Source organism: Blastomonas sp. 34TW, from assembly GCF_059803595.1.
In genome coordinates, this window is record NZ_JAPFGW010000008.1 from 171,073 (window position 1) to 223,349 (window position 52,277).

The following is a 52,277-nucleotide window of genomic DNA, read 5'->3' on the forward strand; positions in this document are numbered from 1 at the left end:
AAGCGAGAAACTGCTGCTGATGCCGTACAGGCTGTATTCGACGCCCTTCCACAGCCCCAGCCCCTTGGGCAGTCGGGTGCGCAGCTCCTCCTTCCAGCCGTTCATGCCGATATTGGCCCAGCCGGTATCGCGATACAGGAACAGCGTGTCGGCATTGCCCTCGCCCGTCCCGGCGGTGCGCGCGGGCATGTGCAGCATCAGCTTTTCGCCATCGTCGATCAGCAGCGGCGTGGATGTGTCGCCCTCGGTGCTGGCAAAGCCGATGAGCTGCGGCGCATCGCCGGTCACGTCCCAGGCGATCGCCATGCGCAGCGGGATGCCGCCGCCCGGCTCCAGCCCGCTCAGCTTCTGCCATGCGACCGAGCGCACCCTGCCCTCCTCGCCTGCGGTGAGGAAACCGGCGGCCTCGACCACGCACATCTCGACGGCCGCGACGGTACATTCCCTTGCCAGTTCGCGCCCGAAACCGGACGGTGCGCGGATCGACGCGGCGAGCCTGGCGAGCCCCTCGATCTCGCTCTTCACATAGCCCAGGCTCTCGATAATGGCGTCGGGATTGGCAGTCTGCGGGCTGTCATCCTCGCTATATTCGAAGCCCCGGCGCAGATCGGCCAGCGCCTCGTCGTGGCGCTCGGCAATCACCGCCTTGCGCGGATCGACCTTGGCCCAGGCCTGGAACGCGGTCTCAACATCGGCCCAGCCCCTGGCAATCTCGCGATTGGCGCACAGCGCTTTCGCGTTGATGGTGCGGTCAGGGCAAGGCGCAGCGGGGCTGGAAGCCGCAAGCAAAAGGGCGGGCAGCAGGATCACGAAACACTCCAGTCAGGCGCGACCCTGCCAGCCCTGTTTTCAGCAAATAGCCGCCGAAATCAATGCGTTTCGGCGGCTTGCACCTACTTGCCCGTCCAGTTCGGCGCGCGCTTCTGAGCGAAGGCGGCAGCGCCCTCGCGCGCGTCCTGCGAGGTCATCACCGGGCCGACGATCTCCTGCTGCTTCGCCCACATTTCCGCATCGCTCCAGCCGCGCGATTCGACGATCACCTGCTTGGAGACGCGCACCGCGAGCGGGCCGTTGGCGCTGATCTTGTGCGCCAGTTCGAGCGCGCCGTCGATCGCCGGGCCTTCGACCACGCGGTTGACGAAGCCGATCTCGTAGCCGCGCTGCGCCGAGATGAAATCGCCGGTCAGCGCCAGCTCCATCGCGATGCGCGGCGGAATCTGGCGCGGCAGGCGCATGAGGCCCCCCGCAGCTGCCGCGAGGCCCCGCTTGGTCTCGGGGATGCCGAACTGCGCTGAGCTGTTCGCGACGAGCAGGTCGCAGGTGATCGCGACCTCCATCCCGCCCGCGAGCGCATAGCCATCGACCGCGGCGATCAGCGGCTTCTTGGGCGGGGATTCGACGAAACCTGCGAAGCCCTTGCCCTTGACCATCGGCAGTTCGCCGGTCAGGAACGCCTTCAAGTCCATGCCCGAGCAAAAGGTGCCGCCGGCCCCCTTGATGATGCCGACGCGCAGCGCGTCATTGGAATCGAGCTCTTCCATCGCCGCAGCGACACCTTCGGCCACCGCGCGGTTGACCGCATTCTTGGCCTCGGGCCGGTTGATGGTGATGATGAGGACGCCATCATCGGCGAGGGTCAAAACTTCGGACATATCGAACTCTCCCTGAAAAGCCCCTCTCCTTCAGGGGAGGGGTTGGGGTGGGGTTATCAGAACAGCAGATCGGCGAGCTTCGCGCGGTGCCAGGCGGCGTCACCGAACTGGCTGGCGTGCCAGATCGCGCTGCGGCGGTAGAGCCCGGCGTCGCAATCGTGCGTGAAGCCGAAGCCGCCATGGAATTGCACCGCGCGGTCGGCGGCAAAGCTGTACGCCTTGTCGGCGCTCGCCTTGGCCATGCGCACCGCGATCTCGCCGACGCCCTGCTGGCCGAAATTGTGCGCGGCGCTCAGCATGTGCGAACGCGCCTTTTCATACGCGACATAGGCATTGGTGATCGGGTGCTTGAGCGCCTGATATTCGCCGATCAGCTTGCCGAACTGCTTGCGGGTCTTGAGATATTCGATCGTGTAATCGATCGCGCTCTGCGTGCCGCCGCACATTTCAGCCGCCTGGAGCAGCGCACTCGCCAGCTCGATCTGGTTCAGCGCGCTGGCCGAGCGGCCCGCATCGAGCAGCGCCGAGGCCGGGACGGTAATGCCGTCGAGCGTCAGTTCGTAGGTCCGCCGGGTCTCGTCGACGATGATCTCGCGGCGCAGCGCACCATCGGGGATGGCCGAGCGCTCGATCAGCGCCAGCCGCACCGCGCCATCGACATTGACCGTCGCGATCACCAGCGCCGCATCCTGGGCATAGGCAACGAACTGCTTGGTACCGCTGAGCACAAAGCCATCACCGCTGGGCTTCGCGGTCGCCTCGACATGGGAGAGCGTCCAGTCGCCATGCGGTTCGGACAGCGCCAGCGTCGCGATCTCGCCCGCAACGATGCGCGGCAGCCACTCGCCGCACTGCGCCTCGTCCGCCGCCGCGAGCAGCGCCTGCGCTGCGACGGTGCAGGTCGCAAAGGGCGTGGTCAGCAGCCGCCGCCCCATCTGCTCGGCGATCGGCGCGACCTCGGCCATCGACAGGCCGACGCCGCCATGCGCCTCGGGGATCGCGATGCCCAGCCAGCCCAGTTCGGCAATTTCCTGCCACACGGCAGGGTCATAGCCGCGCTCGTCCGCCATCAGCTTGCGCACCTTGTCGATCGGCGACTTGTCGCGGCAGAAGCTGGTGGCGACGTCCATCAGCTCGATCTGCTCTTCGCTGTATCCGAGGCCGCCGAGATGATTGGCGAGATTTTCTTCGCTGAAGGCCATGGTTTAGCGTCCCTTCGGCAGGCCAAGCACATGCTCGGCGACGATATTGCGCTGGATTTCCGAGGTGCCGCCGCCGATCGTGGCGGAGAAGCTGTTCAGATAGCTGCGGTGCCAATAGCCATTGTCGACCGCGCACGGATCGTCGACATAATAGCCGCCGCGCGTGCCCTGGAACGCCAGCGAGAACTCGGTCAGTTCGCGGATCATCTCGGTGCGCGCCAGCTTGTTCATCAGCGCCAGGCCCATCGGGCGATCCTGCACCAGCGGCCCCATCCGGCGCCGCTGGTTGTTGAGGTTCAAGGCCTGGATGTCGATCATGAAATCGACCATCCGGTCCTTCATCACCGGATCGTCGAGCAGCGCCTTGCCGCCGCGCTGCGACTGGCGCGCCAGTTCGACCACGCCCATGGCGTCGAGTTCCTTGAGGAAATAGCCGCCGGCCAGGTTCACCTTGGCACCGCGTTCGTACTCGAGCGTCTTCATCGCGATCTGCCAGCCATCGCCTTCGTTGCCCATCAGGCATTCGGCGGGGATGCGCGCATCGGTGAAGAAGCACTGGACGAAGCCATATTCGCCGGTGAGCTTCTTGATCCGCCGCGTCTCGATGCCCGGCGCGTGCATCGGCGAGAGGAAGAAGCTGAGGCCCGCGTACTTGTTCGGCCCCTCGTTCGAGGTGCGCGCGAGCAGGATCATGTATTTTGCGCGGTCGCCCAGCGAGGTCCAGATCTTCGAGCCGTTGAGGACATATTCATCGCCGTCCCGCACCGCCTTCAGCTGCGCATTGCCGAGGTCGGAGCCGTTTTCGGGCTCGGAGAAACCCTGGCACCAGATATCCTCTGCGCTCAGCATCCCCTTGATATATTTCTTCTTCTCTTCCTCGCTGCCGATGTCGAGGATCAGCGGACCGGCCCAGCCGATGCCGATCGCGTTGAGCATGATCGGGCCGTCATATTTCTTCATCACCTTGGTGGCGATGCGCTGGAAATCGGGGTGCATCCCGCCGCCGCCATATTCGGTCGGCCAGCTCGCGCCGAGATAGCCTGCCTCGTACACCTTGCGCTGCCAGGCGCAGAGGAATTCGAACTGCTGGTCGGTGCTGACCTCCATGAAGGTCAGCGGCAGCATGAAGCCGGGGTCCTTGGGCGTGTTCTCGCGGAACCAGGCATCGGCCTGGGCCTCGTAATCCGCCAGCTCGGCAGCGGTAGGACGGGTTGCCATGTCTCTCTCCTCTAGCGCGCTCGATCAGGACCGCTTCGGGGATTCGCGGCCTCGTTTAATCGTTCGGTTAAATGAAGATATGCAGGGGTCGGAAGCGCTTGTCTAGGGCGTGCAGCGATTTTCCTGACATCCGTGTCAGTGACTTGAAGCATGTCGTCACCCCCGCGCAGGCGGGGTCCCGCTTTCTTGACGCACGGAAGCGCAAAAGCGGGATCCCCGCGTTCGCGGGAATGACGGGTCAGCCTTTGACAGGCCTGCAGAACGACTTCTTCCGAAACGCATCCACCGCGCCGATCTCGCCCCGGCTCTTCAGCAGCACGCGGATCAGCGCGACGCCCCTGGCATCGGGCATCACGACCTTGCGCGCGCCTTTGGGCGCCTGCTGATCCACCGTTGCCAGTACAAGGCGGATGGGCTTGCCGCCGGTGTCGCGGTCGCTCTCGACAAAGGCGACATCGGTCACGCTGTCGAACACGGTCAATGACCAGTAATGATCGGGAACAGGTGCGATCATCACCTCCAGCGGAGCCTGGGTCAGGTCGAAGGCGCAGATCGAATAGGCAAGATCCGGGCTCGGCCGCACGATCGTCTGGCGCTCGGCGACCACCGGCGGGGTGTGCGTCATCTTGTTATACCCGGCCTGATCCGCCAGCCGATGCCAGGCGCGGTCCATGATGACGCTGGGGGCGGCAGCGAGCGTGCCGTACCAGGCGGCGACTGCGGCGATCACCGCAAGGACGACGGGTCCGATCCAGCGGCTCATGACTGGCACTCTCCGCGTTCGATGCGCGGCAACGGCACGCTCCCGCGCCTGGCCAGCAAGTCGCGCGACGGGTGATACGCGCGCAGCGTCAGCTCGAATGGCTGATCGTCGGGCATCGCGATCCAGTGCGCGCCGGTCCGCTGGCGGGCGATATCGACGGTCCAGTTCGCCGCCTCTTGCGGACCGATCGCCGCGCTACCGACCGAATAAACGCTCGCCGGATTGGGGATCAGATAGCCCTGGCTGTCGTACAGCGTCAGGCTCCACCAGCGTGCATCGATCGCACCGCCGGTGACGCGATAGGCGCATTTGCCGGTCAATTTGCGCCCCGCGCTGTCGGTCGATGCGTTGAAATAGATCGCCTCGCGCTCGGGTAGGGCCAGCAAGCCGCGCAGCGCGACGGTGGCGCGGGTGGCGACGCTGGCATTGGCGGTGCCGACCTTCTCGCCGGTGCGCCAGGGACCGTTCTCGATCCCCATCGCAGCAAAGCTCTGCCGCAACTGCGCGACCGCCGTCCCCGTGCCGATCGCCAGTCCTGCGACCAGCATCAACCCATAGCGCAACCCTGGCGACATGGCGTCCCTCTCCCCTTGTTTTGACAGAGGCTATGCCGGAATATCGGTGGTGGTGGCAAGGGGGATGCGCTTGTGGGCTGGTATCTGCAGCGGGCGCTAGCCGGTCCCCTGCGAAGGCAGGGGCCCATCACCTGCGCTCACGACTGTCCCCTCGGTCGCGCGATCCGGCAACCTTTGGGAGATGGCCCCCTGCCCTCGCAGGGGACCGGCAGTATGTGCCCACTGTCTCCCCTCCCCCTTGATGGGGGAGGCAGCGAGACTTGGCAGCTTGCTGCCAAGTCGCAGCGGTAGGGGTGATGGTGCGGCTGGGTGTAAGGGCGCGTTGCACGCAATGCTGCTAAATCCGGCAAGCACCCCCCCACCCAAACCCTCCCCCATCAAGGGGGAGGGCTTTAAGTCAAGGCGAGAGCGCCTGCTCAGCCCTTCTTGAGCGCCGCCTGCGCCGCAGCCAGTCGCGCGATCGGCACGCGATAGGGCGAGGCGCTGACATAATCGAGCCCGGCTTTCTCGCAGAACGCGATGCTCGCCGGATCGCCGCCATGCTCGCCGCAAATGCCGAGCTTGATGCCTGGCCGAGTCTTGCGGCCCTTTTCGACCGCGATCTCGATCAGCTGACCGACGCCCTCGACATCGAGGCTGACGAACGGATCGCGCGCGAAAATGCCCTTGTCGACATATTGCGTGAGGAACCGCCCCGCGTCGTCGCGGCTGACGCCCAGCGTCGTCTGCGTCAAGTCGTTGGTGCCGAAGCTGAAGAACTCGCCTACTTCGGCGATTTCATCGGCCATCAGGGCGGCGCGCGGCAGTTCGATCATCGTGCCGACCAGATATTCGATCCGGCGCCCCTTTTCGGCAAACACCAGTTCGGCAGCGGTATCGACCACCTTCTTCATCAGCTCGAGCTCGCGGCGGGTCGCAACCAGCGGGATCATCACCTCGGGGATCGGCGCTGCACCGCTCTTCTCGGCGACATCGCACGCCGCCTCGAAGATCGCGCGCGCCTGCATCTCGTAGATTTCGGGATAGGTCACGCCCAGGCGGCAGCCGCGATGGCCGAGCATCGGGTTGAACTCGTGCAGTTCGTTGGCGCGGCGCTTCAAAACCTCGACGCCGACGCCGGCGGCTTCGGCGACTTCCGCAAACTCGCTCTCGCTGTGCGGCAGGAACTCGTGCAGCGGCGGATCGAGCAGGCGGATGGTGACCGGCAGACCCGCCATTACCTCGAAGATGCTGTGGAAGTCGCCGCGCTGTTCGGGCAGCAGCTTTTCCAGCGCGGCCCGCCTTCCCGCCTCGTCCTCGGCCAGGATCATCTGGCGCACCGAGGTGATGCGGCTCGCTTCGAAGAACATGTGCTCGGTGCGGCACAGACCGATGCCTTCCGCGCCGAAATCGCGCGCGACGCGGCAATCCTCGGGCGTCTCGGCATTGGTGCGCACCTTGAGGCGGCGGACCTTGTCGGCCCAGCCCATCAGCACGCCGAAATCGCCGACCAGCTCGGGCTGCACGGTGGGCACCTCGCCCAGCATCACCTCGCCCGAGGTGCCGTCGATGGTGATCGTGTCACCCTCGCGCAGTTCGCGCTTGCCGATGCGCAGCACGCGCTCCTTGTTGTCGATCGACAGGCTGCCCGCGCCCGAGACGCAAGGGCGGCCCATGCCGCGCGCCACCACCGCCGCGTGGCTGGTCATGCCACCGCGCGCCGTCAGGATGCCCTTGGCGGCGTGCATGCCGTGAATGTCCTCGGGGCTGGTCTCGATGCGCACCAGGATGACCGCATCGCCCATCTCGTTGCGGCGCTCGGCGGTATCGGCGTCGAACACGATGATGCCGCTCGCCGCGCCCGGCGAGGCAGGAAGCCCCTTGGTCAGCACGTCGCGCGCCGCATCGGGATCGAGCGAGGGGTGGAGCAGCTGGTCGAGCGCCATCGGATCGACGCGTGCGATCGCCTCTTCCTCGGTGATCAGGCCTTCGCTCGCCATTTCCACCGCGATGCGCAAAGCCGCCTTGGCGGTGCGCTTGCCCGAGCGGGTCTGCAGCATCCACAGCTTGCCGCGCTCGACGGTGAACTCGATGTCCTGCATGTCGCGATAATGCGTTTCCAGGATGTCGAACACGCGCGCCAGCTCGGCATAGGTTTCGGGCATCGCCTCTTCCATGCTCAGCGGCTTGGCGTTCGCCTCCTCGCGCGCAGCCTTGGTCAGGTACTGCGGCGTGCGGATGCCCGCGACCACGTCCTCGCCCTGCGCGTTGATCAGGAACTCGCCGTAATAGACATTTTCGCCGGTCGCGGGGTTGCGGGTGAACGCAACGCCGGTGGCCGAGGTGTCGCCCATATTGCCGAACACCATCGCCTGCACGTTCACGGCCGTGCCCCATTCGGCGGGGATGTCGTTCAGGCGGCGATAGACCTTGGCGCGCTCCGACTGCCAGGAGCCAAACACCGCGCTGATCGCGCCCCAGAGCTGGTCGTGCACATCCTGCGGGAAGGGCTTGCCCCATTGCTCCTGAACCAGCGCCTTGTATTCGCCGACCAGCGCCTTCCAGTGCTTCGCCTCCATCTCGGTATCGCTGAAGAAGCCATTGTCTTCCTTCATGATTTCGAGCGCTTCCTCGAACGCATCATGGTCGAGACCGAGCACCACGTCCGAATACATCTGGACGAAACGGCGATAACTGTCCCACGCGAAGCGCTCGTCGCCCGACACCTGGGCGAGGCCCTGAACGGTCTCGTCGTTGAGGCCGAGATTGAGCACCGTGTCCATCATGCCGGGCATCGAAACGCGCGCGCCCGAGCGGACCGACACGAGCAACGGATCGGCGGCATCGCCGAACTTCTTGCCGGTGACGCCCTCGATATGCGCGAGGCCTTCGGCGACTTCGGCCTTCAGGCTGTCGGGAAACACCTCGCCATCCTGATAATAGCGGGTGCACATCTCGGTGCTGATGGTGAAGCCCGGCGGCACCGGCAGGCCGATCGAGGCCATGCCGTCGAGATTGGCGCCCTTGCCGCCGAGCAGATTCTTGTTGCCCGCACCGCCATCATTGGCGCCGCCCCCGAAACGGTACACATATTTGGTCATCTGCTTCAGCCTGTCCGTGTTTGAATGGGTTATCGGTCGAAGTTAACCCTCGATCTTCGAAAAATCGGCGACGCGGTGGACCGCAGCGCGGAACCGCGCGAGCAGGTTCAACCGCGCCTCGCGCTTGGCCTGGTCCGCATCGTTGACGGTGACGCTCTCGAAAAACGCATCGATCGGCGCGCGCAAGGCGGCGAGCGCGGCCATTGCGCCTTCGAAATCCTCTGCGTCGATCGCGAGCGCGGCGAGCGGCTCGGCCTTGTCGAGCGCTCCGATCAGCGCGATTTCCGCGGGTTCCGGATCATAGCCCAGCCCGGAGCCGGGCTGCGCCATTTCCGTGACAGCCGCCGCGACGCCGGGATCCTCGACCAAAGCCAGCGGATCTTCCTCACCCGTCTGCGCAATGCCGCCACCGGTTTCCGGCGTGTGGACCGGCGCGCTCGCATCGCCGCGTCCCTCTTTCTTGAGGATATTCGCCGCGCGCTTGTATCCGGCGAGCAGGTTCGTCCCCTCGCCCGTCTCGACAAAGCCCTGCAAAGCCTTCACCCGCGCGAGCAGCCGGACGAGATCGTCCTCACCCCCGAGCGCAAACACCGCGTCGATCAGATCGTGCCGAACCCCAGCCTCGCGCTGCTGAACCTTGAGGCGGTCGGCGAAGAAGTCGATTAGCAATCGATCAAAATCGAAATCTCCATTGTCGCGCTCTATCAAGCTAGCAATCACAGCTTCTACAAAAGGATCATCTTTCCAGTCTGGAAAACGCTCTAACAGAGCCTCAGCCAGAGGAAGATTATTCGCCTCGACCGCTTTTCTTGCTCTTTCCAAAAGAGCTTCGCGCGCCTCATTCTGAAGCTCCAAGGCCGAAGTTTCAGCAGTTAGCGTATGGAGAGTTTGCTGTTCAATCACTTCAATCCAGAATCTAACAACAGCCCCAAGTGAAATACGTAGGCAATTGCCGAACATGATTGAAATTGTGGCAATTGCCGCACGACGCAATGCAAACGGATCCTTTGATCCAGTTGGCATTAGCTTAATCAACAGGAATGAAAGCAAGCTATCCAGCTTGTCCGCCAGGCTCACCGCCACCGTCACCGGATCGGTCGGCACGTCATCGCCCTGGCCGACCGGCTTGTAATGGTCGCGGATGGCGGCGGCGACCTGGGGGTCGAGACCTTGTTTCGCCGCGTAATAACCGCCCATAAGCCCCTGAAGTTCGGGGAATTCGCCGACCATCTCGGTGACGAGATCGGCCTTGCACAGGCGGGCGGCCTGTTCGGCGAGATCGGCCAATTTAGCCCTCTCCCCTTCAGGGGGGAGGGTTGGGAGGGGGGCCTGCGCAGAGGTCGGCGACTGCCCCTCTCCCTCCGCCGCTTCGCGGCTCCTCCCTCTCCCCTCAAGGGGAGAGGGCTGAATGATACCCTCTTCGCACAGCCACCGCGCGAGCTTGGCGACGCGGTCGACCTTGTCGGCCACCGTCCCAAGCTTCTCGTGGAAGACGATATTCTTCAGCTTCTCGGCATGCTGCTCGAGCGTCTTCTTCTGGTCGAGCTCCCAGAAGAAGCGCGCGTCGGAAAGCCGCGCCGCCAGCACCTTCTCGTTGCCCGCGACGATCGCCCGGCCGCCGTCATGCGCGGCGATGTTGGCGGTGCAGACGAACGCCGGGGCGAGCGCGCCGCCTGCATCCTGCACGACGAAATATTTCTGGTTAACGCGGGCAGTTAGCTGGATGACCTCAGGCGGAACCTCAAGAAACGCCGGGTCGAAACGGCCTAGCAACGGCACCGGCCATTCGGTCAGCCCGGCATTCTCGACCACCAGCCCCTCGTCCTCGATCAGCGCAAAGCCCGCGTCCGCCGCCGCCTTCGCCGCGCCGTCGCGGATGATGCGCGCGCGTTCCTCATGATCGACGATCACATGCGCGGCGCGCAGCGCATCGGCATAATCCTCGACACCCGACACGGTGACCGCGCCCTGGTGGTGGAAGCGGTGACCGACGGTGGTATTGCCGGCGACCAGCCCATCGACCTCGCACGGCACGACATAACCGCCGAGCAGCGCGATGATGCCCTGGAGCGGACGCACCCAGCGCAGCGATTCCGTGGTCTGGCTCGCCGCACCCCAGCGCATCGACTTGGGCCAGGGAAAGGCGCGGACGATCGCGGGGATGGCGTCAGAGAGCACATCGGCGGTGGCGCGGCCCGGCTTGTTAATGACCGCGAACAGCGTCGCGCGGCCCTTGACCTCGCGGGTCTCGAGCGCGTCGCGAGTCAGCCCCGCCTTGCGCAAAAAGCCCTCGACCGCCGCATCGGGCGCATCGGCGGGAGGGCCCTTGAGCTCTTCGGATACCGCTTCGGTCGTTTCGGGCAACCCGCGCGCGATCAGCGCAAGGCGGCGCGGGGTCGAGAAGGTCTGGAGGCTCTGCGCCTTCAGCCCGGCGGCGGCGAGCTGATCGGCGAACAGCTTTTCGAGGTCGGCACGGGCTTTCGCCTGCATCCGCGCGGGGATTTCCTCGGAGAGGAGTTCGAGCAGGAAATCGGTCATGCCGCGCGCTCCCGGTCCGAACCGCAACCAATGCCGTCACCCTGAACTTGTTTCAGGGTCCATCGGGCACCAAGCGCCTTCGCCCTATCGGCTCCCGGACGGTCGATGGATGCTGAAACAAGTTCAGCATGACGGTTGTGCAACGTCACCATCACGCAGCCCACCCGTTCTTCTCCATCCACGCCTGGCAGCTGCCCTTCGCAAGGTCACGCACGCGGCCCATATAGGCCTGGCGCTCGGCGACCGAGATCACCCCGCGCGCCTGGAGCAGGTTGAACACATGGCTCGCTGCAATCGCCTGCTCATAAGCCGGAATCGGCAGCTTCGCATCGAGGCAATTCTCGCATTCGGCGACGGCCTTGCGGAACGCATCGAACAGGCTTTCCGTGTTCGCATGCTCGAAATTCCATGCGCTCATCTGGCGCTCGTTCTCGAGGAACACATCGCCATAGGTCACGCCCCGGCCGTTGAAATCGAGATCGTACACGCTGTCCTTGCCCTGAATGTACATGGCGAGCCGCTCGAGCCCATAGGTCAGCTCGCCAGCCACCGGCTTGCAGTCGAAGCCGCCCATCTGCTGGAAATAGGTGAACTGCGTCACCTCCATGCCGTCGCACCAGACCTCCCAGCCCAGGCCCCAGGCGCCCAGAGTCGGGCTCTCCCAGTCGTCCTCGACGAAGCGGATGTCGTGCAGCAGCGGATCGACGCCGATCGCGGTGAGGCTGTCGAGATAGAGCTGCTGGATGTCGCCCGGCGAGGGCTTCAGGATCACCTGATACTGGTAATAATGCTGCAGCCGGTTGGGGTTTTCGCCATAGCGCCCGTCGGTCGGGCGGCGGCACGGCTGGACGAACGCGGCGTTCCACGGATCGGGGCCCAGCGCGCGCAGCGTCGTCGCGGTGTGGAACGTGCCCGCACCCATAGGCATGTCATAAGGCTGCAGGATCAGGCAGCCGTGCTGGCTCCAGAAATTGTGCAGGGTCAGGATCATGTCCTGAAAGGAAAGGCTGTGCTCGCTCAAACGTCCGGCCTTCGCAGTTGCAAAAAGATGCGCCGCGCTTTGGCGGATGGCGGGGCGCGGGTCAAGGGAGAGGTGATTCAGGGTTGGTGTCAGCGGGTTTAGCTGAGCTTTGCCAGCCCACATTCGTCATTCCCGCGAAAGCGGCAATCCCGCTATTGCGCAAAGGTTGAAAGGAAGCGGGACCCCCGCTTTCGCGGGGGTGACGATAAGGGCAATAATCGGCGCCTATTCCGCCGCCACCGCCTGCTCCACCCGCTCCAGCGTCACCGGGGTGCCGTTGAGCACAGCATTGCCCGAAATCGGGTCCATCGCCGCCGGGTCGGTGAGGTCGTTGAGCGAAACGCCAGGCCTTTTCGCCGCGACCGAGAGCCGCGTCCCCGGCTTGTCCTGCCCGAAGCCGTGCGGGATCGAGATCACGCCCGGCATCACATCCTCGCTGACCTCGGCGGCAAGCTGCACCGCTCCAACCCTGCTGCTCACCCGCACCTGATCGCCGGTGGCGATGCCGCGCGCTGCCGCATCGTCGGGATGGATCATCGCGGTGCAGCGATCCGGCCCCTTGGCGAGGCGCGGGCTGTTGTGCAGCCAGCTGTTGTTGTTGCGCACATGCCGTCGCCCGATCAGCAGCAACTGATCCGGCGGCGTGGCTTCGAGCTGGGCGCGCCATTGCTCCAGCGCCTCGAGGCACAGCGGTGGGGCGCAGGCAATCCGCTTGTCCGCCGTGCGCAGCCGATCGGGCAGGCGCTGCACATGCGGTCCGAAATCCACGCCATTGGGGTTGGCCTCAAGCTCCTCCAGCGTCACCTTGTAATCCGATCTTGCCAGCATCGCGGCGAGCGCCACACGCGGCGGCACGATATTGGGTACCGCCTCGCCCTTCGCCGCCAGGATCGCACGCGCCAGTTCCGCCACGATTTCCCAATCGGCCTTGGCGCCTTCTTCCATCGGCAGCGTCGGCGCGGAATAATCGGCATAGTTGCGGATCGCGATGGGGCCGAGCAGCAGCGGATAATGGTCTTTTTCGAGCGGCCCGCACGGCGGCAGGATGTAATGCGCGTGCGCGCTGGTCGCGGTGACGTACATGTCGATCGACACCATCAACTCGAGCTGCGGCAGCGCCTCGCCCCAGGCCCCCGGCGACGACAGCGCGGGGTTGCCCGAGATCACGACCAGCGCCTTGACCTGCCCCTCGCCCGGCGTCGCGATCTCCTCGGGCAGCAGCGCGCTCGGAAACTCGCTGATCACCTCGGGCCGGTTGCCGATGCGCGAGCGGAAGCGATCGTACGTGCCCGGTCCGGCGCTCGCGACCAGATCAATGACCGGCGAGGAGAACATCACTCCACCCTCGCGATCGAGATTGCCGGTGGCGATGTTCAGGAGCTGGATCAGCCAGAGGTTGAGCGTGCCCGCCTCGGTCACCGAGACGCCCATCCGGCCATAGACAACAGCCGGTTCGCCGCTGCCCAGCCTGGCGGCGAGCGCGCGGATCACGGCTTCGTCGATGCCGCAATGCGCGGCGAGCGGCGCAACTTCGAAGCCGCGAATCGCCTGCCACGCCCCATCCCAGCCCTCGTCCAGCATCGGCGCGAGCCGGCCCGGCGAGACCAGCCCCGCCTCGTCGAGCGCCTTGAGCAGGCCGAGCAGCAGCGCGGCATCGGTGCCGGGGCGGATGAAATGGTGCGCGTCAGCGATCTTCGCGGTCTCGGTGCGGCGCGGATCGATGACGACCACCTGCCCGCCGCGCGCCTGCACCGCCTTCAGCCGCTTCTTCACATCGGGCACGGTCCACACGCTGCCATTGCTGGCGAGCGGATTGCCCCCGATGATCAGCATGAAGCGCGTGCGGTCGACATCGGGGATTGGGAACAGCGCATTGTGCCCGTACATCCACATCTGGACGAGCTGATGCGGGATCTGGTCGAGCGTCGAGGCCGAATAGAGCGTGCGCACCCCCAGAGCCTTGCGCAGCAGCCCGGTCTGCGTGCCGGTCGCGTAATTGTGCGCATTGGGGTTGCCCATATAGAGCGCGGGCCGCCCACCCCCTGCGATAATCCCCGCCATCCGCGCGCCGATCTCGGTAAAGGCGGTGTCCCAGTCGATCTCCTGCCACTGATCGCCGACGCGCTTCATCGGGCGGCGCAGGCGATCGGGATCGTCCTGCAGATCGGCGAGCGCAGTCGCCTTGGGGCAGATATGGCCTCTGGACAGCACATGATCCGGATTGCCCCTGATCGACACGACCTTGCGCCCCTGCACCTCAACCAGCACGCCGCAATTGGCCTCGCACAGATGGCAGGTGCGCGCGTGGATGCTGGTTGCCGATTCGCTCGCCATGATGGTCTCTCCCGTTGCTTTTGCCGAAAACGGTATCAGCCGCCCGGCCCCCTGACCAGCCACTGGGAAACCGGCGTTTTCGTAGCGTATGTCAGGTGAGGGTAGCAGATGGTCAGGGTCGCTTGACATGGTCAGCGAATCACGACATATAGTCAGGGTCACATGACAAAAGGTCAGCGTCCTGCGACACCTGACGGAAAGTGGTTGAGATGAAAAACCGGCTGAAAGTGCTGCGCGCCGAGCGCGACTGGAGCCAGGCAGAACTGGGTGCGCGGCTCGATGTCTCGCGCCAGGCGGTCAATGCGATCGAGACGGGCAAATACGATCCGTCGCTGCCACTGGCATTCAGGATCGCCAGGCTGTTCGGCATGACGATCGAGGAGATTTTCGATGATGGAGGCGAGCATGGTTGAAACCGACTGGCAGACCCGCGCTAAGCAGCGCCAGAAACGCATCAATGCCGTGATCGGGACGATGTTCGCGATGGGCCTTGTCTCCGGCTTTCTGGTCGGCTTTTTCGAGGATGAGAATGCCGGGCTGGTCGCGGCGAACAGCATCCCGCCCTGGCTGGCGATCATCAGCGCGATCGTGTTCGTGATCGCGGTCAGCTATGGATCGTGGAAGCTGATGCAGGTGTCCGACGAGCATGAACGCGTCATCCACACCAAGACCACCGTGGTCGCGGGCAATGTGATGCTGATTGGCTATCCTGCCTGGTTCGTCCTGTGGAAGGGCGGGCTGGTGCCCGAGCCGGATGCCCTGTGGCTGTTCCTTGCCGGCATCTTGAGCAGCGCGATCGCCTTTGCCTGGTACAAGTTCCGTTGATTCCCCACCCCCAATACCCCCCAATGAAGAGGATGACCCCATGACAAAATTGTTCAAGACCCTGCGCAGCGGCGCTGCCACGCTGGCCGTCGCTGCCGTCGCCACCATAAGCTTTGCCAGCGAGCCGCTGCTCGCCCAACAGCCGACCTCGGTCGCCGAAGCGCTCGGCCCCGCCCCTGCCCCCGCCGCAAAGGACATCAATCCCGCGATGTGGATCGTGCGTGACAAGGACACGACCATCTATCTGTTCGGCACCGTCCATGTGCTGCGCCCCGGGCTCAACTGGCTGAAGGGCGACATCAAGACCGCGTTCGACGCTTCGGACGAGCTGGTGATCGAGGTGCAGGAACCGGCGGATCCCGCAGCGATGCAGGCGACCGTGAACCAGCTGGCGAGCAACCCGCAGGGCGTGACCCTGCGCAGCCTGCTGACCCCGCCGGTGCTGACCAAATACGAAAAGACGCTGGGCACGCTCAACATTCCGCCGGTGGCGCTCGACCAGTATGAGCCCTGGTTCGCCAGCGTCACGCTGACCACGCTGCCCTTGATGATGCAGGGTTATGACCTGAACAGCGGCGCCGAAAAGGTGCTGATGAGCGCGGCCAAGGCCCAAGACAAGCCAGTCGGCCAGCTCGAGACGGTCGAGCAGCAGCTCGGCATTTTCGACAGCCTGAGCACCGAAGAGCAGGTCGCGTTCCTCGACGTGACGCTCGACGCAGTGCCCGAGGTGACGACGCAGATCGATGCGCTGGTCGACGCCTGGGGCAAGGGCGACCAGGCAACGCTCGACAAGCTGATGAACGAGGGCATGGAGAGCTATCCCGGCCTCTACGATGCGCTGCTGACGAACCGCAACGCCAACTGGGTCAAGTGGATCAAGGCACGGATGGACAAGCCCGGCACCGTCTTCATGGCCGTGGGCGCAGCGCATCTGGTCGGCAAGGACAGCGTGCAGGCGCAGCTGGCGAAGGAAGGTATTCAGAGCGTTCAGGTCACCAGCAACTGATCTCCCCAGATCGTGACCTGGCAGGCCCCGTCAGCGCAGCTGCGCTGGCGGGGTTTGCCGCTCAGAGACTGGCGTTGCGGAAACAGGCGCGAACTTCCCGCACGAAGATATCGGGCACCTCTAGCGCGGCGAAATGCCCGCCCCGGTCCACCTCGTTCCAGTAGATCAGGTTACTGAACCGCTTTTCCGCCCAGCGACGCGACGTCTGGAACAGCTCCTTGGGGAAGATCGTGCCGCCAGTGGGCAGGCTGATCGGATCGAAACCCATGGCGTTGAAGCTGTGCCAGTAGAGCCGCGCCGACGAGGCCGCCGAGTTGGTCAACCAGTAGAGCGTGATCGTATCGAGCAGCGCATCGCGGCTGAAGCCCGAAAACTGGTCGTCGCAATCGGACCAGTTGCGGAATTTCTCGAGGATCCAGGCCATCTGCCCCACGGCCGAATCGGCGAGCGCATAGCCGATGGTCTGCGGCCGTGTCTTCTGGATCGCCGAATAGCCGCTTTCCTTTTCCTGATAATATTGCATCCGCGCCGCCGCGCGCTTTTCCAGGTCGCTCATGTCGCCCAGGGTCGCCGGATCGGGCAGAGCCAGCACCATGTTCGAATGCACCGCCGCGCACGCGCCGAGGTTCTGCCGCGCGATCTCCAGCGTGACACCCGATCCCCAGTCGCCGCCCTGCGCGAAATAACGATCATAGCCGAGCGCGAGCATCAGGTCGTTCCACGCCGTGGCGATCTTGGTAATCGACCAGCCCGTCTCGGTCGGCTTGCCCGAAAAGCCGAAGCCGGGCAGCGAGGGAATGACGAGGTGGAAGGCGTCCGCCGGGTCCGCCGGATTGGTCAGCGGCTCGATCACCTCCATGAATTCGAGCACCGATCCCGGCCAGCCATGCGTCATGATCAGCGGGCGCGCGTTTTCGTGGCGAGAGCGGATGTGGAGGAAATGGATGTCCACCCCGTCGAGTTCGATCAGGAAATTAGGATACGCGTTGAGCGCCGCCTCGCACGCGCGCCAGTCGTACTGCTTGGCCCAATAGGTCGCGAAATCCTGCACCACCGCAAGCGGAATGCCCTGGTCCCAATCGTCCACCTGTTCCTTGTCGGGCCAGCGGGCGGCGCGGATCCGGGCGTGGAGGTCGTCGATCGCGGCCTGCGGCACGTCGATGGTGAAGGGGCGTATCTCGGTCATGGCCTGAGGCTAGACCGCGCTCCCGCCCCCATGCAACTCACAAAAGCTCAGACGGGCCGCGCGCCCGATCCCTTGCCACCGCGATTGGCATATTCCTGGGTGCCGAGGTGATAGACCTTGTCACCGCCCAGCACCGCCTGGTTCGAATAGGTAAAGCCCGGCGTCAGCCCGCGATACAGGTCGTCGAAATTGCGCTCGACCGTCTTGCGGTACAGCTCCTCGAAGCTGTCTATGACGAAATAGGTCGGCTGCATGTCCGAGATGACATAATCGGTGCGCATCACCCGATCGACTTCGAGGTGGATGCGGTTGGGCGACTGCGCCTCGACCGAGAATTTCGCCTCCAACGGCCCGGACAATATGCCCGCGCCATAGGCCTTGATGCCGTCGGCCTCGCGGATCAGCCCGAACTCGACCGTGTACCAGTAGAGCGCGGAAAGCGCCTTGAGGCGGTTGTATGCGAGCGCCTTCCACCCGGCACGGCCATATTCCTGCATGTAATCGGCATAGACAGGGTCGGTCAGCATCGGCACATGGCCGAACACGTCGTGGAACACGTCGGGCTCTGAGATATAATGGAATTCCTCGCGCGAGCGGATGAAATTGCCCGCCGGAAAGCGCCGGTTCGCCAGGTGATAGAAGAAGACGTGGTCGGGGATCAGCATCGGCACCGGCACCACCGACCAGCCGGTGATCGCCAGCAATTCCTCGCTCAAGCTGCCGAAATCGGGCACCCCGCCGCGCCCCAGATCGAGCCGGTCGAGCCCCGCCATGAAGCTGCTCGCCGCACGGCCCGGCAAAACCTGCATCTGCTGCGCGAACAGATCGTCCCAGATTGAATGTTCTTCCGAGGTATAGGCGCGCTGCTGCGGCTCGAGCCAGTCCTCGCCGAGATGGCCGGGGCGGACGAGCGGCGCGACAAAGGTGTCGGCGGGGACATCGGGAATGACCGAGAAATCCACGGCACCGGGCTTGATGAGCAGGCTTTCCATAGCTTTCCCCTGTTGATCGCTGAGAGAGATATAGCACCGGGATAGCGAAAAATCCTGCCTTATCGTTGCCCGATAACGCTACGCCTTAGAAGGTTCTTCCTTTCCTGGGAAAAAAACGGTAAATCCTTGCCATGATTGATCTCGACGCAGAAGATATCCGCATCCTGCGCGCGTTGCAGGACAATGGCCGCATGACCAATGCCGAACTCGCTGAAACCGTTGGCATGTCCGCCTCGCCCTGCTGGCGCCGCGTGCGGCGGCTGGAAGCGGATGGCGTGATCCGGGGCTATGCCGCGCGGCTCAGCAGGCGCGCGCTGGGCCTCGGCGTACTCGCCTATGTCAGCGTCGAAATCGCCGACCATGGCGAAGCGGTGACGCGCGATTTCGAGGCGGCGGTCGCCGATCTCGACGAGGTCATCGCCTGCCACCAGGTCACCGGCGGCGCGGACTATATCCTCACCGTGGTCAGCCGCGACCTCGACAGCTATGCCGATTTCGCAAACACAAAGCTGCGCCCGATCGCGGGGATAAAGGCGATCAGCACGAGCTTCGTGCTGAAAGAAGCGAAGGCGCAGGGCGGGTTGCCGGTTTAGGGGGGTGTCGGGTTTCGGGGATTGGATGTTGCGATCTTTGTGGCGAGTTCTGGGTGGAAAGCGCTTATTCGGCTTTGACCGACGGGCCTTTAGTCACAAGGTCGCGGACCTTGTCGAAATAACACTTCGACTGCTCAGACGTGGCGTTGACCGGTTGATAAAGTTGTTCAGGCGGAGGCCTGCCAAGACCATCCCAATATTCAACTTCGACCCCGCACAATTTTCCTATCTTTTCAGCTTCTACCTGTGTGGGTGGCCGTAGTGCGACCTCCTCATTTGGTTTTAGAGATACCTCCTCAGCCGCCGCAGTTGCAGCATCAGCCGAAGTGTCCACTGGCTGGCACGCACAGACCATAAGCAAGAGCATCAAATATCTCATGTCATATGGCTAACCGTAATTGTGATGACGGCAAAGGGGTCGCTTGCAGACGGGCAGGTTTTTTCTGCGAAGCCCAAATAGCCGCCACTCCCTCCGCTCAGCCTGAGCCTGTCGAAGGCTCCGCTATCCGGCCAGCGTGGGCGCGGGTCCTTCGATTTCGCGGGCTGAAGCCCGCCGCTCAGAGCCTGCCCTGAACGTGTTTCAGGGATGAGCGGAGGTGGTTAGTGTCGTGACCGCAACGGGGGGCGTTCGCGTTTGACGGTATTTTTCAACTAATGTCGAAAGCTTTCGTCCATCGCTGAGCATGAAGGGGAAGTGATTGGGGCCACCGTCTACGCGGGGGCTTCGACAGGCTCAGCCTGAGCGGAGGTGGGGTGCGGACGGCGTGCCTTAGCGCGCAACCTACCCCTGCCCCGCAATCACCCCGTAGAGATCATGCTCATCGGCATCCTCGACCAGAACATCGACGAACGATCCCGGCTCCAGCCCTTGCGGCACGTCGCGCAGATACACATGCCCGTCGATCTCGGGCGCATCGGCCTGCGAACGCCCCGTCGCGCCGATCGAGCCGTCTTCCTCGTCGGGCTCGCCCACTTCGTCGATGATGACGGGCAATGTGCGGCCGACCTTGGCGGCGAGCTTCGCGGCGCTGATGGCGGCGGTCTTTTGCATCAGCCGCTGGTAGCGCTCTTCCTTGACCTCTTCGGGCACCGGATCGGACAGGCTGTTCGCCGCCGCACCTTCGACCGGCTCGAAGCGGAAGCCACCGACGCGGTCGAGCTGCGCCTCATCCAGCCAGTCGAGCAGATACTGGAAGTCCGCCTCGGTCTCGCCGGGAAAGCCGACGACAAAGGACGAGCGGATGGTGATGTCGGGCGCGATCTGACGCCACGCCTTGATCCGGTCGAGCACCTTGGCCTCGTTCGCCGGGCGCTTCATGCGCTTCAATACCGACGGCGCGGCGTGCTGGAACGGGATGTCGAGATAGGGGGTGAGCAGCCCTTCGGCCATCAGCGGTATGACCTGGTCGACATGCGGATAGGGATAGACATAATGCAGCCGCACCCAGGGGGCCTTGCCTTCTGCCGTGCGCAATTGCCCAAGCTCGCGCGCCAGATCGGTCATGTGCGCGCGGACCTGACGGCCCTTCCACTCGCGCGGTTCGTGCCGGGTATCGACACCATAAGCCGAGGTGTCCTGGCTGATGACGAGCAGCTCGCGCGTGCCCGCCGCGACCAGCTTTTCCGCCTCGCGCAGCACCGCATCGATCCGGCGGCTGGCAAGATCGCCGCGCAAGGAAGGGATGATGCAGAACGAGCAGCGATGGTTGCAGCCTTCGGAAATCTTCAGATAGCTGTAGTGGCGCGGGGTCAGCTTGATGCCGCCCTCCGGCACCAGATCGATGAACGCGCCGCGCGCCGGCGGGGCGGCATCGTGCACCGCCTGCACCACGTCCTCATACTGATGCGCGCCGGTGACCGCAAGCACATCGGGGAAGCGCGCGCGGATGACATCGGCCTCGTTGCCCATGCAGCCAGTGACGATGACGCGGCCGTTCTCGGCCATCGCCTCGCCGATCGCCTCGAGGCTCTCTTCCTTGGCGCTGTCGAGGAAGCCGCAGGTGTTGACCAGCACGACATCGGCACCGGCATAATCGCCGGACATCTGATAGCCCTCGGCGCGCAGCTTGGTGAGGATGCGTTCGGAATCGACCAGGGCCTTGGGACAGCCGAGCGAGACCATGCCGACTTTCGGCGGGGCGGGGATCGTGATGGGGGTGGACATGATGGCCGGGCGCATAGGCGTTTTGCAGCGGTTTGTCATCGGTGAAGTGCGATGGCGCCGAGCGGACGGGAGGCGGGCCAGCTCAGCTCCGCCGCGCGCCCGCCTCGTACCAGCCGCGCGAGCGCTTCACCATAGCCACGATGGTTAGCATCACCGGAACTTCGACGAGCACGCCGACCACGGTCGCGAGCGCCGCACCCGAATTGAGGCCGAACAGCGCGATCGCGGCCGCCACCGCCAGCTCGAAGAAGTTCGATGCCCCGATCAGGCAGGAGGGCGCGCCGATATTCCAGGCCACACCCAGCTGGCGGTTCATCCAATAGGCCAGAAAGGCGATGAAATAGACCTGGATGAGAATCGGCAACGCGAGCAGCAGGATGACCAGCGGGCTAGCGAGAATCGTCTCGCCCTGAAACGCGAAGAGCAGCACCAGCGTGCTCAGCAGCGCGAGCAGCGACAGCGGCTGGATGCGCCCCAGAAACCGTTCGAGCGTCGCTTCGCCACCCTGGGCCAGCAGCGCGCGCCTGAGAACCTGCGCGATGATCAGCGGGATGACGATGTACAGCCCCACCGACAGCAACAGCGTATCCCACGGGATGGTGATCGAAGCGACGCCGAGCAGCAGCCCGACGATCGGGGCAAAGGCGACGAGCATCACCGTGTCGTTGAGCGCGACCTGGCTGAGCGTGAAATTCGCGTCGCCGTTGCACAGGTTGGACCAGACGAAGACCATCGCGGTGCAGGGTGCCGCTCCCAGCAGGATCAGCCCCGCGATATAGGACGGGATTTCGCCTGCCGGTAGCAGCGGCGCGAACAGCCATTCCAGGAAGATGATGCCGAGCACCGCCATGGTGAACGGCTTGACCGCCCAGTTGACGAACAACGTCACGCCGATGCCGCGCCATTGCGACCCGACCTCGCCCAGCGCGCCGAAATCGATGCGGATCAGCATGGGGATGATCATCAGCCAGATCAGCACCGCCACGGGCAGGTTGACCTTGGCCACTTCCGCAGCGGCGACCAGCGCGAAAAAGCCGGGCATCAGCGCGCCCAGACCAATTCCCGCGACGATGCACAGGGCAACCCAGAGGCTCAGATATTTCTCGAAAAAGCCGATCCCCGCTGGCGGCGCAGCGGTCTCGGCGGTCAGGCTCTGGGTCATGAAATCGGTTCTTTTCCTGGGGTGGCACCGCTCATCTGGCCGATACGGGCCAGAACCGGAGGGAAATCGGGCGAGGCGATCGCGGAAAGATCGCATGCGAGCAGCGCTGCGATCCGCGCCTGCATCTGATCGTATGCGGCTTCGAAGGCGGCGCGCTGGCCTTCGCCTTCGACCGCAGCCGGATCGGTAATGCCCCAGTGCGCCTTGATCGCGCGGCCGGGGAAGATCGGGCAGAGCTCGCCTGCGGCATTGTCGCACACAGTGATCACGATATCGATCGGCGGCGCGCCGGGCGCGGCGAACTCGTCCCAGCTCTTGGACCGGAAGTCGCCCGTGATTCCGCGCTCGGCCAGCACCTGCAATGCCATAGGGTGCGGCGCGGCCTTGGGGAAGCTGCCCGCCGAGTGCGCCTCGATCAGCCCGCCGCCCATATGGTTGGCAAGCGCTTCGGCCAGGATCGAGCGCGCCGAATTGCCGGTGCACAGGAACAGGATGCTGGTCACGGCGCGCGATCCGATCACATCGTCGGGCAGCAGGTGGTTTCGGGCGCGCTCAACGCACCCTTGGCAAGCGGGCCGGGGTCGCCATAGACCGTCGCCTCGCCATCGGTGTAAAAGGCCTCCCAAACGATACCATTGGGATCCTTGACCCAGCTCTTTTCCGATCGGGCATAGCAGCACGTGGTCTTGCCCTCTTCCAGCACCGGCTGGTCGGCCTTGGCGAGCCCGGCATAAACCTCGGCCAGCTCCTCGGTGTTTTCCGCCTGGATGCCGAGATGCTCGATGCCCTCGCTCGCGCCGCAGCCTGCGACCGAGATGGCGAAATTGACGCGCGGATCGTCGAGTTGCCACTTGGCGTAATCGGGCTTCACCACCGTCGGCTCTGCGCCGAACATCGCGGAATAGAAGGCGATCGAGCCATCAAGATCGCGGGTCTTGGCGTGGACATGCATGCGCTTCATCGGTCTTCTCCTTGGGTGAGCGGGTTCAGCAGCCAGAGCCCCGGCAGCAATTTTCGGTAAGGAAGCCGACCAGCGCGGCCATCGCAGCGAAATCGGCGGAATAGATCAGCGACCGGCTCTCGCGGCGCTGCACGATCAGCCCCGCCTGCATCATCTGGTTGAGGTGGAAGGACAGCGACGAGCGCGGAATGCCGAGCCGGTCGGCCAGATCGCCCGCGCTCACGCCATCGGGGCCAGCCTGGACGAGAAGACGAAAGGCGGCGAGCCGATGCTCCTGCGCCAGCGCGGCAAGCGCGGCGATGACCTCCGCGCTGCCCAAAACGTGACCCTCTGCAGACGAAGCAGCAACTGGCGAACATGAGACGAATGTTGATTCCATATTTCCAATATTATGGAAATGAAAGTAAGAGTCAACCCGTCGCACGGTAAACTTTTCGTCAACCATTTTGCCGCAATTTTGCCGCGATGTCTCCCCGCTTTGCCCCCTTGCCCGTTCTGGCGATGGCCGCCGCGTTGCTGTTCGCCGCGCCCCTGGCCTCGGCGCAGGAGCCGATGCTGCAATGCGTGCCCTATGCCCGGCAGGTCAGCGGCATCCAGATCTTTGGCGATGCGCACAGCTGGTGGCAGCAGGCGGAGGGCAAATACCAGCGCGGCCAGCGGCCTGCAGTCGGCGCGGTAATGGCGTTCAAGCCTTATCGCTCGATGCAGCTTGGCCATGTCGCGACGGTCGCCAAGGTGATCGACAAACGCCGCGTCCTGCTCGATCACGCCAACTGGTCGCCGATCGACGGCCGCAAGGGACAGATCGAGCGCAATGTGCTGGCCGAGGATGTCTCGGCTGCCAATGACTGGAGCGAGGTACGCGTCTGGTACACGCCGATCGGCGCGCTGGGCACGACGCGCTATCCGGTGCACGGCTTCATATACCCGCAGGGCCGCGCGCCGAGCCAGCTGCAGGTCCCGCCGGTGCAGATCGCCTCAGCCGATCGCAGCGATGGGCGCCTGAGCCGCGAGGAACGCCAGGCGCAGCGTCAGGCCGAGAAGGAGGCGAAGCGCCGCCTGAAGCAGATCGAGAAGCAGCGCCGCGAATATGCGAAATATCTGAAACGCCAAGAGAAGGTGCGCAAGGCGACGGCCCAGGCGTCGCCGGCCCCGGTGCCCCGCCTGCCGGTCGATCCAATCGGTGACCTGATCGCTTCAACCGGCAGCTGAGCCGGGCGTTCAGGCCTTGGCGACCGGCGCGTCCTCGCCCAGATCCTTGTACCATGCCTCGACCGGGCCGCTCAGCTTCAGCGTCAGCGGCTGGCCCTTGCGGTCCATCGTCTTGCCCGCCTGCACCCGGATCCAGCCCTCGAAAATGCAATATTCCTCGACATTGTTCTTCTCGACACCCTTGAACCGGATGCCGATGCCGCGGCCGAGCAGATCGGCGTCGAAATGGGGGCTGCGCGGATTGATCGCAAGCCGGTCCGGCGGCACGTCCGCAGCGCCGGTCGAAGCGGCGGGGGTCTGTTCGGGGGTTTCCGGGGTCTCGGTCATCATGGGGTCCGTTCTGGCAAAATCGTGCCGCGCCTTTAGCCAGCCCTAGCGGACATCGCAATAGACCTGCCGGATGATCCCCCGGTCGAGCAACAGCTGAAACAGCCGCGCGGCGCGATCCGGGCTGGACAGATCGGTAACCTCGCCGGACTCGTCGACCGCCGCGCTAGCCACGACCAGCCGCAACACCGCCAGCGGGTCGGTGGTCAGCACCCGGCCCCGGCGCGGGGTGGACGCGGCGTTCACGCCGACCACCCTGCCCTGCTCGTCAAAGGTCGGCCCGCCGCTGATGCCGCCGAGCGGCCCATCGAAACTGGGGACACGTTCGGCTTCGGCCCAGGCCAGGATCGGCTCGCTCTGCCCGGCAGGGCCACCGCGCGAGGCATAGGCGGCGCCCAGAAAGCGCGAGACCACCACCGCCGGATTGCCTGCGGGGAAACCCATATGATAGCCAAACGCGCCCTCCTCCGGCAGTTCTTCGGTCAGCGCGAGCGCGAATTCGGGAAGCGGCCCCTGACGGATGACCGACGCATCGGCCTCGCCGCTTTCGAGGACGTCGCTGATCGCATCGACGCCGTCCTCGGCAACCAGCCCGATCCGGTCGCAGCCATGCGTGACATGCTGCGCGGTCAGCCAGGTGCCGTCACGATCAACGGCGAAAGCCGTGCCCTGGCTGTCCTGCTGCGGCCCCGGATCGGCGATGACAAAGCTCTCCCCGATATCGGGCATCGGGCGGCGCGGGCTGCGCGGGTCGAACTGTTCGACGCTGAGCGGCGCATCGCCCCATTCCTCTTCGCTGCCGCCAAACCAGACGATCAGCAGCACCGCCCCCAGAACCCAGGGCAGGCAGCCCCGGCGGTTGGAAGTCCGCGCCTTGCTCATGCGCCCCGAGCGCTTTCGGAACCTTCCGTCATCTTGTGCATAATTGCGACGCTACCGGCACTGGCGACAGAATCAAGCGGCTAGGCGAAGTTCGGCTGCGCAAGTGTTGCTGGTCGCTCTGGAAATGCAATGCAACGCCAATTTCTGAATATCGCACTTCAACGCAATTAATGCAGCGTTCATGCAAACCATTCGACATGTTGAATGTGTGATAAAATCGCAACGCCCTGTCATCAATGTTGAGGATGTTGGAACCGAGCCGTGGGTCTGTAGGTTTGGCAACCGTCTGAATACCAAAAAGCAAGGACGCGAAACCATGAAGACCCCCATCAAATTTTCCGCCGCTTCGGCCATTGCTGTCGCCATGCTGGCGACGCCCGCATTCGCCCAGACGGTGAAGGAAGATACCGATTTCGACGGCGTCTATGTCGGCGGCCATTTCGGCTATTCGGCTCAGTCGAGCCCGCGCGGTGAAGGCGTTGTCTTCGACACCAATGTCGATGGCGATTTCAACGACAGCGTGCTGAATACCGCAGGCCTCAATGCCTTCAGCCCCGGCTTCTGCCGCGGTTCGGCCAGGGGCAACAATGCTGATGCCGGCTGCCGTCAGGACCAGAACGGCATCGAATACGGTGTCCGCATCGGCGCCGACAAGCGCTATGGCAATTTCGTCATCGGCGCGCTGGTCGAGGGCAGCAAGTCGGAAGCCAAGGATTTCGTCACGGCGTTCAGCACGACCCCGGCCAACTATACGTTCACGCGTGAACTCGATTACGCCATCTCGGCCCGAGCCCGCGCTGGCTATACTCCGGGCGGCGGCATCCTGTTCTACGGCACCGGCGGCGTCAGCTATGGTCGCATCGAGAACGGCTTCCGCACCTCGAACGCTGCCAACTCGTTCACGCCGCGCAACACCAAGGATTGGTCGTGGGGCTGGCAGGCTGGTGGCGGTGTCGAAGCCAAGATCGCTCCCAACATGAGCATCGGCCTCGAATATCTCTACAACACCTATACCAATGACGATTTCGCCGTGAATGTCGGTCCGGGCACCGCGCCTGCGACCAACCCGTTCCTGCTGCGTGCCGGCCAGACCGACATGCGCCGCAGCGATCCGAATTTCGAGTTCCACTCGATCCGCGTGACCACCGCGTTCCGCTTCTGATCGATAGCCGATCGTTGAAAATGGCGGGGCTGCGCAAGCGGCCCCGCCATTTTTCTATCCGGCGACGGCAGCCGCATTGAGCGCGGCCAATGCGACCTTGGTCATGGCCAGGAAGATCGCAGCAGCGAGTTGATCCTCCTCGATCCGCTTCGACAGGTTGCCGATCATCAGGTCGACCGCGCGGAACGCGATCAATTGCAGGATGAGCGTCACGCTGCCCCAGATCAGCACGTCCCAGACATTGACCGAAGCGGCGAGACAGAAGGCGAGCGGCAGCGCAAGGCCGAGCGCGGCTCCCCCGAGCGACACCGCTGCCGATACGTTCCCTGCACGGATCAGCGCGAATTCCTTGTGCGGGGTGATCCACATATAGAGCGCCAGAGCCAACGCCCACGCGACCGTCGCGGTGCCCAGGTGCAGCATGAAGATCGGCAGCCCGGCAAACAGGCTCTGGATTACGGGCGCGGGATCGGTCATGGCCGCAACTGTTGACCCGAAAGGGCGGAGCGATCAAGCCTGATCCGAACCCCGTCCCCATCCCAGCCAGGCCAGTTCCATGCGCATCTGCATCCTCATCCCCGACCCCGCCGACCTCACCCGCTATGACGACTGGCAGGACCAGGCGGTCGTGATCGAGCCGCTGCTCGCCATGCATGGCCTGACGGTCGAATGGCGCGCCTGGACCGACAGCGCACCGATCAAGGCCGATCTCGTGCTGCCGCTGATGGCCTGGGGCTATCACCGCGCGCTGCCGCAATGGCACGAACAGCTCGATCGCTGGCAGGGCGTGCGCTTCCTCAACCCGCTCGAGGTTCTGCGCTGGAATACCGACAAACGCTATCTGCTCGAACTCGCACAGCGCGGCGTGGCGATCGTGCCGACGCGGTTTCACGAACGGCTGGACGCGGCGGCGGTGGACGAAGCGCGCGCCACCTTCGGCACCACCGATCTGGTGGTGAAGCCCCCGGTTTCGGCAGGATCCGACCAAACCTGGCTGCTGCGCGATGGCGCCCCCTGCCCGCCTGAAGCGCTGGGGCGGGCAATGCTGGTGCAGCCGATGATGCCGATGATTGCCAGCGAGGGCGAATATTCGCTGTTCTGGCTGGCGGGCGAATTCGCGCACGCGATCCTCAAACGCCCGAAAAGCGGGGATTTCCGCGTACAGGGCCAGTTCGGGGGCCAGTCGCAGGCGATCGAGCCGCCAGCGGCCGCGCGCGATCTCGCTCTGGCGACGCTCAAGGCGATCGATGCCGACTTGCTCTATGCGCGGATCGACATGGTCGGCGATGGCCGGGGAGGCTATGCGCTGATGGAAATCGAGCTGATCGAACCCTGGCTGTCGCTCGACCGCACGGCCGATGGCGGCAAGGCCTTCGCGGCCGCGATTGCAGCGGCGGCACGCCAGCCAGCCAGCGCCGGTTAAGGTCGATCGCGTCACAGGAGCCGCCATGACGATATTCCCTGCTGTCTTGCTGCTCGCGGCCACCCAGGTCAGCCTCGCCGACGCCAATGCCTTGCCGCCCCTGCCCGCACCGGCACCCGCCGAGGCCGACGCACCGAAACCCGGCCCCCGCGCGTCCGGCTTCACGGCGCCCCTGACCGACGAGGCACGCTTCGATGCCTGCATGGACACGGCGACCGACGATCCCAAGACGGGCATCGTCGCGGCCAATGAGTGGCTCATCGCGGGCGGCGGCTATTTCGCGCGGCATTGCCTGGGCTTTGCCTATTCCAAGGAAGGACGCTGGGCCGCCGCCGCCGATGCGTTTGTCGACGCCGCGCGCGATGCCGAGCTTGCCCGCGACAAGCGCGCCGCGAACCTGTGGACCCAGGCGGGCAATGCCATGCTCGCAACCGGAGATGCCGACAAGGCGCTGACCTATTTCGACGCAGCACTGGCACAGGGCGTTGCCCAGGGGCTGTTGCTGGGCGAACTGCATCTCGACCGTGCGCGCGCGCTGGTGGTCGCAGGGCAGACCGATGCCGCAGAGATTGCGCTGGCCGAGGCGCACAAGCTTGCGCCCGAGGACCCGCTCGCCTGGCTGCTCTCCGCGACGCTGGCGCGCAGGCTGGGCAAGCTGGAGCGCGCCCAGGCCGATATCGACATCGCCGCGCGCCTTGCCCCGCGCGATCCCGAAGTCGCGCTGGAGGCGGGCAATATCGCGGCGAGCGCCGGAAAGTACGACGTGGCTCGGCGCAACTGGACTCAGGCGATCGAGATTCGCCCCGAGGGGCCGATAGCGCGCACCGCGCGCGGCCATCTGAGCGAGCTGGACTGGGCAGAGGCGGAGACGGCAGCGCCCGCAAAGCCCTGACCCTCTCTAGCAGAGCAACCCATAAAGCCCTCCCCTCGATGGAGGAGGGCTGGGTGGGGGTGATCTTTCCGGATAAAGAATGGTTTACGCCCTGTTCGGACAGCACCCCAAGGCACCCTCACCCTCACCGCTGCGACTAGGTGGCAAGCCACCGAGTCTCGCTGCCTCTCCCATCAAGGGAGAGGCGTGATGCAAGCGGATAAGACGAGCAACGCCCATCAATCCAGGTAGAAATCCACCGTCGTGACCACGCGGACCTTCTTGTACGGCGTGTCGCTGACACCCCAGCTGCCGCCGCTGTCGCCATCGCGCGATTCAACCGAGAAATAGCCCTGGGTTGCGCTCTTGATGCCGCCGACATCGGTGCCGCTGTCCTTTGCAAACTGTTCGGCGGACGCGCGCGCGTCCTTGGTCGCCTCGGCCACCATCTTGGGCTTGATGTCATTGAGCTTGGTGAAGCTGTACGCCATTCCCGATCCTTCCTCGAGCACGACGCCGCGTCGGATCAGGTCGAACTGGCGCTTCACCGCCGATTGCGCCTTCTTGATATCGTTGGTGCGCAGCGACATGCGCTGGCGGATGGTATAGGTGGTGGAGCCATAATTGTTGCTGAACTGCGACACGTTGGCACCTGTCGGCTGCAGCGCGTCGCCGTCAAAGCCGAGCTCGGTGAAGAATCCGCGCAGCGCCTTGGTATCGGCATCGATATCCGCCTGCGCGCTCGCCAGGTCATCGGCCTGGGCCGAATAGGCGATGGTCCAGGTGGCGAGATCCGCGGTCACGTCTTTCTCGGCAAGCCCGCGCACCGTCACCGATCGGTCCGCCTGCTTGGCGCGCAGCAGCCCGTCGCCGAGCAGATAGCCGCCCGCCACCATGCCGATCGCCAATATCCCGGCCCCTGCGAGAAACACATTGTCGCGCACCCAGCCGCGCTTGCTCGATCCGTCCGATCCCCCAACCTCAACCATGTCCGAAAGTCCTTCCAATGCCTTGCGCGCCGCCTATATCTGCGGGGCACATCCCCCCGACGACACGCCTGATCGATTAGTAGATCTGCGATGAACCGTGTCTTAACTGCGATGAACTGAGGCCAGTATAATGACCAAATATCTCCACACGATGATCCGCGTCACCGATCCCGATGCCACGATCAAATTTTTCGAACTGATCGGCCTCAAGGAGGTCCGCCGCTTCTCCAGCGAGCAGGGCCGGTTCACGCTGATCTTCCTGGCAGCCCCCGGCCAGGAGGGCGTCGCCGAGGTCGAACTCACGCACAACTGGGACCCGGAGGAATATAGCGGCGGGCGCAATTTCGGCCATCTCGCCTATCGCGTGGAGAATGTCTACGAGACCTGCCAGCGGCTGATGGATGCGGGCGTGACGATCAACCGCCCGCCGCGCGACGGCCATATGGCCTTCGTGCGCAGCCCCGACGGCATCTCGGTCGAGCTGCTGCAGGAAGGCCATCTGGAGCCTGCCGAGCCCTGGGTCTCGATGCCCAATACCGGCAGCTGGTAAGCCGCTGGCGACGCGCGGCGGGCTGGGGTATATTAAGGCTCTTCGGGGGCCCAGAACAAGGATGACGACCATGCGCAACATGCCCATCATGCTCAGCCTCGCCGCGCTCGCCTGTGCCACCCCGCTGGTCGCGTCGGACAGCCGCGATGCGGAAATCCGCGCGCGCACCGCCGATGCCATCGCCAATCTCGACGAACGCGGCCAGAAGCTCGCGAAAATCTATCTCAGGGACCGGGTGGCGGGCGATCCGGTCGACTGCATCCCGCGCACCCGCCTGCGCCGCTCCACCGCCGCGAGCGACGACGTGCTGCTCTATGACGACGGCTCGGTGGTGTACGTCAACACGCCGTATCTCGGCTGCCCCCGCGCCCGCGACAACACGATGATCTCGCAGACCCCGGTCGGCCGCCTGTGCTCGGGCGACATCGTGCTGGTCCAGGACCTGCGCATCGGCGTACCGCTGGGCAGCTGCGCGCTGAGCGAGTTCGTGCCCTATCGCAAGGTGAAAAAGGGGGAATAGGGGGCACCGAGCCGACGCCCCTAGCCGAACCCCGCCAGAAACGCCGCGACGTTCGCGCCGAGGGCATCGACCGCATAGCCGCCTTCCATCACGATCACCGTCGGCAGATCGAGCGCCGCGATCGAGCGCGCGATCGGCGTGTAGTCCGCGGTCTGCAGCGCGAATTGCGAGATCGGGTCCCCGGCAAAAGTATCCGCGCCGAACGAGACGCAAAGCATGTCCGCACCGAAATCGCGGATCGCGGCAAGTCCCGTTTCCAGCGCCGCCGTATAGCTGGCCAGGTCCGTACCGCGCGGCAGCGGCAGGTTGAGCGTCGCCCCCTCGCCTTCCCCCTCGCCGCGTTCGTCGGCATGACCCCAGAAGAACGGATAGTCGGTCGCAGGATCGGCATGGACCGAGATGAACATCACGTCGCCGCGATCGTAGAAAATGTCCTGCGTGCCGTTGCCGTGATGGTAATCGACATCGAGGATCGCAATGCGCGTCCGGCCCGCCGCGATCGCCGCCTCCGCCGCCACTGCGACATTGTTGATGAAGCAATAGCCGCCGAGATAGTCCGCGCCGCAATGATGGCCCGGCGGACGGCATAGGGCGAAGGCCGCGCGCTCCCCAGACAGCACGGCCTCGGTCGCCGCCAGCGCCGATTGCGCCGCCCAATAGGCGCTGTTCCAGGTGCCCGCAGCGATCGGGCTGGAGGCATCGAAACTAAACTGGCCGAGATCGGCGTCGATCCGGTTTAGGTTCAGCGGACGCCGCCCCACCACCGGCCAGGCATAGCCATGCGCATCGCCGTTGCGCCCCGCCTCGACCCAGCGCGGGTGCGCGGTCTGCAGGAACGCGAGATAATTGTCGCGATGCACCCGGCGGATCGGTTCCATGCCGTAATCGCGCGGTGCTTCGACATCGCTCAGCGCTGCGAGCACATTCTCCATCCGTCCGCGATGTTCGGCATAAGGCACATAGGCACCGTTATGCAGCTCCATCGCGGGCGCATGGTCATGCTGGCGCGCATCGAAGAAGGTCCTCATTGCGCGAACAGCTTCTTGAGGAACACCGTCTCGACCTCGCGGCGAAGGTCGTTATTCGCCTTCTTGAGGAAGCCATGGCCCTCATCGGCATAGAGCACGTACCAGGTCTCGACCCCGTTGTTGCGCAGCGCGGCGACCACCTGATCGGACTCCGACTGCGGCACGCGCGGGTCATTCGCACCCTGCATCACCAGCATCGGCTTGGTGATCTTGGCCACATTCTTGAGCGGCGCGATCCGTTCGAACACCGCGCGCATCTTGGGGTCGCGCTCGTCGCCATATTCGGCGCGGCGGTTGTCGCGACGATAGGCTTCGGTATTGGCCATGAAGCTGATGAAATCGCTGATGCCATAGCGCTCGACCCCGCCGACCAGTCTGTCCGAATAGAAGGTCATCGAAGCGAGCGACATGTAACCGCCATAGGACTGGCCATAGACCGCGATACGCTTGGCATCCATGCCCGGCTGCTTGCCCGCCCAGTCAATCAGCGCGCCGATATCCTTGACGCTGTCCTCGCGCAGCGGACCGTTGTCGAGGTTCAGGTATTTGGTGCCATAGCCGTCCGACCCGCGCACATTGGGCAGGATGACGACCGCACCGAGCACATCGGCAAAATATTGCGCGCCTGGGTTCCAGCTGGGCCGCGTCTGCGCCTCGGGCCCGCCATGAATGTCGATGATCACCGGAAGCTTCGCATCGGGCGCGGCATTCTTGGGCCGATAGACAAAGGCGGGGACGGTGAGCCCGTCAAAGCTGGTAAAGCGCACCAGCTGCGGCTCGACCAGCCTGGCGGGATCGAGCTCGCCCGGCTCGGACTGGGTCCAGCGGGTGATCGCCTGGTTGCCCAGTTCCACCGTCCAGACATCGCCCGCGGTGGTGGCATTGGTCAGCCCCACCGCAAGCTTGCCGCCATCGGGCGAGAATGACAGGGCCGTCACTACTCCGCGCGGCAGCGCAGGCGACATGCCCGCACCGCCTACGAGCGGCATCAGAACCACGCGCGAATAGCCGTCCTCGTTAAGCGTATAGGCCAGCGTCTTGCCGTCGGGCGACAGGTCATAGGCCTCGACATCCCACCCGGGCTCACGCGACAATGCAGTCATCTTGCCGGTGGCAGTATCGATCCGCACCAGCCGCCGCGTGTCTGTGCCCGCATTGGTGATCGCGACGATCGCCTTGCCGCCATCGATGAAGCGCGGATCCTCGAACCGGGCCTTCGCCTTGACCGACCAGTCGAGCGGGGTGACCTTGCCGCTGGCCAGATCGAGCAGCATCAGATGGTTCTCGCGGTTGGAAATGCCCTTGGCGAGCAGCACGGTCGCCTTGTCCGCGCTGATGTCCTGCGGGCCGACCGCGCCGATGCCCTGCCAGACCAGCCGGCGGCTCTTGGGATCGGCAGGATCGGCGGCCATGATCGCATAGTCGGCCGACCCCTTGGTAGCGCGCGACCAGACCAGCAGGCTGCCGTCCTTGGCAAAAACCGGTGACTGGTTGCGCGTCACCGGCTCGGTGAGCGGCTGGGCGATGCCATCAAGATCGCGGACGAAAAGCTGGAACCACTCGTCACCGCCGGTATCGCGAGTCAGCACAAAGCGGTTCTTGCCGGGCACGGTCTTCGCGCCGCCAACGGGTTCGCCAAAATAGGTCAGCTGCCGCCGCGCCGCGCCGGGAGCGGGCACATGGTGCACCTGAAAGGTCGACCCGAAGCGCGTGGTGATAAGCATCGATCCGTCTGGCAGCCAGTCCTGAAACCGCGCTTCGCGGTAGTTCTGGTAGCGCTGCACCGCATCGCGGATGTCCTGCGGAATCTCGGGCACATTCTCGAGCCGCGCGTTGCCGACCTGGCGGGTTTCAACCTTAGCCTGCTGCGCTGCGGCAGGGACAGCGATGAGTGCGGCAACAGCCAGCAACGACGAACGGAACAGCATGCGATACTCCCCAGGAATGGACCCAAATCTCGTTTCAGATGCAAACACTTAAGCTCAGAAAATGCCCATGGCCAGCCCCGCCCCGAACATCGCGCCCAATTCGCTGCAAGGCGCGAGCGCAGTGTCATCGAGATGCTTGTGCGCGGCAATCGCCTCGGGCGTTTGCGCATGGGTGCAGACGATCAGGCTTTCGGCGATGCGCTTCAGTCGCCAGCCGGTCGCGATCCGCTCGATCTGCCGCACCGCCCCTGCTCCGTCCGATCCCGCCGCTACCATCGCTGCATAGGGACGCCCCTCGATCCGCCCCAGCAACGGGTAATAGCAGCGGTCGAAAAACTCCTTCATCGCCCCGGTCATGCTGGCGAGATTCTCCGGACAGACGAAGATATAGCCCGACGCGGCGAGCATGTCCTCGGGCCCGGCCCGCTCCGCTGCGATCAGCCGCACCGCGCATTCGTCGCGTGCTGTTGCCGCCGCCGCCTCCGCCATCGCCTGCGACGCGCCGGTGCGGCTGTGCCAGAGGATCAGCAGGGTCGGCCGCTCGGTCATCTCGCCTTGATAGTGCCCAGCCACCGGCAATCCAGCCCTTTCAATGCAGCACACCCTCGCCAAGCGGAATCGCGCCCGCTAGAGACAGGCCATGGCCACGCTCCACACCGATCCCGTTCTCGGCATCACCCGATCGCTCACCGGTCAGCCCTGGCACTGGCGCGGTGCCGAGGGCGACCGCCGCGAGGCCGATCTGCAGCCCGACGACCTCGTGTCGCTGCTGCTGCTCAGCCGCGGCGTGCCGCGCGACGATCTGGAACGGCACCGCGCGCCCACGATCCGCGGCTTCATGCCCAATCCGTCGATCTTCCGCGACATGGACAATGCCGCCGACCGCCTCGCGCAAGCGGTGATCGCGCGCGAGAAGGTCACCATCTATGGCGATTATGACGTCGACGGCGCGACCAGCGCGGCGCTGCTGATCCGGCTGCTGCGCGATCTGGGCCTGGACGCAGGGGCCTATATCCCCGACCGGCTGATGGAAGGCTATGGCCCTTCGGGCGCGGCGCTGACGAAGCTGGCGCAGGACGGGTCGACATTGATCGTCACCGTCGATTGCGGTGCGATGGCCTACGAGGCGCTGCAGATGGCGCACGAGGCTGGCGTTGATGTCGTCGTCGTCGATCACCACAAATGCGCCGCCGAGCTGCCGCGCGCCTTTGCGCTGGTCAATCCCAACCGGCTCGACGAAGAGGACGAGGCGGCATCGCACGGCCATCTCGCCGCCGTCGGCGTCGCCTTCCTGCTCGCCGCTGCGGTGGTGCGCACCCTCCGCGCGCAAGGCTATTTCGCCAGCCGTCCTGAGCCCGCGCTGATGGAACTGCTCGATCTGGTGGCCTTGGGCACCGTCGCCGATGTCGCGCAACTCAAGGGCCTCAACCGCGCCTTCGTCGCCCAGGGCCTGAAAATCATGGGCCGCAGGCGCAATATCGGCATGGCCGCATTGATCGAGGCCAGCCGCCTCACCCGCGCGCCGGTCTGCTCGGATCTCGGCTTCGCATTGGGTCCGCGCATCAATGCCGGCGGACGCGTCGGATCGGCGGATCTGGGCGTCCGGCTGCTGACCACCGAAGACGAGAGCGAAGCGCGCGCGATCGCTGCCGAGCTATCGCGGCTCAACGATGAGCGCCGCGCGATCGAGGCAATGGTGCAGGAGGAAGCCGAAGGCCTGCTCGCCGCGCAGCACAACCGTGCGGTCGCGGTGCTCGCGGGCCACGCCTGGCATCCCGGCGTGATCGGCATCGTCGCAGGACGAATCAAGGAAAAGACGAACCGCCCCTCGCTGGTCATTGCGCTCGACGAGGCGGGGATCGGCAAGGGATCGGGTCGCTCGATCCCCGGCGTTGACCTCGGCGCCGCCATCATCGCGGCCAAGGATGCCGGGCTGCTCGTCGCGGGCGGCGGCCATGCCATGGCAGCGGGGCTGACGATCAACGCCGATCTGCTCGACCGATTCGCCGAGTTTCTGGAGGACCGGCTCGCCGCTCCTGTCGCCGCCGCTTCGGGCGCGGCGCGGCTGCTGGTCGATGCGCTGGTCGCCCCGCGCGGCCTCACCCCCGATCTGGTCGAGCGCATGGAGGCGGCGGGGCCCTATGGCATGGGCTGGCCCGCCCCGCGGCTCGCCACCGGCCCGGTGCGAATCGTCCGCTGTGATGTCGTCGGTACCACCCATGTCCGTGCAATTGCAGCGGGCGATGATGGCGCATCGTTCAAGGCGATGGCGTTCCGCAGCGTCGATACCTCGCTCGGCCAGGCGCTGCTCGGCGCCCCGCGCGACCGGCGTTTCTGGCTCACGGGCCGCGTGAAGATCGACAATTGGAACGGCAATCACGCCACCGAAATGCATGTCGACGACCTGGCTCCGGTCGAATTCTGAAAAAGCGAAAAAAACCGGAAACGGGCGCTTGACGGCACCCCATCAACTGCTTAGAGGGGCGCTTCCCGCACAGATGGCCCCTTCGTCTAGCGGTTAGGACGCGGCCCTTTCACGGCTGAAACACGGGTTCGATTCCCGTAGGGGTCACCACGGATGCTTTTTCATGGCATCCCAAATGGTGCCGAATGTGGCGCTCTTCTGCGGGTTGTCCCGACATGGTCATGTCAGCTGGACTGGCAAGATATCGCTTGCGGCAATCTTGGTTTCGGGTTCGTGCCGAGCGATCGCGTGTCGGCCTTGGAACCCGTTCCGCCTGGCCCACCTGACCCGTTACTGTCACGCTCACGTCATTTCATAACGTTGCACCAAGCGATTGCGCGACATGCTCGGTCGGTGCCGCACGGTCGTTTGCGATCAGCCCCCCCAAGCCTGTGAGTTTGCTTGATTTTCCCTGTGCGCCACCCGATGGTGGTTCCAACGGAAACAATCTGGAATCGGCTGCCGCCGGGTCGCGTATCCTATCAGACAGGAAGAGGGGGCGTAAATGAAGCTCAGACACAAATGGATCGGGCTGGCGATGTGCTGGCTGCCGGCCAGCGCCGTGCTGGCGCAGGACGCGAACGAGCTCGAAAAGGCCAAGGAGGCTGCCGATGCCCCGCTGCCCGAGGATGAGCAGGCCTATTTCACCTCGCTCACCTGGCGCAATATCGGCCCCGATCGTGGCGGGCGTTCGATCTCTGCCACTGGCAGCGCGGCGCGCCCGCACGAATATTATTTCACCGCCGTGGGCGGCGGCCTGTGGAAGACCACCGATAGCGGTCAGAGCTGGAAGCCGGTCACCGATGGCCAGCTCGATACCGCCGCGGTCGGCGGGGTCGCGGTGTGCGAGGCCAATCCCGATATCCTCTACCTGACCACCGGCGAGACGCAGCTGCGCGGCAACATCCTGCCCGGCAATGGCGTGTGGAAATCGGTCGATGCGGGCAAGACCTGGGCGAAGACCGGTCTTGCCGATGTCCAGAATTTCGCGCGCGTGCGGATCGATCCGGCCAATTGCGACACTGCCTTTGTCGCGGGCTTCGGCCATTATGGCGAGGCCAATGCCGAACGCGGCGTGTTCAAGACCACCGATGGCGGCAAGAGCTGGCGCAAGGTGCTGTTCCGCGACGCCAGGACCGGTGCGGTCGACATCTCGATCGATCCGAAGAACCCGCGCAACATCTATGCGGCGCTGTGGGAGGCCTGGCGCAAGCCCTGGGGCATGAGCTCGGGCGGCCCGGGCAGCGGGCTGTTCCACAGCACCGATGGCGGCGAGACCTGGAAGGAGCTGACCCGCGCACCCGGCCTGCCCCAGACGGGCCTGATCGGCAAGATCGGGGTGAGCGTTTCACCGGTCGACGCAAATCGCGTCTACGCCATTGTCGAGCATGCCGAGGAAGGCGGGCTGTTCGTCTCCGACGATGCCGGGGCAAGCTGGCGGCGCAGCAACGACAGCCGCGATCTGCGCCAGCGCGCCTTCTATTATTCGCGCCTGCTCGCCGATCCGGTCGAGAAGGACCGGGTCTATATCCTCAATGTCGATTTCTTCCGTTCGGACGACGCGGGCGCGACGCTCAAGAAGATCAAGGTGCCGCATGGCGACAACCATGATCTTTGGATCGATCCCGCCAACAACCAGCGGATGATCCAGGCCAATGACGGCGGCGCGAATGTCAGCGTCAATGGCGGCGAAAGCTGGACGCGGCAGAATTACCCGACCGCGCAGATGTACCGCGTCTCGGTGAGCAACCATTTCCCCTATTTCGTCTGCGGCGGGCAGCAGGACAATTCGACGATCTGCGTGCCCTCGCGCGACTGGAAGCATGTCAACGTGCTCGGCGGCGGGCAGTTCGGCTTTGCTGCGGGCGGCGGCGAGAGCGGCTATGTCACCAACGATCCGCTCAACCCCGAAATATTCTACGCGGGCAGCTATGGCGGCACGCTCGACCGCTACGATCGCGCAACCGGCCAGGCGCGCGCGATCAATGTGCTGCCCGACAATCCGATGGGCTATTCGGCGGGCGAGATTGCCGAGCGCTTCCAGTGGACCTTCCCGATCGTGTTCGATCCGCACGATCCCAGGAGCCTGTACGTTACCTCGCAGCATGTCTGGCGCAGCCGCAACGAGGGCCAGAGCTGGGAGAAGATCAGCCCCGACCTGACGCTTGCCGATCCCAAGACGCTCGGCCCCTCGGGCGGGCCGATCACGCGCGACCAGACTGGCGTCGAGACCTATGCCACGGTGTTCGCCCTCGCCCCGTCGCGGCGCGAGCGCGGGCTGATCTGGGCCGGGTCGGACGACGGCCTGGTGCACGTGACGCGCGATGGCGGCGCCAAATGGGCGAATGTCACGCCCAAGGGCCTGCCGCGCCACACCAAGATCACCACGGTCGAGGATTCGCCGCATTCGGACGGCACCGCCTATATGACCGGCCATCGTTTCCTGCTCAATGACTTCAAGCCCTATGTGCTGAAGACCACCGACTACGGCAGGACCTGGACTTCGATCGTGTCCGGCCTGCCCGCCGACGAGATGGCGCGCAGCATCCGCGAGGACACGGTTCGCCCCGGCCTTCTCTATCTGGGCACCGAGCGCGGCGTGTGGGTCTCGTTCAACGGCGGCAAGGACTGGCGCAAGCTGCAGCGCAACCTGCCTGCGGTGCAGGTGTCCGACCTCGCCGTCACCGCCAACGATCTGGTGATCGCGACGCATGGCCGCTCGTTCTGGGTGCTCGACAATATCGGTGTGCTGCGTCAGCTCGAAAGCGGCGCGCCGCGCACCGAGCGGCTGTTCGCCCCTGCCCCTGCCGTGCGCGAGGTCGATGAGGGCGTGGCGATCGACTATTTCCTGCCTACCCGCCCCAAGACGCTGGCGCTCGACATTCTTGGCCCCGACGGCCAGCTGATCCAGAGCTTCGCGGGCAATCCGGTCGAGCCCAAGAAGGACGAAAAGAAGGACGACGAGGACAACGACCCGTTCAAGCCCAAGCCCAAGCCAACCACGACGATGAAGCCCGGCCTCAACCGCTTCGTGTGGAAGATGCGCTATCCCGGCTTTACCGACTTTCCTGGCATGATCCTGTGGACCAGCCGCAATGGCGGCATCACGGCGGCACCGGGGCGCTATCAGGCGCGGCTGACCGTCGACGGCAAGAGCTTCACCCAGCCGTTCGAGATCCGCACCGACCCGCGCCTGACAAATGTCACCCAGGCGGACCTGGTCGCGCGGTTCGACTTTGCCAACCGCGTCAGCAGCCGCGTGAGCCAGGCCAACGAGGCGGTCCTGCTGATCCGCGGGATCAAGGAGCAGACCGCGGCAGCGGCGGCCAATGCCTCGGCCAATGCCGCGCTGCGCACCTCCCTGGGCGCATTCGATGCAAAGCTGAGCGCGATCGAGGGCGAGCTCTATCAGGTGCGTAACCGCTCGCGTCAGGACCCGCTCAACTATCCGATCAAGCTCAACGACAAGCTCGCCGGTCTGATCGGCGTTGCGGAGAGCGCCGAGGCGCGCCCGACAGATCAGAGCGAAGCAGTGTTCGCGACGCTTTCGGCCGAGCTCGACCGGCAGCTGGCGGCGCTCGAAGCGGCGATCGGCAGCGAGATGCCCAAGCTCAACGCGCAATTGAGCGCAGCGGGAATCGCCGAAGTCGAGCGCAGGCCGCTGGCCGTACCGGTGGCCGATCCGGCAGCCGAATGAGAGCACGCTGTCTGGCGGCGGCGCTGGCGGCTCCCGCCATGTTGACGACCGGAACGGCGGCGGCCGAAACCAGGCTGCCGCCGATCACCGTCACTGCCCCTGCGCAAGCGGGCCGCGTGCTGCCGCCGCAGACGGTGGTCACGCAGGACGAGCTTGTCGATCGCCAGCCACGCAGCCTCGCCGATGTGCTGCGCGGCGTTGCCGGGGTCACCGTGCGCGCCAATTCGCGCGGCGAGACCGTGGCGCGCATTCGCGGGGCAGAAGAACGCCAGACACAGGTGTTTCTCGACGGCGCCCCGCTTGCGGTGCCATGGGACGGGCGGGTCGATCTGGGACTGCTGCCCGCTGGGCTGATCGGCGATGTACGGATCACCAAGGGTGCCGCGCCGATCGAATTTGGCACCAATACCGTGGCCGGCGTGGTCGATTTCCAGACCCGGCAGAGCGCGCAGGGCAGCTTCGCGCATGCCGAGGCCGGCAGCCTGGGATCGGGCAGCGCATCGGTGGTGCTGGCCGAACGGATTGGTGCCATCGAAGCGACCCTGGCCGCTGGCGGCATCACCCGCGACGCCGACCCGCTGGCTGGCCCCCTGCCCTTCAGCCAGGCCTCGCGCAGCCGCCGCACGAACAGCGATCTCGACGCCGCCAGCTTTTTCGCAGGCTTGGGGACGGAACAGGGCGATCTACGCCTGCGTGCCTCACTGCTGCATCTGACCGCCAAACGGGGCATCGCGCCCGAATCGGATCGCCCAGCCGAGGCGGGGACGCGCTTCTGGCGCTATCCCGATATCGCGCTGACCCAGGCGACGCTGAACCTGGGCCTGACGCTGAGCGACCATGCCGAGTTGCGCGCGACCGGCTGGCACCAGGATTTCAGCCAGCGCATCGCGCAATATCGCAGCCTCAGCTATGCCGCGCTGCGCCGCACGCAGGACGACGACGACAGCACCACCGGCGGGCGCATCACTCTGGCGCACCGGCTGGGGCCGCTCGACCTGCGCTGGGCGGCCTCGGCACAGTCGAGCACGCACCGGCAGGTCGAGACCGATTTCCCCTCAGCCATTGCCGGACCCCGGCTCACATACCGGCAGAACCTCTACAGCGCCGGTGTGGAGGCAGACGCACAACTCGCCCAGGGCATCCGCGCGACGCTGGGCGCGGCCTATGATGCGGTCGACAATCCGCTGACCGGCGACAAGCCGCGCCAGCCCTCGCTCGGCGCGGGTGCCTTCTCGACAGCCTTGCAGTTCGATCTTGGCAGCGGCGCGGCGTTGACGTTCAGCGGCGGCAGGCGGACGCGCTTCCCCACCGCACGCGAGCTGTTCGGCGAGGCGCTCGGCCGCTTCGCGATCAATCCCGATCTCAGGCCCGAACAGGCCTGGCTCGCCGATGCCGAACTGCGCCTGACGCGCACCGGTTTTGCGCTGACGCTCAACCCGTTCCTGATCCGATCGGAAAGCACCCTGTCGCAGCGGGTGCTCGCGGATGGCCGACGCCAGCGGTTCAACCTGTCCGGTGCGACCAGCTTCGGCATCGACGCACGGCTGGCGCATGATCTGACCGAGACGCTGCGGCTCGAGCTGTCGGGCACCGCGCTCAGCGCACGCGCCGATGCGGGCAGCGCGCCCATCCGCCGGTTGCCGCAACGGCCCTCGTACGAGGCGCTGGCCGTGCTCGATTGGAACGTTTCCGGCAGGTTCGACCTTCGCGCCGAACTGCGCGCGATCGGCAAGGCGATCGATCTCGATGCAGCAGGCCAGTGGGTCGATCTGCCTGCGGCTGCGGAAATCGCGTTGCGCGCAGCCATTCCGATTGCACGCATGGGCGCACACGACCTGATGCTCACGCTAGCGGTCGACAACCTCACCGATGCGCAGATTTTCCCGCAGGCAGGCCTTCCCTCGCCCGGCAGGCTGTGGCGCATCGGGCTGCGTTTCGATTAGCGGCCATGCAGGCAATGCAACGCCCGCGACGCGCCCCCACTCGCTCTATCACTGCAGCCTCGACGGGTTGAACAGGATCGAAAAATAGATCCCGTCATCCAGCAGGTTGCGATTGCCCGCTACACGCGTCTTCTGGAAGTCATGCGCCCAGGTGATGCGGGCGCTCAAGGCGGGATGCGGCGTCCAGGCCAGCGAGACACCCGCCCCTGAGATGAAATCGCGCGGAGGATTGGGGGGCTCGCGGTTCTCGAACCAGGCGGCATCGACAAAGGCGCCGATGACGAACCGGCCCGGCCCGGAAGCGCTGCCATCTGCTCCGCCCCCAAGGTTCAAGGGCTGTGAAAGCTCGATCGAACCGATGACCGCATTGTCGACGAGGTATAGCGTCTCGCGATAGCCACGAACCGAATTGAGGCCGCCGATAGGCAGGCGCTCTCCGGCATAGGTGACGCTGCTGCTGTACTGGGCCGTCATCCGCCCGCGCAATTCGGTTCCCGCCGCGTTGAGGCTGCGGGCGTAATTCGCCTGGCCGAGCACGCCGATGAAATTGCGGTCAGGGGCCGGAACGCCGGCAATGTCGCTTCGGGTGCCATCGATGCCGACCGAAAGGGTGACGCTGAGCGCCAGCACCTGGCGAATCGAGCGCGACACGAAATCGAGTGCAAGGCGCGCAGCATAATAGCGCGACACGCCATCGACCGATCCTGGCGCGAAGCTGAAGCGCTCGCCCAGCAGAAAGGTTTTCGTGTCGCGAAAATCGAACTGCGCGCGCGCCGCCAGCGAGGTCGAGGGCGCAAACGTGCCGTCGCCCTTGGGCATGAGTGGGGTCTTGATCAACTGATGCGCCAGACCCGTGTAGAGCTGGATGCCTTCCGTGCGAATGTCCAGCGGCGCGAGGACCGAATCGACCACGGCCGCATCGTTGAAGCCCAATCCGGCGAAGAACTGCCAGCTCGGCGAGAAAATGGGCTCCTCGAACGTCGCCGCCAGATCGATCACGCCGCGCGTCCGCCCGAATTCGATCGCCAGCCGGTCACCGGGGGTCAGCAGATTTCTGATGCTGCCGCCGATCGCCAGGCGCTGCGCACCGATGGACGGCGTACGGCTGTTGGCAAGACTGGCATAGGCGTCGAGCCGCTCGGCAGGCACGACCGCGACCGCCAGCGCGGCCTCGCCCGGACGGCCATGCGGGCGCAGATCGGCATTGACCGTGGTAACCGCAGGATCCTCTGCCAGCAGCCGGAACTGGCGCTCAAAATCAGCGGCATTGAACGGATAGGCCGTGGCGGATGGCAGCCGGTCGAGGACGAACCGGCGGTCCAGCCCGCCCCCGGGCTCGGCTATGCTCAGCGCATCAGGCGCCACATGGCCAAGCACCAGCCTGAGCCGCAAGGGACCGCTTTCCCGGATCGGCGGCTGGCTGGGGACTAGCAGACCCGAATTGACATAGCCGTTCACGGCGAACTGCGCATTGATCAGCTGGATCAGCGCGACGATCCGGGCATAGGGAACAGGCTGGCCGACCAGATCGTTGGCGGCAAACTGGCGCTGCACCCAGGCGGGGTCGATGAGTTCGTCCGGCTCCAGTGAGACGACAAGCCCGCTTGCCGCATCGCGGGCCGGTGCCCATGCCTCAACCGGCTTCATGGCGCGGTCACCCTCGACGATGAGTTGGGTCAGCGTGACCGCCCCCTGGTCCGGGACGCCGGGGACATCGCCGGGCACGCGCGGAACCGATGGCGCCATCGGCGTTTCGGACCGTCCGGGTGCCGGGCGCGGCACCGGATCGGCATAAACGGGGGGCGGCAGCCGTGCTGCGCCCGCATCCGGTCTCAGCACTCCATCGGGGACCACCTGCGCCGCCGCCGGTGCCCAAAAGCCCGACATGAGCGCGATCAGGCCTGCGGTAGCAAGAGCCGGACTCAGCCGCACGGCTGCCCAGGAGCGGCGCGGTCCAGCAGTGCGAAAGGCCTGGATGGACGTTCATCGGGTGCGGCATCGGGCTCTGCGAGGCCATAGGGTCCGATCGCGGCGATGCTCAACTGGCTCGCCCCGCCGGCACGCGCCGCCCGGCACCGTCCTGCCAGCACCGCACTTGCATCGAGCAGGTCGATATCCCTCGGCTCCTCGCCCGAGGCGACATAATCGAGCTGGCCCTGGAAGACGAAATTGCCGTTAACCCGGATCTGATCGAGCCGGTCGGCGGCATCGATATAGAATTGCGAGCGGATCACCACATTTGCCCCCGCCTGCTCGCCCAGCGCGAAGATGTTGCCGCCCTGGCTGATGATCGCAAGCGGATTGCCGATGGTGATGACGCCGCCGGTGCCTGGCCCCGACGATGTCGTCACGATGCTGGGCCCGAAAGCCCCGTCGCTGAGCCGCAACAGGCCCCGGGAGGGAAGGTCCAGGCGGATGGCCCCGGCGGGACCGAAAGCCGAATTGGTGGTGATCTGCGACCCATTGGCGAGCGTGATATTGCGCGCACCCACGGTGATCGTCCCGGCGCTCGTCGCCGTGGTCGCGAGCCCATCATTGCTCGAGGCGATCCGCGAACCATTGGCCAGCACGATATCTCCGGGCGTGGCGACGGTAATGCTGCCGGCGCCGCCCCGGGCACCTGGTGCCACCGCGGTGGCAATCGCCGAATTATCGAGCCGGAGTTCGCTCGCCGAAATCGAGATCGATCCGGCATTCCCAGCGCCCGACGTGCTGCTGGTGACCGTCACGCCCCGCTCCATGGCAAGGCCTTGCGTTGCGCGGATGGTGATCGACCCCGCCTGCCCCAGGCTGGTGGTATCCGAACTGATCAGGGCACCATTGGCCAGGCTGATGGTATCGGCGGTGATCTGAAGCGTGCCAGCATCGCCGGTGCCGGCTGCGGTCAGCTCGATGCGGCCGCCATCCATTTGGAAATGGCGGGCGGCGATCCCGATGTCGCCCGGACTGCCCGATCCCAGCGAATTGGCGGTGATGCTGGCATTTCCGCTCAGACGGATGTCGGGGGCCTCAAAGCGAATCAAGCCCGAAAACGGGCTGCGCCCGATGCTGTTGTTGCTTGCGATGGCGGCATTATCCGCGAGCCGGATCGACTCGCTTGCCCTGAATTGCACCGACCCGGCGATGCCGCGCGAAAGACCGTTGGTCTCGATCGCGCTGTTGCCATCGACGAGAATGTTTCGACCGTCGACAAAGATGTTTCCGGCATCGCCAAGCCCGGTGGAGCGCGCAGCAATCTGGGAGTCCCGGATACTGACATCGCTGCCCTCCATCGCGATGAACCCCTGCAGCCCGGTTCCGCCCTGGTTGCTGGAAATCGTGGTTCGATCGAGGGAAAGCGCATTTCGCGCAATAAAGATGATCGCTCCTGCTCCCCTGTCGCCAGACGCGCTCGTGTTGATCAGGCTGTCCGTGAGCGTGATCGAATCGTTGGCGAACATCACCAGCGTTGGCTCGAACAGTGCATCGACGCTTATCGTCGTCCGGGACATCACTATCGATCCGGCATCGATTTCCACATCCTCGCGGGCGGACGTGATCGCGGCATTGCTGATCGTGAGGCGGCCCGTGGCGATAATCGGGTCGCTGCTGTTCGGGTTGATGGGCAGCACGACGGGGCTGTTGCCCGCTGCAATCAGCCGGAAGCCGGATCCCCGCGAAAACCGCTCCCCGACCACAAGCGCACGATCGGAAATGGAAAGGTCGCGCCCGGCCAGGGTGATGGCCCCTGGCGCTGCGATCGGCCGACTGGCCTGGCTGCCGAAAACCGCCAGCGCGCCCTCGGTTCCCTGAAACCCGAAACTCTCAGGGACGGTCATCGAGAATGTCGATCCGCCGGGCGTGACCGCCGAGAAGCGACCACCCCTGAAGAAATCGAGATGCGAAGCGGCGGCAAAATGCGCACCTGCAGCGACATTGAGCTGCGCATTCTCGCCGAACACGATGCCAGCCGGGTTGATGAACCAGAAATCCGCATTGGGAAGCGCGACGCTGTCGATCGTTCCGTCGATCGTCGATGCCTCGCCTCCGGTGACCCGCGTGATGACGTTCTGGATCAACGCGGGATTCGCGAAGGAAAATGTCCAGGCTGCGGTGTCGCCTGCATTCAGGCGGAAGGTAGCAAGCGAGTGGAACAGGTTTCTGCCCGCCAGTCTGCCGCCGTCAATCGTCGTGCGGGTGCCGTCGCGGTTCACGATAGTCCCCAGGTTTCGGTCTGGGGCCGTATCGGCGACAATGACCGTCTGCGCCGGGGCGGCGACCGACAGCCATGCAGGCAGCGTGGCCATCAGCGCGCTACCCAGCAGGGTGCGGCGCCGCGTCATCGCCAGGCCCCCAGCAGCGTGAACGCCGCCCAGATATTGGGATCGGAAAACGCACCATCGGCGAGCAGCGCGAGCTGCGCCTGGCGCAACGCCTCGGCCTTGCTTTGACCCGCATCATAGCGCGCGTAGAACTGCCGCATCAGCTCTGCCGTGCCTGCATCGTTGACCTGCCAGAGCGAGGCGATCGCGCTGGCTGCACCTGCTTGGATCGCGGCTCCGGCAAGCCCCATATTGGCCTCGTCGTCGCCGACGGCGGTCTCGCAGGCGCTGAGCACGATGAGGTCGAGCGCTCCGCCGCGCACCGAGTTGCCGGCAATCATCCGGCGCAGTTCTGAAAGCGGGATGGCTTCGCCATTGGCGACGATGAAGCTGCGGTTGGAGCCGCCGTTGAACGAGGCGTGGGTGGCCAGGTGCAGCACATCGATCGCACCGCCCCGCAGCGCCTCGGCCAGATCGGCGCGGCGGAAATCCTCGATGAACCGGCTGCCCGAGCGCTTGCCGACGGCAGCGGCGATTCGCGCCTCCTCGGTCGTGCCTTCGAGCGCCGGAAAGGTGCCGCCGAAAATCTCGACGCTTTGCTGCAACGAGGCCGCAACGACGCGCAGCTGATCGTCGCGCCTGCCGGAACCGGGCTGCGAATAGCCGAGCGCAGGGCTGCCACCCAGCCGGGTGCGCTCGACGAGAAAACGGCCTGATGCATCGGGCAGCGCCGCAAAGGGCAGCGCGCGCAACGGGCCATCGGGAATGATCACCAGGGTGGTCTCGGGCGACAGCAGGGCTGCCACAGGCTCGATGAGCAGTGCATCCAGCTCGCGCGCGGGCGGGCGCCATGCGTCGTCATAGCCTTCGCTCAGCCCCAGATTGACCTTCTCGACCAGCGCCGCGACGCGCTGGCGATCGGCAGCCTGGTCAGGCGGCAACCGCCTGTAGATGGCCGGTCCGCCCGATGCCGGACGCTCAGCCAGGATGATCTCGAGCCGGTCAGCGAGCAGAACCGGATAGAGCAGCACCTCGCCCGCCGCGAGGTCCGATGGCGTGAAGGGGATGCGCGGCGGGACGCATTCGCTGCCGAATAGGCTCTGAATTTCCGCCTCGCGGAAGGTCTCGATCATCGTCTGGGCGGCGAGGATCACCTCTCCCTCGCGGCTGTCGCCCGGCGGGATCGACGATAGCGTCACATCGACCGCCTTTTCGAACACCTTGTGCATTCGCAGGGCAAAGGTGGATTCTTCGGTCAGCGGATCGACCGCGGGCAAGAGCGGCCTGATTGCCTCGAGCGCGCGATAGCCGGCAAGCGCATGAGCAGTGCGGTGCTCCGGGTCGATCTCCGCCAGCAGCACGTACCATTCGGGCAAGCGCACAGGTACGGGACGCTGCGCCTCGAGAAATATCGCCTGATTGATGCGTTCGCGCGCGGTGCCGGCATCTCCTTGCGCCAATGCCAGCCTCGCCTCGAGCGCAGCCGCATAGGCGGCGCAGGCCGCGTCGTTACCTGCCGCAGAGCGCATGGCAGCGATCCGGGTGCCGAGCGTCGCCGTGTCGGCCGCCCCGCTCTCGAGCGCCACCTCTGCAAGCCGCCCGGTGATCTCGCTGCGCATGGCCGCGCCCGGAATGGATGCGGCGGCGGCAAAGCCCTGCTCAAGAGCGCTCGCGATGGTCGATCTGAGATAGTCCTGACGGTCATCGGCTTTGGCCAATAGCGCGAGGGATATCCTCGCCAGCCGCAACTGAGCCAGCGCCGCTGTCTGATAATCCTGCGTGGTCAGGCTGCGCACCGATGCGCAGCGCAAGGCGACGGACGCGACATATTGCGGAGATGTCGTGCCCAGCTGGACGCCGGACAGGGCGCCGCAGACGCCGTCTCCGATCGCATCGGCCTGCACCACGGTCTGGACCGCACCGCGCGTACCCGATCGCGAACGTCTCGCCCCGCGGGTTGCCGGTATGGTCGCGGCATTGAGCGACACCAGCCCAAGCCTGTAGGCTGCGCGCGACGCAACCTGCTCTTCTCCGGCGGCCTCCGCCATGCGGAACGCGGTCAGCAGAAAGGATTGCGCCGCAGACTGGGTCCCGCCACTGCCGGTGCGCATCAGTTCGCCGGCTGCAGCGCAATAGGCGGCAAGCTCGCTCAATTCTGCGGCACCCGATGCTGCCTCCTCGAGGTTCAGCAGTTCCATCGCGCCGTTGGCGCTTTCGGTCGATCCGCTGCGGCGCGCCAGCCGTTGTTCGATCATCTCGGTCGATCTGCGCAAGGCCGCGCCATCGATCGGTGCGGCCACGCGGCCACGGTCGAACGATTGGCACAGTTGCGCCGGACTGGCGGCAAGGGCGGGGGGTGCATCCATGATGAATCCGGCAGCACCCAGCTTGCCGATGGCAGTCAGGACGCTGATGACGAAGCCGCGCCGAGAAGGAACCATAGCTGCCATCATCAAGCCCTTGTCCGGGGGTGAGGCTCCGCTGTCTATTGGCGGACGCAGAAGGTTATGACTAGCCAATGGCAAGTTACAAGTCGATTTCCCAAGGCGTGCGCCAGGGCTCGACCGGTCGTCACCCTCTGACCGGTGCATGGCGACTCGCACACCGCTCGCGGGTCAGCACGCACCATCAGATTGGAACAGAAATTTTACATCCCGAAACAAGCTGCGGCACTGCGCGACCCGACGGCTCGCCAGCCTGTCGGACGGACTTTTGGCCGATCCATCGGTGCACTCTGTCAGACCGGCTGGACAGGGGCAGCGTCGAAATGACTTCATTTTGATTTCAAACAGTTTTCTCCGGTTAATGCACGCGCGGCCATGGCCAATCCTGCTGCCAACATTAACCAATCGATCGATAGCCCATCGAAGTTGAACGGGTCTGGTTATCGATCAGAACGCGCTTCAAGGTAGAAAATCTCGGTAATTCTTCAGGCGATTTCCATTAACCATTGCTTATGCAGTGCCGGATTAAGCGGTGTCATCCAGACTGGACAGCGGGACGCCAGAGGAGACCAACATGCTTAAAGACTTTTACGCCCATTATCCAATTCGCAAGAAATTCGACATAATCCTCGGCGTGCTGCTGGCCATTGCGATTATTCCCGCCGCGCACAGCGCTGTCGAACTCGTCGGCGGCAACGGCGACGCCCTGTGGGAAATGATCGGCGAGCTGGCGGTGCTGATGGCGGTGGGGGCGTTCGTGCTATATGCAAAAAAGGCGGTCTGTGACCCCTATGTGAGTACGGTCGTCCGTATGGAGGGGCTTGCGGCTGGCGATCTGAACAGTGCCATCGCCTTTACCGATCACCGCGACTGCGTCGGCCGGATGAACAAGGCGATGCTGGTGTTCAAGGACAATGCCGCCGAACGTGTCCGCGCGGATGCCGTGCTGCGTACCGTGGTGTCCGAGATAACGTCGGGCCTGCAGCACATGAAGAACGGCAATCTCAGCTATTCGATCGACTCGGCCTTCGACCCTGAATTCGACAGCCTGCGCCGGGATTTCAACGACACCATGGGACAGCTCTGTCAGCTGCTGACCCAGACATCGAGCGCCGCGTCGAACGTGCTCAACGGCGCCTCGGAAATCCGCTCAGCCTCGGACGATCTGGCCAGCCGCACCGAACAGCAGGCCGCCAGCCTGGAAGAAAGCGCCGCAGCGATGCGCGAAGTCACCGGCATGGTGCAGCAGACCGCGCAGAACGCATCCGAAGTCGGCAAGCAGGTCAGCGAGGCGCATCACGCCGCAACCGATGGCGGGGCCGTTGTCCGCCGTGCGGTCACCGCGATGGATGCGATCCAGAAATCCTCGAGCGAGATCACCAACATCATCGATGTCATCGACGGCATCGCGTTCCAGACCAACCTGCTGGCGCTGAACGCCGGGGTCGAGGCGGCCCGCGCGGGCGATGCTGGCAAGGGCTTTGCGGTCGTCGCCAACGAGGTGCGCGCGCTCGCCCAGCGCTCCGCCGATGCCGCCAAGGACATCAAGGAACTGATCACCGCTTCGACCGCAGGCGTGGCCGATGGCGTTGCGCTGGTCGATGAAACCGGCACCGTTCTCTTGCAGATCAGCGACCGCGTCGCGGCGATCAACACGCGAATCTCCGAGATCTCGTCTTCGGCCCAGGCGCAGGCGCTGCGCCTGCAGCAGGTAAATCTCGCGGTGAACGAGATGGACAAGATGACCCAGCAAAATGCCGCGATGGTCGAGGAATCGAACGCCGCAGCCCGCAGCCTGGCAGAGGAAGCCACTGATTTGGCTCAGGTTGTCCAGCGCTTCCAGACAGGAAACGCCGCGCCGATCAAGCAGCCCGCGGCCGCGAAGGCGCCCCGCCGTGCCCCTGCCGCGCGCACGCCGATGGTTTCAGGAAACCTAGCATTAACCATTTCCGAAGAAGACTGGTCGGAATTCTGAGGAACAGGAGAACAGAGTGATGCATCAACTGACTCTGCCCAGCCGGTGCGATCGCGCGAGCGCGATCTCGCTGCATGCCGAATTGCGCGACAAGCTTAAGGCAGGACCGGTGGCGATCGACGGGTCGGATGTCACTGCGCTGGGCCAGGCCATGCTGCAGCTGCTGCTGAGCGCACGCCAGACCGCCAACCGCACCGGGCAGGCGCTGACCATCACTCCTTCTGAAAAAATGCGCGCGACGCTGACCAATGCCGGAGCCGATCCGGACATGCTGTGCGGAAATGGAATGCCGTCATGACCAACGAGGAAATCCGTACCATCTTCTTCGCCGAGTGCGAGGAAGCGCTGGCCTCCGCCGAACGGGCGCTGACCATCTGCAAGAGCCAGCCCGACAATATGGACGCGGTCAACGACGTGTTCCGCTCGGTCCACTCGATCAAGGGTGGAGCGGGCGCGTTCGGCTATACCGCGCTGCAGGTCTATACCCACGGGTTCGAAACGCTGCTCTCGGACGTGCGCGACGGCATCCTGCCGATGACCGAGGATCTGCTGTCGCTGCTGCTGCGCGCGCTCGACCTGCTTGGCGACCATGTCGCGCGGGCGCTCGAGGGCAGCGAAGCACCCGATGACAGCGCGATGATCGCCCAGCTGGCGGCAGCGCAGCAGGGTGGCGGTGCTGCGGCTGCGGCTCCCGCAGAAGCTGCTGCTGCTCCCGCTCCGGTCGATGCCGCACCCGAGCCGGTAGTCGAAGCGGCGCCCGAAGCGCCCACCGCCACCGAATCGTCTTCCGACGTCGACGATCTGCTCTCGTTCGATCTCGACGCGATGCTCAACGACATCGCCACCGAAGTCGCGCCTTCCAAGCCCGCCTGGCGCGTCAGCATGAAGCCGCAGGCCAGCGCCATGCTGAACGGCGGCGAACCGCTGCTGCTGCTGCGCGAACTGCGCTCGCTGGGCGAAGGCACGGTGCGGCTCGACACCAGCGCGCTGCCCGATCTCGACGGTTTCGATCCCGCCGGCGCCTATCTGGCCTGGGACGTGACGCTGCCCGGCGATGTCGAGCGCGATGCGATCGAGGACGTGTTCGGCTTTTCCGGCGATGACCTGGACGTCGCGATCGATTCGGGCGGTGTGACCCCCGACGTTGCGCCCCAGGCCCCTGCGGCAGCCGCCGAACCCGCACAGGCTCCGGCCCCCACTCCCGCGCCTGCCGCGACGGTGCCCGTCGCCGAACCGACGGCCGAACCCGCACCCGCCGCTGCACCCCAGCCCCCGGTCGCTGCACCCGA

44 protein-coding genes and 1 tRNA gene (1 of these 45 running past the window's edge) are annotated in these 52,277 nt (G+C 65.2%); 17 read left to right on the forward strand and 28 right to left on the reverse strand.

The features are described from left to right. From OPU69_RS11960 to OPU69_RS12005, 10 genes are all read right to left on the reverse strand, one after another. Positions 1 to 810: the 5' portion of a hypothetical protein gene (locus tag OPU69_RS11960; protein WP_498511289.1), read on the reverse strand. The gene continues 609 nt to the left of window position 1, outside the view; only the first 810 of its 1,419 coding nucleotides appear in the window; it begins with the start codon at positions 808 to 810; its stop codon lies beyond the left edge, outside the window. Positions 811 to 893: 83 nt separating this feature from the next. Then, on the reverse strand, positions 894 to 1,652 hold the full coding sequence (locus OPU69_RS11965) for a crotonase/enoyl-CoA hydratase family protein (protein ID WP_498511291.1): 759 nt from the start codon (positions 1,650 to 1,652) through the stop codon (positions 894 to 896). A 56-nt stretch (positions 1,653 to 1,708) separates the two neighbouring features. Then, positions 1,709 to 2,854: an acyl-CoA dehydrogenase family protein gene (locus OPU69_RS11970; protein ID WP_498511293.1), complete on the reverse strand. Its 1,146-nt coding sequence runs from the start codon at positions 2,852 to 2,854 to the stop codon at positions 1,709 to 1,711. 3 nt (positions 2,855 to 2,857) lie between these two features. Then, positions 2,858 to 4,072 carry an acyl-CoA dehydrogenase family protein gene (locus tag OPU69_RS11975; protein ID WP_498511295.1) on the reverse strand — a complete coding sequence of 405 codons (1,215 nt, stop codon included), beginning with the start codon at positions 4,070 to 4,072 and terminating at the stop codon, positions 2,858 to 2,860. Between the two features lie 238 nt (positions 4,073 to 4,310). Then, positions 4,311 to 4,835, reverse strand: coding sequence for a DUF1254 domain-containing protein (locus tag OPU69_RS11980; RefSeq protein WP_060977543.1), 525 nt, complete (start codon positions 4,833 to 4,835; stop codon positions 4,311 to 4,313). Beyond that, positions 4,832 to 5,410, reverse strand: coding sequence for a DUF1214 domain-containing protein (locus tag OPU69_RS11985; RefSeq protein ID WP_498511297.1), 579 nt, complete (start codon positions 5,408 to 5,410; stop codon positions 4,832 to 4,834). The genes OPU69_RS11980 and OPU69_RS11985 overlap by 4 nt, the downstream gene beginning before the upstream one ends. Before the next feature lie 416 nt (positions 5,411 to 5,826). Then, positions 5,827 to 8,490, reverse strand: a complete 2,664-nt coding sequence (gene ppdK, locus OPU69_RS11990) for a pyruvate, phosphate dikinase (protein ID WP_498511299.1) — start codon at positions 8,488 to 8,490, stop codon at positions 5,827 to 5,829. Between the two features lie 42 nt (positions 8,491 to 8,532). After that, positions 8,533 to 11,028: a glycine--tRNA ligase subunit beta gene (gene glyS, locus OPU69_RS11995; RefSeq protein ID WP_498511301.1), complete on the reverse strand. Its 2,496-nt coding sequence runs from the start codon at positions 11,026 to 11,028 to the stop codon at positions 8,533 to 8,535. 151 nt (positions 11,029 to 11,179) lie between these two features. After that, positions 11,180 to 12,019 carry a glycine--tRNA ligase subunit alpha gene (locus tag OPU69_RS12000; RefSeq protein WP_498511355.1) on the reverse strand — a complete coding sequence of 280 codons (840 nt, stop codon included), beginning with the start codon at positions 12,017 to 12,019 and terminating at the stop codon, positions 11,180 to 11,182. 255 nt (positions 12,020 to 12,274) lie between these two features. Further along, on the reverse strand, positions 12,275 to 14,383 hold the full coding sequence (locus tag OPU69_RS12005; protein ID WP_498511303.1) for a molybdopterin oxidoreductase family protein: 2,109 nt from the start codon (positions 14,381 to 14,383) through the stop codon (positions 12,275 to 12,277). Between the two features lie 209 nt (positions 14,384 to 14,592). Here OPU69_RS12005 and OPU69_RS12010 point away from each other — a divergent pair, with 209 nt between their 5' ends. From OPU69_RS12010 to OPU69_RS12020, 3 genes are read left to right on the forward strand one after another with little or no spacing between them, the layout of a single operon-like run. Further along, positions 14,593 to 14,796, forward strand: a complete 204-nt coding sequence (locus OPU69_RS12010; RefSeq protein ID WP_060977315.1) for a helix-turn-helix transcriptional regulator — start codon at positions 14,593 to 14,595, stop codon at positions 14,794 to 14,796. After that, on the forward strand, positions 14,774 to 15,208 hold the full coding sequence (locus OPU69_RS12015) for a hypothetical protein (RefSeq protein ID WP_498511305.1): 435 nt from the start codon (positions 14,774 to 14,776) through the stop codon (positions 15,206 to 15,208). Before OPU69_RS12010 ends, OPU69_RS12015 begins: the two co-directional genes overlap by 23 nt. Before the next feature lie 40 nt (positions 15,209 to 15,248). Beyond that, on the forward strand, positions 15,249 to 16,214 hold the full coding sequence (locus tag OPU69_RS12020; protein ID WP_498511307.1) for a TraB/GumN family protein: 966 nt from the start codon (positions 15,249 to 15,251) through the stop codon (positions 16,212 to 16,214). Between the two features lie 61 nt (positions 16,215 to 16,275). Here OPU69_RS12020 and OPU69_RS12025 read toward each other — a convergent pair whose 3' ends face one another. Then, a complete protein-coding gene (locus tag OPU69_RS12025) occupies positions 16,276 to 17,400 on the reverse strand; it encodes an epoxide hydrolase family protein (protein ID WP_060977312.1) in 1,125 nt (374 codons plus the stop codon). 47 nt (positions 17,401 to 17,447) lie between these two features. Then, positions 17,448 to 18,392 carry a phenylalanine 4-monooxygenase gene (gene phhA / locus OPU69_RS12030; protein WP_498511310.1) on the reverse strand — a complete coding sequence of 315 codons (945 nt, stop codon included), beginning with the start codon at positions 18,390 to 18,392 and terminating at the stop codon, positions 17,448 to 17,450. 131 nt (positions 18,393 to 18,523) lie between these two features. On the opposite strand from phhA, the gene OPU69_RS12035 reads away from it, so the two are divergent. Next, a complete protein-coding gene (locus OPU69_RS12035) occupies positions 18,524 to 18,985 on the forward strand; it encodes an Lrp/AsnC family transcriptional regulator (RefSeq protein ID WP_196490324.1) in 462 nt (153 codons plus the stop codon). A 64-nt stretch (positions 18,986 to 19,049) separates the two neighbouring features. Here OPU69_RS12035 and OPU69_RS12040 read toward each other — a convergent pair whose 3' ends face one another. From OPU69_RS12040 to OPU69_RS12065, 6 genes are all read right to left on the reverse strand, one after another. After that, on the reverse strand, positions 19,050 to 19,319 hold the full coding sequence (locus tag OPU69_RS12040) for a hypothetical protein (RefSeq protein WP_498511312.1): 270 nt from the start codon (positions 19,317 to 19,319) through the stop codon (positions 19,050 to 19,052). A 447-nt stretch (positions 19,320 to 19,766) separates the two neighbouring features. Next, the gene (gene rimO / locus OPU69_RS12045) at positions 19,767 to 21,164 is read right to left on the reverse strand and encodes a 30S ribosomal protein S12 methylthiotransferase RimO (protein ID WP_498511314.1); all 1,398 of its coding nucleotides are present in this window, start codon (positions 21,162 to 21,164) and stop codon (positions 19,767 to 19,769) included. 67 nt (positions 21,165 to 21,231) lie between these two features. Then, on the reverse strand, positions 21,232 to 22,311 hold the full coding sequence (gene arsB / locus OPU69_RS12050; RefSeq protein WP_498511316.1) for an ACR3 family arsenite efflux transporter: 1,080 nt from the start codon (positions 22,309 to 22,311) through the stop codon (positions 21,232 to 21,234). Next, complete coding sequence (locus OPU69_RS12055) at positions 22,308 to 22,832, reverse strand: arsenate reductase ArsC (protein WP_231736401.1); 525 nt, start codon at positions 22,830 to 22,832, stop codon at positions 22,308 to 22,310. The genes arsB and OPU69_RS12055 overlap by 4 nt, the downstream gene beginning before the upstream one ends. Next, positions 22,829 to 23,272, reverse strand: a complete 444-nt coding sequence (locus OPU69_RS12060) for an ArsI/CadI family heavy metal resistance metalloenzyme (RefSeq protein WP_060977743.1) — start codon at positions 23,270 to 23,272, stop codon at positions 22,829 to 22,831. The genes OPU69_RS12055 and OPU69_RS12060 overlap by 4 nt, the downstream gene beginning before the upstream one ends. Positions 23,273 to 23,297: 25 nt before the next feature. Next, positions 23,298 to 23,591, reverse strand: a complete 294-nt coding sequence (locus OPU69_RS12065; RefSeq protein WP_060977744.1) for an ArsR/SmtB family transcription factor — start codon at positions 23,589 to 23,591, stop codon at positions 23,298 to 23,300. A 146-nt stretch (positions 23,592 to 23,737) separates the two neighbouring features. Between OPU69_RS12065 and OPU69_RS12070 the strand changes: the two genes are divergently transcribed. Next, positions 23,738 to 24,484, forward strand: coding sequence for a CHAP domain-containing protein (locus OPU69_RS12070; protein ID WP_060977745.1), 747 nt, complete (start codon positions 23,738 to 23,740; stop codon positions 24,482 to 24,484). Positions 24,485 to 24,493: 9 nt separating this feature from the next. Here OPU69_RS12070 and OPU69_RS12075 read toward each other — a convergent pair whose 3' ends face one another. Continuing rightward, a complete protein-coding gene (locus tag OPU69_RS12075; protein WP_498511357.1) occupies positions 24,494 to 24,811 on the reverse strand; it encodes a DUF3297 family protein in 318 nt (105 codons plus the stop codon). A 45-nt stretch (positions 24,812 to 24,856) separates the two neighbouring features. Further along, positions 24,857 to 25,693 carry a S1 family peptidase gene (locus OPU69_RS12080; RefSeq protein WP_498511320.1) on the reverse strand — a complete coding sequence of 279 codons (837 nt, stop codon included), beginning with the start codon at positions 25,691 to 25,693 and terminating at the stop codon, positions 24,857 to 24,859. A 316-nt stretch (positions 25,694 to 26,009) separates the two neighbouring features. Between OPU69_RS12080 and OPU69_RS12085 the strand changes: the two genes are divergently transcribed. Continuing rightward, the gene (locus OPU69_RS12085) at positions 26,010 to 26,855 is read left to right on the forward strand and encodes an outer membrane protein (protein WP_066281185.1); all 846 of its coding nucleotides are present in this window, start codon (positions 26,010 to 26,012) and stop codon (positions 26,853 to 26,855) included. Between the two features lie 54 nt (positions 26,856 to 26,909). Here OPU69_RS12085 and OPU69_RS12090 read toward each other — a convergent pair whose 3' ends face one another. After that, the gene (locus tag OPU69_RS12090; RefSeq protein WP_060977748.1) at positions 26,910 to 27,332 is read right to left on the reverse strand and encodes a DUF350 domain-containing protein; all 423 of its coding nucleotides are present in this window, start codon (positions 27,330 to 27,332) and stop codon (positions 26,910 to 26,912) included. 79 nt (positions 27,333 to 27,411) lie between these two features. Between OPU69_RS12090 and OPU69_RS12095 the strand changes: the two genes are divergently transcribed. Both OPU69_RS12095 and OPU69_RS12100 read left to right on the forward strand, forming a co-directional pair. Beyond that, on the forward strand, positions 27,412 to 28,278 hold the full coding sequence (locus tag OPU69_RS12095; RefSeq protein ID WP_498511323.1) for an ATP-grasp domain-containing protein: 867 nt from the start codon (positions 27,412 to 27,414) through the stop codon (positions 28,276 to 28,278). A gap of 25 nt (positions 28,279 to 28,303) precedes the next feature. Further along, positions 28,304 to 29,170 carry a tetratricopeptide repeat protein gene (locus OPU69_RS12100; protein WP_498511325.1) on the forward strand — a complete coding sequence of 289 codons (867 nt, stop codon included), beginning with the start codon at positions 28,304 to 28,306 and terminating at the stop codon, positions 29,168 to 29,170. A 218-nt stretch (positions 29,171 to 29,388) separates the two neighbouring features. On the opposite strand, the gene OPU69_RS12105 is transcribed toward OPU69_RS12100, so the two are convergent. Continuing rightward, positions 29,389 to 30,138: an SIMPL domain-containing protein gene (locus tag OPU69_RS12105; protein ID WP_498511327.1), complete on the reverse strand. Its 750-nt coding sequence runs from the start codon at positions 30,136 to 30,138 to the stop codon at positions 29,389 to 29,391. 130 nt (positions 30,139 to 30,268) lie between these two features. Here OPU69_RS12105 and OPU69_RS12110 point away from each other — a divergent pair, with 130 nt between their 5' ends. Both OPU69_RS12110 and OPU69_RS12115 read left to right on the forward strand, forming a co-directional pair. Then, positions 30,269 to 30,688: a VOC family protein gene (locus OPU69_RS12110; RefSeq protein ID WP_498511329.1), complete on the forward strand. Its 420-nt coding sequence runs from the start codon at positions 30,269 to 30,271 to the stop codon at positions 30,686 to 30,688. 70 nt (positions 30,689 to 30,758) lie between these two features. Continuing rightward, the gene (locus tag OPU69_RS12115) at positions 30,759 to 31,208 is read left to right on the forward strand and encodes a hypothetical protein (RefSeq protein ID WP_498511331.1); all 450 of its coding nucleotides are present in this window, start codon (positions 30,759 to 30,761) and stop codon (positions 31,206 to 31,208) included. 20 nt (positions 31,209 to 31,228) lie between these two features. On the opposite strand, the gene OPU69_RS12120 is transcribed toward OPU69_RS12115, so the two are convergent. The 3 genes from OPU69_RS12120 to OPU69_RS12130 are packed head-to-tail and all read right to left on the reverse strand — an operon-like array spanning position 31,229 to position 34,713. Further along, positions 31,229 to 32,236 (reverse strand): histone deacetylase family protein, encoded by a 1,008-nt coding sequence (locus OPU69_RS12120; protein ID WP_498511333.1) that lies wholly within the window; start codon positions 32,234 to 32,236, stop codon positions 31,229 to 31,231. Beyond that, the gene (locus OPU69_RS12125; RefSeq protein ID WP_498511335.1) at positions 32,233 to 34,164 is read right to left on the reverse strand and encodes a S9 family peptidase; all 1,932 of its coding nucleotides are present in this window, start codon (positions 34,162 to 34,164) and stop codon (positions 32,233 to 32,235) included. Before OPU69_RS12125 ends, OPU69_RS12120 begins: the two co-directional genes overlap by 4 nt. 54 nt (positions 34,165 to 34,218) lie before the next feature. Further along, positions 34,219 to 34,713 (reverse strand): flavodoxin family protein, encoded by a 495-nt coding sequence (locus tag OPU69_RS12130; RefSeq protein WP_060977755.1) that lies wholly within the window; start codon positions 34,711 to 34,713, stop codon positions 34,219 to 34,221. A gap of 91 nt (positions 34,714 to 34,804) precedes the next feature. On the opposite strand from OPU69_RS12130, the gene recJ reads away from it, so the two are divergent. From recJ to OPU69_RS12150, 4 genes are all read left to right on the forward strand, one after another. Further along, positions 34,805 to 36,589: a single-stranded-DNA-specific exonuclease RecJ gene (gene recJ / locus OPU69_RS12135; protein WP_498511337.1), complete on the forward strand. Its 1,785-nt coding sequence runs from the start codon at positions 34,805 to 34,807 to the stop codon at positions 36,587 to 36,589. Between the two features lie 75 nt (positions 36,590 to 36,664). Further along, positions 36,665 to 36,739 (forward strand) — tRNA-Glu (locus OPU69_RS12140). Between the two features lie 394 nt (positions 36,740 to 37,133). Then, entirely contained in the window at positions 37,134 to 40,325 is a 3,192-nt protein-coding gene (locus OPU69_RS12145) for a WD40/YVTN/BNR-like repeat-containing protein (RefSeq protein ID WP_498511339.1), read from the forward strand. A gap of 38 nt (positions 40,326 to 40,363) precedes the next feature. Next, positions 40,364 to 42,268, forward strand: a complete 1,905-nt coding sequence (locus OPU69_RS12150) for a TonB-dependent receptor plug domain-containing protein (protein ID WP_498511341.1) — start codon at positions 40,364 to 40,366, stop codon at positions 42,266 to 42,268. A gap of 48 nt (positions 42,269 to 42,316) precedes the next feature. On the opposite strand, the gene OPU69_RS12155 is transcribed toward OPU69_RS12150, so the two are convergent. From OPU69_RS12155 to OPU69_RS12165, 3 genes are read right to left on the reverse strand one after another with little or no spacing between them, the layout of a single operon-like run. Continuing rightward, entirely contained in the window at positions 42,317 to 44,200 is a 1,884-nt protein-coding gene (locus tag OPU69_RS12155; protein ID WP_498511343.1) for a ShlB/FhaC/HecB family hemolysin secretion/activation protein, read from the reverse strand. Then, the gene (locus OPU69_RS12160; RefSeq protein ID WP_498511345.1) at positions 44,191 to 46,590 is read right to left on the reverse strand and encodes a two-partner secretion domain-containing protein; all 2,400 of its coding nucleotides are present in this window, start codon (positions 46,588 to 46,590) and stop codon (positions 44,191 to 44,193) included. The genes OPU69_RS12155 and OPU69_RS12160 overlap by 10 nt, the downstream gene beginning before the upstream one ends. Beyond that, positions 46,587 to 49,022, reverse strand: coding sequence for a CHAT domain-containing protein (locus OPU69_RS12165; RefSeq protein ID WP_498511347.1), 2,436 nt, complete (start codon positions 49,020 to 49,022; stop codon positions 46,587 to 46,589). The genes OPU69_RS12160 and OPU69_RS12165 overlap by 4 nt, the downstream gene beginning before the upstream one ends. A gap of 565 nt (positions 49,023 to 49,587) precedes the next feature. Between OPU69_RS12165 and OPU69_RS12170 the strand changes: the two genes are divergently transcribed. From OPU69_RS12170 to OPU69_RS12180, 3 genes are all read left to right on the forward strand, one after another. Then, on the forward strand, positions 49,588 to 50,988 hold the full coding sequence (locus tag OPU69_RS12170) for a methyl-accepting chemotaxis protein (protein ID WP_060977762.1): 1,401 nt from the start codon (positions 49,588 to 49,590) through the stop codon (positions 50,986 to 50,988). Between the two features lie 19 nt (positions 50,989 to 51,007). Continuing rightward, positions 51,008 to 51,286, forward strand: a complete 279-nt coding sequence (locus tag OPU69_RS12175; RefSeq protein WP_060977763.1) for an STAS domain-containing protein — start codon at positions 51,008 to 51,010, stop codon at positions 51,284 to 51,286. Further along, positions 51,283 to 52,277, forward strand: a 995-nt coding sequence (locus OPU69_RS12180) for an Hpt domain-containing protein (RefSeq protein WP_498511350.1), incomplete at its 3' end; no start/stop codon positions are given. The genes OPU69_RS12175 and OPU69_RS12180, both read left to right, overlap by 4 nt.

Coding starts and splice junctions, on each gene's coding strand:
- OPU69_RS11965 (WP_498511291.1), bottom strand. CDS start 1,652: ATGTCCGAAGTTTTGACCCTCGCCGATGATGGCGTCCTCATCATCACC.
- OPU69_RS11970 (WP_498511293.1), bottom strand. CDS start 2,854: ATGGCCTTCAGCGAAGAAAATCTCGCCAATCATCTCGGCGGCCTCGGA.
- OPU69_RS11975 (WP_498511295.1), bottom strand. CDS start 4,072: ATGGCAACCCGTCCTACCGCTGCCGAGCTGGCGGATTACGAGGCCCAG.
- OPU69_RS11980 (WP_060977543.1), bottom strand. CDS start 4,835: ATGAGCCGCTGGATCGGACCCGTCGTCCTTGCGGTGATCGCCGCAGTC.
- OPU69_RS11985 (WP_498511297.1), bottom strand. CDS start 5,410: ATGTCGCCAGGGTTGCGCTATGGGTTGATGCTGGTCGCAGGACTGGCG.
- ppdK (WP_498511299.1), bottom strand. CDS start 8,490: ATGACCAAATATGTGTACCGTTTCGGGGGCGGCGCCAATGATGGCGGT.
- glyS (WP_498511301.1), bottom strand. CDS start 11,028: ATGACCGATTTCCTGCTCGAACTCCTCTCCGAGGAAATCCCCGCGCGG.
- OPU69_RS12000 (WP_498511355.1), bottom strand. CDS start 12,019: ATGATCCTGACCCTGCACAATTTCTGGAGCCAGCACGGCTGCCTGATC.
- OPU69_RS12005 (WP_498511303.1), bottom strand. CDS start 14,383: ATGGCGAGCGAATCGGCAACCAGCATCCACGCGCGCACCTGCCATCTG.
- OPU69_RS12010 (WP_060977315.1), top strand. CDS start 14,593: ATGAAAAACCGGCTGAAAGTGCTGCGCGCCGAGCGCGACTGGAGCCAG.
- OPU69_RS12015 (WP_498511305.1), top strand. CDS start 14,774: ATGATGGAGGCGAGCATGGTTGAAACCGACTGGCAGACCCGCGCTAAG.
- OPU69_RS12020 (WP_498511307.1), top strand. CDS start 15,249: ATGACAAAATTGTTCAAGACCCTGCGCAGCGGCGCTGCCACGCTGGCC.
- OPU69_RS12025 (WP_060977312.1), bottom strand. CDS start 17,400: ATGACCGAGATACGCCCCTTCACCATCGACGTGCCGCAGGCCGCGATC.
- phhA (WP_498511310.1), bottom strand. CDS start 18,392: ATGGAAAGCCTGCTCATCAAGCCCGGTGCCGTGGATTTCTCGGTCATT.
- OPU69_RS12035 (WP_196490324.1), top strand. CDS start 18,524: ATGATTGATCTCGACGCAGAAGATATCCGCATCCTGCGCGCGTTGCAG.
- rimO (WP_498511314.1), bottom strand. CDS start 21,164: ATGCGCCCGGCCATCATGTCCACCCCCATCACGATCCCCGCCCCGCCG.
- arsB (WP_498511316.1), bottom strand. CDS start 22,311: ATGACCCAGAGCCTGACCGCCGAGACCGCTGCGCCGCCAGCGGGGATC.
- OPU69_RS12060 (WP_060977743.1), bottom strand. CDS start 23,272: ATGAAGCGCATGCATGTCCACGCCAAGACCCGCGATCTTGATGGCTCG.
- OPU69_RS12070 (WP_060977745.1), top strand. CDS start 23,738: ATGTCTCCCCGCTTTGCCCCCTTGCCCGTTCTGGCGATGGCCGCCGCG.
- OPU69_RS12075 (WP_498511357.1), bottom strand. CDS start 24,811: ATGACCGAGACCCCGGAAACCCCCGAACAGACCCCCGCCGCTTCGACC.
- OPU69_RS12080 (WP_498511320.1), bottom strand. CDS start 25,693: ATGAGCAAGGCGCGGACTTCCAACCGCCGGGGCTGCCTGCCCTGGGTT.
- OPU69_RS12085 (WP_066281185.1), top strand. CDS start 26,010: ATGAAGACCCCCATCAAATTTTCCGCCGCTTCGGCCATTGCTGTCGCC.
- OPU69_RS12090 (WP_060977748.1), bottom strand. CDS start 27,332: ATGACCGATCCCGCGCCCGTAATCCAGAGCCTGTTTGCCGGGCTGCCG.
- OPU69_RS12095 (WP_498511323.1), top strand. CDS start 27,412: ATGCGCATCTGCATCCTCATCCCCGACCCCGCCGACCTCACCCGCTAT.
- OPU69_RS12100 (WP_498511325.1), top strand. CDS start 28,304: ATGACGATATTCCCTGCTGTCTTGCTGCTCGCGGCCACCCAGGTCAGC.
- OPU69_RS12105 (WP_498511327.1), bottom strand. CDS start 30,138: ATGGTTGAGGTTGGGGGATCGGACGGATCGAGCAAGCGCGGCTGGGTG.
- OPU69_RS12110 (WP_498511329.1), top strand. CDS start 30,269: ATGACCAAATATCTCCACACGATGATCCGCGTCACCGATCCCGATGCC.
- OPU69_RS12115 (WP_498511331.1), top strand. CDS start 30,759: ATGCGCAACATGCCCATCATGCTCAGCCTCGCCGCGCTCGCCTGTGCC.
- OPU69_RS12120 (WP_498511333.1), bottom strand. CDS start 32,236: ATGAGGACCTTCTTCGATGCGCGCCAGCATGACCATGCGCCCGCGATG.
- OPU69_RS12125 (WP_498511335.1), bottom strand. CDS start 34,164: ATGCTGTTCCGTTCGTCGTTGCTGGCTGTTGCCGCACTCATCGCTGTC.
- OPU69_RS12130 (WP_060977755.1), bottom strand. CDS start 34,713: ATGACCGAGCGGCCGACCCTGCTGATCCTCTGGCACAGCCGCACCGGC.
- recJ (WP_498511337.1), top strand. CDS start 34,805: ATGGCCACGCTCCACACCGATCCCGTTCTCGGCATCACCCGATCGCTC.
- OPU69_RS12145 (WP_498511339.1), top strand. CDS start 37,134: ATGAAGCTCAGACACAAATGGATCGGGCTGGCGATGTGCTGGCTGCCG.
- OPU69_RS12150 (WP_498511341.1), top strand. CDS start 40,364: ATGTTGACGACCGGAACGGCGGCGGCCGAAACCAGGCTGCCGCCGATC.
- OPU69_RS12160 (WP_498511345.1), bottom strand. CDS start 46,590: ATGACGCGGCGCCGCACCCTGCTGGGTAGCGCGCTGATGGCCACGCTG.
- OPU69_RS12165 (WP_498511347.1), bottom strand. CDS start 49,022: ATGATGGCAGCTATGGTTCCTTCTCGGCGCGGCTTCGTCATCAGCGTC.
- OPU69_RS12170 (WP_060977762.1), top strand. CDS start 49,588: ATGCTTAAAGACTTTTACGCCCATTATCCAATTCGCAAGAAATTCGAC.
- OPU69_RS12175 (WP_060977763.1), top strand. CDS start 51,008: ATGCATCAACTGACTCTGCCCAGCCGGTGCGATCGCGCGAGCGCGATC.